The organism is Marinovum algicola (assembly GCF_900109145.1).
GTDB classification, from domain to species: domain Bacteria; phylum Pseudomonadota; class Alphaproteobacteria; order Rhodobacterales; family Rhodobacteraceae; genus Marinovum; species Marinovum algicola.
The window spans coordinates 1-54988 of record NZ_FNYY01000001.1; the positions used below are offsets into that span (position 1 = coordinate 1).

Sequence of the window (54988 nt, forward strand, 5' to 3'; positions counted from 1 at the left end):
TGGCATTACATCGCACCGGGAAAGCCAATGCAGAATGGGTTCGTCGAGAGTTTCAACGGGCGGATGCGCGATGAACTGCTCAACGAGACCATGTTCCGCAACCTGGCACACGCGCGCGTCGTGATCGCCGCATGGGTCGAGGACTACAACACCGAACGCCCGCATTCGGCCTTGGATTACCAGACCCCGGTCGACTACGCGCGGACCCTGACCACCGCAATCGCCCGTCCCGCTGCGCGAGATGATAGCTCCGCGCGTCGGGCGATTGCTCAACCTGCGCCAACCGGCGTAAACACCAATTGGGCTCCGGTCGCGGCTGGATGAAAGTTCAGTGGCAGGTCACGACGCCATGTCCCGGGCGATCTGTTCGGAGAGGGTGGTCAGCGCTGTTGCCTGTGCCGCGGCGATGGCGGCGGCGGTCTTGACCGGCAGGGCCACAACGATGTCGAACACCCGTGCCTTGTCGGAAAGCGGGGCCGGGACGATCTTGGGCGGCGCGTCGGGGTCGTCGAAATTCTCGATCGGATCCGGCGTCTCGGAGCCCATGAAATACTGCCCCGACATCCGGAAGGTATCGGATTGGGTGGCGATGAAGGTTTCGATGCGGATATCGATCACGCCCTTGGGCGGTTCGGGCAGGGGCCAGGGCTCGGGCGCCACCCGGGCAGAGGTCATGGTGTTGAGATTGCGCGAGATGATCAGCGTTGTGGCGCGCTCGGGCTCATCCGCCCAGAGTCCGAAATCGCTGGCCAGAACCTCGCCGCCCTCTCCCTGAACCGCGATTTTCTGATCGGCGGCATAGGTCGGCAGAGACACCGTTCGCACCAGCACCGTTCGCACCACCGAGTTCACCCGCAGTTTCGACGGCGCGGGCTCGAGCAGGTATTGCGGTTCGGTGTCGGCACAGGCGGTCAGGGCGGCCAGCGCCAGGGCGGAAAGGAATTTCGCGGCTGTCATGTCATCGACCTATAATCAGGGAATTCGGGTTGCGCTGAATGGTGCGCGCCAGGCTGCGCAGGGCGTCGGCGGCTTCGCTCACGTCGCGCAGGGTGGAGAGCGCACCGTTGATCAGCCTTGAATTGTCGCCGTAGGATTCGATTACCTTCTCGGTGCGGGTGGCAAGCGTCGTCAGCCGTGCGGTCAGCTTGGGCAGTTCGCCGGCGGCGGCCTCGACCGCATCGGCCGCGTTGGCGGCGGAGGCAAAGACGTTGTTGACGTTCTCGGTCGCGCCGCTTTCGCGCAGGCCGGCAACGATCAGGCGGACCTCTTCCAGCGTCGCCGTGGCCTCGTCGAGCGTATCGGTCAGCTCCGGCGTGATGGTGCGGAATTCTTCCAGGGTCGATGTAACCTCGGGCTGAAGCGCGCGCAGGTCGGCAAGCGTGGCATTGATGCCCGGCGCCACGGCGCGGATGTCGTCAGAAGCGACCAGCGCCGAAGCATTGTCGATCAGCCCCTGCACCGAGGCCAGGACCTCTTCGATCGGCAGGTTGTTGATCCGCTGAAACACGCCTTCGGCGGTGGCGTTCAGATCGCTGACCTCGGCCTCGATGGTGGGCAGTTGCGGAATGCCCATCTCGGTCATCACGATCTCGGCTTCCCCCTCTTCGTCGATCGGCAGCTCGATCAGGTCGACCACCAGATCGCTGGACAGCAGGCTGGCGGTGGCCAGCCGCACGCGCAGCCCCTCTTCGACATAGACGCTCAGCAGGTCCAGCGCTTCCTCGACGCCGTCCTCGTTCGACAGGCCGAGGCGGGACGGGATGATCGCCAGCATTGCGCGCATCCGCACGACCTTGCGGCCGTCACGTTCGCCGGCGACCATTGCCACATTGTCGACTTCGCCGACCGGCACGCCGCGAAAGCGCACCGTCGCGCCTTCGGCCAGCCCGCCCACGGTGCCATCGAACACCGCCAGCGCCCGCAGCCGCTCGGCGGTGGGATCGTTGAGCAGGCTCGAGCGCGCGGCGCTTTCGTCGGCATAAAGCGGGAATTCGGTGCCATCGGCCACCGCGTCGCCACCGGGGACGAAAGTGTCGAAACTGATCCCGCCCTGCACCAGCGAGGCCAGCGACGAGAAATTCAGCGAGACGCCGGAGGTGTCGAGCGAGACCGAGACCCCGGAGATATTCCAGAACCGCGTGTCGCTGGTGATGATCTCGTCATAAGGGGCGCGGACAAAGCCGGTGATGATCACCTGCTCGCCGCCTTCGGCCAGGTCGGGCGCTTCGACGGTACCGACCGGGATGCCCTTGTAGAGGATCGGCGCGCCGGCGATGATCGAATTGCTGTCGCGGGCGCTCAGCCGCACGCGGGTGCCGTCTTCGTCGGGATTGTTGATCGGGGCGTTTTCCAGCCCGTCAAATCGGGTGCGGGCGGCGCCGGCGGTGCTGTCCCACTGACCGACGATGTAGACGCCGGACAGGACGGTGTTGAGGCCGGTGATCCCCTGGGCCGAGATCTCGGGGCGCACCACCCAGAACTCCGCGTTCTCGTCGAGATAGGGCGCGAGATTGCGGTCGATCCGCACCGCGGCGATGACTTCGCCCAGATCGTCGGAAAAGCGCACATCCTCGACCAGCCCGACGGTCACGTCGCGATAGCGCAGCTCGGTCTTTTCGGCGGCAATGCCGGAGGCGCTGTCAAAGGCGATCTCGATCAGCACACCACGTTCGGCATAGGTCTGATAGGCGATGCCAAGCGAGACCGCGAGCGCGAGAATCGGCACCAGCCAGACCACCGAAAAGCGCGGGCCACGGGCGCGGCGCACCACCGGGTCGGCTGCTTTTGGCTCGGTCATTGCGGCTCCTCATCGGCATCCCAGATCAGCTTCGGGTCAAAGCTCTGGGCCGCCAGCATTGTAAACGCGACCGACAGCAGAAAGCTCACGGCGGCAATTCCGGGGTTGATGGTAGCGACCGAGCCCAGCTGGACAAGAGCCGAGAGGATCGCCACCACGAAAACGTCGATCATCGACCAGCGGCCGATGAATTCGACCACCTCATATAGCAGGTGGCGCTGATGTACACGGTCCGGCCGCGCCCGGCGCAGGCTGAGCGCGAGATACCCGATGGCGATGAACTTGCCGATCGGAATCACGATGCTGGCGAAGAACACGATAAAGGCCACGCCGTAAGAGCCGTAATGCAACAGCTCGATAGCGCCGCCGATGATGGTGCTTTCGGATTTGTCGAGCAGGGTCGAGGTGCGCAGCATCGGATAGGTATTGGCCGGGATGTAGATGACGATCCCGGCAAAGAGCCAGGCCCAGACCGTCTGAAGCGAGCGGCGGCTTTGATGGGGCAGGGTGTCGCCGCAGCGGGCGCATTCCTCGGCGCCCCGGCGGTCGACCCGCCCGCAGGTGACGCAGGCCACCAGCCCGGCTTGTCGTGCGGTTGTCATTGATCGGTGGCCTCGAGCGAATTCCAGATCGTGTGGCGGCACATGCTGGTGTCTTGCAGAACGGTAACCACCACAAAGCCTGACATGGCCCAGAAGGCGGGGCCGAGGTTGAGCGTCGCAAGCCCGCCGACCTTGACCAGCGCCACCGCGACGCCGACGATGAAGATCTCGGCCATGGACCAGGGTCGCAGCCGTTCGGCCAGTCGAAAGGCCGCCTTGGCATGGGCGTAAGGCTTCCGGTCGCGCATCAGCGGCAGCAGCGTGTAGATGATCGCCAGCAGCCGGAGGAAGGGGATCAGCACGATCAAGAGCGCCACCACCACCGCCAGCGGCACCATCAGCCCCGAGGAAAACACCTGAATCGCATCCAGAATCGAGGTGCGGTTGTGGATGCCGCCGGCCTGAAGATCGATGAAGGGAAAGAAGATCGCGGCGGTCATCAGCACGGCCGAGGTCATCGCCAGCGCCAGCACCCGGGCAAAGGCGTCCGAGCGCGGTGCGGCGATCACATGGCCGCAGCGGTGACAGAGCGCGATGGAGTTTTCGGGCACCTCGGGCTCTTTGTAGAGCGTGTCGCAGACCGGACAGGCATAAAGCGCGTTGCCCGTCGCTTTCTCGGGCCGCTCTTCGGTCTGCACCATGTCGTTTCGTTCCAACTTCCCGCTGCCCCGCGATCTGGCTGTCCATAACCAGTCGCGAACAGCCGAACAGAGAGTAGTGCGCCACCCGCGTGCTGTCCACTCTGCGCCACGGCGGGGCGATCACTTTTGGGCGGGGCGGCGGGTGACCTTGCGGAATTTTGGCGCGGTGATCCGAGGGGTGCAAGACCCTTGCCAAGCGGCTCAGGAACCCCAAGTTCGCGACGGCAAGGGCTCAGTCCGGGCGGCCGCGGTTCGTCCAGTACATGACGCAGCAGGCGGCGAGCCCGAGCACGGCAAAGCCGGCGATCAGCGGGGTCACCGTGCCATTGATGCGGGCGCTGATCGCCGCTGCCAGGGGCAGCGACAGAAAGGTGGCGAGCGAGCCGACAAAGGCCGCGCCGAGGCCCGCCATATGGCCCAGCGGTTCCAGCGCCAGCGCGTTGAGATTGCCGAAGGTAATGCCGACGCAGAAAAACACCGAAAGCTGCCAGAGGATAAACAGTAGCATCGGGGGCTGACCGCCATAAAGCGGCAGAAGCGCCCAGAAGCCAAAGGAGAGGCCGGTCAGCGCCACCAGCGCCAGCCCGGTGAGCCGGCGCATCCCGAGCCGCATCACCAGCGAGGCATTGACGATCGCCGCCGCCCCGAGCGCGGTGGAGGCGAGGGCGAAATAGGCGGCAAAGAGCTCTCCGACGCCGAAGACACCCTGAAAGATCTGCTGCGCGGCGCCGAGGTAGCCGACGAACATGCCGTACATCAGCCCGGCGGTCAGCGTATAGCCCAGCGCCACCCGGGTCCGCAGGATCTCGCGCAGGCCGGCGGCGATATCGCCCAGCCGAAACGCCCGCTTGTCCTCGGGGGCCAGGGTCTCTCTCTGCCGCAGGGCAAACCAGCCCACGACCGCCAGCGCCAGCACCACCAGCCCGGCAAAGGTCGACCGCCAGCCGCCCAGCAGGATCAGGCCCTGGCCCAGCGCCGGGGCGACAACCGGCACGATGATGAAGGCGGCCATGACGATCGACATGATCCGCGCCATCGCCCGGCCTTCGTATTCGTCGCGCACCATGGCGACAGTGACGATGCGCGGCGCGGCGGCGCCGAAGCCCTGAAGCACCCGCCCCGCCAGCATGATCGCCCAGCTCTCGGTGAAGGCCGAGACCAGGCAGCCGAGCACAAAGACGCCGTAGCCGGCATAGATCACCGGCTTGCGCCCGAAACTGTCGGCCAGCGGCCCGACGATGAGCTGGCCACCGGCCATGCCGAGGAAGAAGGCGCTGACGATGTAATGCCCGTCGGTGAGCTTGGGCGCGCCGAGATCGGCGCTGATCGCCTCGAGCGCGGGCAGCATGATGTCGGTGCCGAGCGCGCCGATCGAGATCAGCAGCGCAACCAGCGCGATATATTCGGCAAAGGCCGGTCGGGGCGGTGTCGGTCGGGTCATCGGGGGCTGCGGCCTTTGTCATCTGACGTCCGCCCTCTCCTAGACCCTGCGGCAGGGAAAGGCCAAGGCCTGTTCTCCCGTTCCCCGGGGCCCGCTTGCCGCGCTGTTGCCGGACAGCGGCGGCAGAGGGCGCCGGGGTCAGATCACGGCCATGGCTCCGATGGCGGCAAAGGCGTCCTCGGTGGTTTCCTTGCCGGCGCTCTTGGCACCGACCGCCCCAATCGAGCCCCAGACGGCGCCGCTTACCGCGGTGTTCACCAGCCCCTTGTCGAGCGGGTCGCCGTTGACCGCGTTCCTGGTCACGCTGACCGAGATGCCGATGGCCTCTTTCTTGGCGGTGTTGATCAGCACGCGCTTGCCGAACTCCTTGAACCCCGCCTTGTAGGCCGGCCCCGCCGTGCCGGCGGTTATCGCGGTCGAGACCGCACCCCAGAGCGCGCCGCTGACCACGTCGAACCCCGGCGTGACATTATGCGCCACGTCGTTGAGCGAGGTAGAAACCGCGCCGCTCACGGCGCCGCCAACCGCGCCGAACCCCGCCTTGATGCCATATTCGACGACGGTTTGCGTCGCCTTGCTGGCGGCCTGAACCGTCGCCGTGGCCCCGGCGCTGGTCGCCGCGGCGGTGCCCAGCGCGCCAAAGCCGAAGGAGATTGCCCCGGCCACCGCGCCGACGCCCATCGAGATGCCGTATTCCTTCCAGTCAAAGCTCTGGACGTTGAGCACCGAATAGATGATCGAACTGGCGCCGGCGCCATAGAAGAACCCTGCGGCCGCGGCCAGCGCCACCGCCGCCGGCGTCGCCAGCCCGCCGGTCACCACCTCGAGAACCCCCGCCACCACATCGATTGCCACGCCGATCAGAATCTCGACCGCGCCGATGATCACCCCGGCAATCGCCGAGAACAGGCTGCCGATCGAGAACCGGCCGTCCGGGTCGACATAAAGCACCGGGTTGTTGGCGGCATAGGTGTAGGGCGAATTGAACTGGCTCATCGGATCGGTATCGAGGAACCGGCCGATCTGGGCGCCGTAAAAGCGCGCCGGCGTGTCATAAAGCCCGAGATCGGCATCGAAGCGATGGCCGGTAAAGCGCAGGTTGGTGGCGTTCAGCGCCGGGCCGGAACTGCGCGAGACGGTGCCATAGGGCAGATAGTCGAAATCGGCCACCACCGCGTTCTTGTCATCGAGCAACCGGCGGACCGAGCCGAGATGGTCGCGCAGGATGTAGTAGACCTTGCCGTTGTGGCGCAGCAGGGCAAGTCCCTGCGGTCCGAAACCATAAAGCATCTCGTCGCGCGGCGCCTGTTCATAAAGCGGCACGTTGTCGGCGCCATAGGCATAGACGGTCTGCTCCACCGCGCCATTGTCGCGCGGCACGGTCTTGAGCACCCGCCGCCCGGTCGCGCCATAGCGATAGGTCACGTCATCGCCGCCCGCGACCCGCGCCGCCACCGGCCGCGAAATGCCGGGATCGTGGTCAAAGGCGATCTCGCGGCCGTTCTCGAACGGGGTGCCGACGGTCTTTGACGTCTTGGCCGCGCCGTTCTTTGTGTAGGTATAGCGCGCCACCTCGACGTCGCCGCCCCCGGTCACGTCGCGCAGGGTCTTGAGCCGCTGGGTCTGGGCGACATAGGTGAACGCGATCTCGCGCGTGCCGAGATTGGCGGCGCGCATATTGCCGTTGGCGTCGTAGCGCACCGGGCCGTCGGTGCCGAGGCTCCATTCCGGCTCGGCGGCGCAATCCGCCGTCTCGATCTCGCCCAGGCCATTGTAGGCATAGGCAAAGTCATGCGCCGGGGCGCCGCCCGCCGCCGGATACCCGGCCTTGGCGATGACCCCGTCGTAGTAACCCGCCCCCTTGTAGCCGCCGGCGGTATAGCTCAGCTCTTCGGTGAACAGCGCCGCCGTGGCGGTGCTGTCATGCAGCCGCGTCGGCCAGAGCGGCGGGTTGTAGGCATACTCGCGGTCGCTGGGCGTGCTGCCGTCGCCGGGGCGCTGCTCCGCCTCGGGGCGGCCATCGGCGCGATAGGCATAGCGGATCAGTTCCTCGTTGCCGGTCTCGCCCTGCGAGATCGTGCTGACCCGGCCCAGCGCATCGTACCGATAGCTCAGCCGCCAGCGTGTGCCCTCGATGTCGCGCGGATATTGCACCGCCAGCGGAGATCCCTGGGCGTCAAAGGCATAATCGGTCTGCCGGTCGCCGCTGACCCCGGTCACCGCCTGACGGATCTGCACGGTGTTGCCGAAGAGATCGTAGCGATAGCTGTCGCGGCTCGCCGATGTGCCCTCGTCGCTCTGGCTGGTCTCGACCTGCGTAAGCCGGCCGATGGCATTGGCCGCCGGATCGGTGCCGTCCCAATGCTGGCGCTTGCGCCAGGTGTCGGGCGTGGCGGGCCAGCCAGGGGCCTCGGTGGCCTTGGCGGTCAGGGTCTTGCGATCGAAACTGCCGGTCAGATAACCGTTCTCCAGCGGTCGGCCCAGCCGGTCATAGGTCCAGTAAAGATAGGTGCCACCGGCGGCGCCCTCGGGGTCTTCCATGAAGCGAAGATCACCGGCATCGGAATAGACGAACTGGCTGCTGCCGGTGCGGCCGATGGTCTTGGTCAGCGGCCGGCCGGCGAAATCGAAGCTCTGGGCGATCACCCAATCCTCGGGCAGGCTGTCGGCGGGCGGATCGAAGTAGTTGGGCTGGCGCCGTTCGACCGGATTGCCGGCATCGTCGTAGATCACGAAGCTGGTGATCAGCTGCCCCTTGGTCCGCTCGGCCGATTGCACCACCACCTGGCCCAAGGTGGTCGAGATCGTGGTGGTCACATTGCCGTTGGGGTCGGTCACCGTCTCGCGCAGGTAGCCGGCGATCGGAAGGCCATGGCTGCCATCGTTGGCGCCATAGGCGATGCGACTGTCATGCGCGCCGATGGCAAAATCGGCGCCGGGCAGGCCGGAGGCCACGGTGCGCCCCAGGGGCGAGGCCTCGAAGACCTCGCGGGCATAGGGAAAACCGCCGTCGTCGGGATAGGCCTCGGCGACACGGCCGGTCATCTGGCCGCTGGTCCAGTCGAGCCTGGCCATGTCCGGCGTATAGGCCAGCAGCGGGGTCTTGTCCGAGGCCGCGATCCAGGCCGGCTTGGCCTTGACGGCGAGCCGGCCCTGGCTGTCGGCGAGAAACTGGCTCACGGTCATCCGCTCGTGTTCGAGCCCCTGCTGTTGCAGCGGAATGCCGGTGGTGTCGGTGTAGTTCACGGCCGCTGCCGGCGCATGGCCCAACGCGAGGTCGGAGATCTCGACCTGGCTGTCGAAATGCAGGGTCAGCGCGCCGGTGATGGCGTTGTCGAAGACCTCGCTGAAGATCACCTTGCCGTCGATGCGAAAGACGAGGCTGCGCTTGTGAACCAGCAGCTGCCAGACCCCGCCCACCCGATGCACCGCGACCTTTGCCTCCTCCGCGTCGTCCAGCGGGGTGAGCACATAGCGATAGTCGGCGCCGGGCGGATGGATCTCCTGCACGCCGGTTTCGGGATGCCGGGCCACCCGCGCATCGCGGGGCAGGTGCAGGCCGCGCCGGGCAAAGGCGGTGACGATCTGCGGCGGGACGGTGGCGGGGGCGCCGCTGCGCAGGCTGGCCCGGGCCTCTTCGGGCAGCGCAAGCGTCATCACCCGGTCATGGCCGGTCAGGGGTTCGCCGCTGCGCGCCTTGGCGGTGCCGGGGCCGGTCAGGTTCCAGAGCCCGGTGGCGGGGTTCCAGTCGAGCTTGACGCTGGTTCCGACGCTGATCCCCAGCGCCCCGACCGGCGTCGTCACCGGCCGGAGTTGCGCGCCAAGGGCAAAGCCGCGCGCCGGATCGGCGGTGGCGGCGGTCAGCGTCGCCGGGCCCGTGGCGCCGGCATTGGTCAACATACCGCCGCTCGATTGCCAGTCGCCGGCGGCACCCGGGGCCCAGGTTGCCCGCCAGGCGCCGCCGCGGGTAAAGGTCTCCATCCGCCCGCCCGACGCCGGGCGCAGCACCGCCTGGCTGTTCGGGTCGGCGGGGTCAAAGCTGCCCTCATGGCCGTCGCGCGACTGGTAATGCGTGGCAATCTCCGACAGTTCGTCGCGCGCATTGGTGCGCAGGACCACCCGGCCGAAGGGATCGTAGCGGCTGCGTGAGGTCACGCCATTGGCCTCAAGCTTGGCGTCGGGCAGCCAGAGCCGGGTGTCGAAACCGGTGGCCGACCAGGTGCAATCGCCCGGCGCGATACAGAGATTGTCGACCAGAACCGGGGCCTCGGTATTGGCATTGGTCAGGCTGACGGTGATGTCGGATTTATCCGCCGTCAGGTCGAAACCGGCGGCAAGATAGAGCCAGTCGCCGCAAGGATCGGGGAAGGGGCTGCGCGCCGTCAGCGTGCCGTTGACGACAACGGTCAGCTCGGCCGCGCCGGCGCTGGTGTCGAAGCCCTCGGGCCGCTTGACCCAGGCCGAGACGATCATCCGCCCCTTGCCCCGCGCGATCCAGTTGCGGCGCAGCGCCTCGGTGCCGGTGGCCGCGCCGGGGTTGAGCCGGATGGCACGGGTGCCGGTGTGGGCGTCGATCTCGCCCTGGGCCGATGGCGGCACGATCTCGGCGCCGCGGCCCAGGCTCCAGCCATCGGGCGCCTCATAGGGTTCGGCCCCCCAATAGCTGGCCCAGCCCGCGCTGCGGGCGGCGCCGGGGAAGCTGGCCACCAGATAGCGGCTATCGCTGTCATAGACAAAGGACGAGGCGGCGCCGCGCGCGTCGATCTGCTCTTCGATCAGCAGGCTCTTGGCGCTGCGCGACAGGATCTCGGCTTCGCGCACCCAGCCGGCATTGGCGCCGCCGGAATAGTCGAAATCCGGGGTGCTGCCCTCGGCCTTCCATTGCCAGGACCCGCTTTTGGCCAGCCGTGACGGGGCAGCCCCGGCGGACCAGTCCTTCCAGGTCGTGGCCTTGCTTTCGATCACCGTGACCTTGCCGCTGGCATTGTCGGTGACCGCCCGATCCATCCGCGCGATGGCCGAAAGGTAGTGCCGCGCTTCGAAGGCCACCTTGTACTCCGGCACCTCGTGGGCAAAGACCAGCGACTTGGAGAGCCATTTCCGGTTGCCCCGGCTGTCGTGGTAATCCTGCCGCCGCGACCTTTCGAGCCCGCTTTCGCTGTCGAATTCGGCAAAGCTGGTGACGGTCACCGCATCGCGCGTGGTCCGGGTTTCGACCGGCTTGGCATAAGAGCCGAAAAGCTGCCGGCCGCCGGGGCCCTTGGTGAAAACCTGCCAATAATTGAGCTGCTCGGCCACCAGATCGCCCCGGGCATCGAAATCGCGCCGTGCAAGTTCGACCCCGTTGAGCGTCTGGTCATAGTTCAGGATCCAGCCGGTGGGATATTTCAGGCTGTCCTGTGGCGAAACGCCATTGGAATAATAGTATTCCGAGCGCCCGTCGGGCTGGTTGCGCGGCAGATCGTTGCCTGTGGTCTTGACCCCGGTGACAACCGAGACCTCGGGATATTGCGCCAGCCCGGTGCGGGTGTCGTAAGACACGATGGCGGTCGACGAATTTGCATAGATGAAGCTTTCGACAAAACCCTGATCGGGGTCGAAAGGGTTGGCGATGGCGGTCCAGGCCACCGGCGTGTCACGGGCAAAATCCTCGAGCACGCCATTGTCGAGGTTGATCAGGGTGAGCGATCCGGCCTGGTCGAAGTCCTCGGCCGAGGGGTAGGTCACGAGAAAGCGCAGGCCGGCCAGGTTGCTGCCCGGCCCGGCGGCATCGGCCGGCACCGACACCTTCTGCGGCCCGCCCGGAAGCACCTGCACCGGACCGATATCGCCATTGCGGGTGGCGACGATATAGCTGTGGGCGCTGGCGTCGTCGCTGTCCTGAAAGGCGATGTAATTCGGCGCGCGGTTGGCGACGCTGGCCTCCGGCCCCAGCCCGGTGAGTTGTTGCGACAGGGCCCGCCAACTGCCGTCGGTTCGGTTGAAATAGACCGTTTCGCCAATGGTGAGATAGCTGCCGAAAACCGTCGCCGCGCTGCCCGATTGCACCACGTTGGGCTGTGGCTGCCAGGCGGCCGAGGCTGGCTGATTCGGATCGAAGCGCAGGATTTCCGCCGTCGTGCGCTGGGCGCCGTCGACCGTGACAAAGGCGGTGGCATCGATCTCCGAGGCGAAATTCGGGCGCTCGCCCGCCGCCAGCGTCAATGTCTTTTCGACCCAGTTCACATTGGCGCTGGCGCGCTGGTCGCCGCCTTCGTTGCGCAGGTTGATCAGGTTGTTGTTGAGATAGTTCTGCGAGGCCACGGTCTGAAAGACATTGTAGGCCGCGGTGCCATTGTCGACCGCTGCCGTCTCTTGCATTGTTTTCGGGCTGGCGCCGTTGATTGCGGCGAAGCGCTCGTCAAGCTGATGCACCGCCACCGCATAGTTGATCGCGCTGACCGAGGTGCTGGTGACATAGGTGGTGGCAAGATAGCTTGATTGCGCCACTACCGCCAAGAGCCGCTGGCCGTTCTCTTCGGCAATATCGACATTGGCGGTGTGCCAGCTGCCGCCCGGCTGCCAGCTTCGGTCGGCGGCGCGGTAGAAGGTTTCATAGCCGATGCGTCGGGTCTTGGCGTCCCAGGTGGCGGCGACGTAATAGGTGTCAAAGGCGGCGAGGGCGAAATTGCCATTGGCGGTGGCCTGCGATCCCGAGGGCCGGATCGGCGGCGCCGACCAGGCCTGCCGCTGCCAGTCCCAGGAAAAGCCCTGATAGACCCCGGCCGAGAAATCCAGATTGCCCGCGATCACGTAATCGCGGCCGGCGGCATAGACCGATCTGCCGCTCTTGCCCGCGCGCAGGTCGAGATAGCGAACGCCCTGCACATCTAGCGTCCAGGCGCCGAAAACCGCCGGATCGGGCCGGAACAGGCAAAGGACATCACGGTTGCCCTGGGTATCGCGGCCAGAGACCGCCAGATAGCCTTCCTGCGGGCTGGCCCAGAGGCTTTGCGGATCGATCTGGGCATTGCACAGCGCGGCCGGGGTGATATCGACACTCTGCCACCTGCCATTCCAGGTCGAGACCAGAAGCCGGAAGCCGTTGGCGCCGGTGAAACTGGTCAGCACGTAATCCGGCCCATGCCAGACGCCGGGCGTCGCCTGGCCCAGCGGGTTCTTCAGCGTCGTGCGCCGTGGCGCATCCAGCACCAGTTCCTTGTAGCCGACGCTGGCCTCGGCGCCGCCGGGATAGGTGATCTTGATCAGCGCGCCGGGATTCACCGCCGAGGTATCATTGTCATAGGCAAAGCGCATCGAGGGCAGCACCCGGCCCTCCGGGCTCCACTGGAACACCGAGGTCAGCACCCGTTTCCACATCAGGTCGCGCGCCGGATCGGTGGTCGCGGCGAGATTGATGAAATCATAGGTATAGGTCAGCCCGTGGATCTGCCGGCCCTGGGCGTTGAACACCTCGACCCGTTCCAGATACAACGTTTCGTAGACATCCTGATAGGCGTTTGGCGCGGGTTTGCCAGAGTTGGCGGCGTGATATTCGACGATCTGCTGCGGGCTGGGATTGCCGGCGCCGTATTTCTCGCCATAGACGAATTTCACCACCCGGCCGAGGCTGTCGGTGATCTGACTGACATAAGAGGCCTGGGTATAGGTCTTGCCGCCGCGGTCGCCCACCGCCACCTCGGTGGCGCGATATTCATAGCTGACGGCATCGCCCGCCACGGTCTCGGTCCGGGCCAGATTCCAGGCGCGGGCATAGCGTTCCTGACCGTCGAGGCGGCTGGAGGAGCCGGTGAAATTGCCCCAGCGCACGCCCCATTGCACCGCGTTGGCCGCGCCCCGGCCGCCATAACTGTGCACGGTGCCGTCTTCCTTGACGATGCGCCAGCTTTCGTCGGCCGGATCATAGGTGATCTGCCAGAACTGGAACTGCCTGAGCTGATAGCTCTGCCGCCCGGCGCTGTCGGTGCCGGTGCAGATCATCGGGTTGGCGCTGCCGCCGGCGATCAGGAAATGCCGGTCAGACGCCGGGCTGCCATTGCCCGAGGTCTCCACCACGATGCGCTCGACCGGCATCTGCCAGCCAAGACCGAGAATGCCGGTGGGCGCGTCGAGGTTCCAGGTCTCGACATCGCGGGCGATATTCGAGGAATAGAGCGCCGAGACCTTCACATCGAGGCCCTTGCGCCCCTCGAGTGTCAGGAAATCGATCGGCAGCGAGAGCGTGCCGCGGAACTGGTTGACGCTGGTCTTGATGTCGCCCACCGCCGCGTCGTTGAACTCGAAAGAGCGGATGGCCGGCACATTGGCCTTGTCGGGGCTGGTTTCGGCAGGGGATTGGCGGGTCATGGGCGGCTCCGTCTCACGATGGGATATGGCTCAGGCGTGGGCCGCGACCGGGCGCAGCGCGCGGCGCAGGCGGGCCTCGTCAAGCGGCTCGGGATCGCCGGCGAGGGTCGCCAGGTGGCGGCCCTCGGCCGGGCGCATGCCGATGGTGTGCTGGCGATAGAAATCCTCGGGCACCTGCCAGACCTCGACCTGATCGGGATTTCCGCCATGGTCGCGGTGCACATAGAACAACGGGCTTTCCGCCGGGATCGCCACGCCGGCGGCCACCACGCGCGGCCGATCGGAAAAGTTGGGCGGCGAGCCGTGAAAGGTGCGGCTGTCCATCAACAGCACCTCGCCCGCGCGCATGGGCAGCGCCTGCATGAATTCGCCCTCGATCACCGGGATCAACTCGCGGTAGGGCAGGCCGGAAGGCTCGCGCCAGTTGGAATTGAGCAGATGCGACCCGGGGGCGAGGCTCAGGCAGCCGTTTTCCGGGGTGACGTCCTGCAAGGGCGCCCAGATCGACAGGGCGAGATGGCCGGGGCGGTTTTCGTCGACAAAGCTCAGATCCTGGTGCAGCCCGACGCTGGAGCTGTCGCTGTTGGCCGCCTTGGCGGCGACCGAGCCGACGATGATGCGGAATTCCTCGAGCACCGGCAGCACGCGCGCCCGCCAGATCTCGGCCAGCGCCGAATGCACGCCGGCCCGCATCGCCAGATCGTCATGCAGTACCGAAGCCATGAAGCCATCGTCATGCGCCTGGGCCACGCGGTCATAGACCGCGCGCAGGGCGGCAAGGTCGCCTTCGGTCAGGAGCGGCAGCACGACATAGCCGTCGCGGCGCAGCAGGTCTTCGGAATGCGGGTCCCTGAGGGCGCAGCGCGGACGGGTCATGGCGGTCTCCTTGATTGTCGGTCGGGTCATGTCTGAGGGTGCCGGGCCTTGCCGCGGCTTCGGGTCACAAGCGCGCCGCAGACCGCGCCGGGCAGGGCGCGGATCACCGCCTCGGCGCCGATGCGGCTGCGGCCGTCAGGCAGGCAGAGCACGGGCTGGCCCCGCCACTCCGCCGGCAGCTCGGGCAGGTCTTCGGCGGCGCGCAGTTCGAGCTGGCCCAGCGACAGCGCCCGCGCCAGTCGCGCCAGCCGCAGGCAGGGCCGGCAGCTCCGGCTGTAGATCAGCATCGGCGGGCGGGGGGCGCTCATGCCGCCACCCCGGCACTGGCGGCCGCGCCGGCCCGATCCTGCCAGAGCCGCGCCAGCACGCGCAGCGCCGTGGCGGTGGTGAAACTGCCGGCGATGTCGGTGAAATACTGGCCGTCGGGCGCGTCCCAGGGGGCGGTGCAGGCCTGATCGGTCACCCGCAGATCGGCGCCGCCGGGAAAGCCGCCGTCGGGCAACTGCCGCCGAAGAAGCGCGGCCAGCGCCCCCGCCAGATCCTCGGCCTCGGTGCCGTGCAGATGGGCGACGCCCACCGCGCATGCGAGATCGAGCGTCGTTTCGGCGCCGAGGCTGAGCCGCCGGGGAAGCGCTTCGGGCGGGGGTTCGCCAAGCGCATCGAGCACCTCGCGGGTGAGCAGCGTGCCATAAAGCGGGCTGCGCCACCAATAGGCCCGCCAGGTGCCGTCGGGCTGAAGATTGTCGGCAAGACCCCGGCGAAAGCCGTCTGCGCGCGCGGCCCGGGCGGCGGCCGGCAAGGCGGCATAGGCGTAGGGCGTGACGTCCCAATGCGCCTGGGCCCAGGCGTCGCTGCCGTCATAGGTGCTGATCCCCGACGCGCCCTCGGGCCAGCGCGCCGCGAGAAACCCGGTATCGGCCTCGGCGCAGGGCCGGTCGAGCCGGTGCAGCAGGGTCAGGACCATGGCGGTGCTGTCACTGTCGGGCCCGGTGCTGGCATTGTAGCCCCAGCCCGCCGCATAAGGCCGGTCGCGGCACAGCCAGTCGGCGGCACGTTCGGCGGCGGCGCGCGCCGCGGGCAGATGCAGGCGGTCTGCGGCCTCGGCGAGGCTCATGCCGAGATAGCCGGTGATCCACTGATCGCTGGCGCCCACCGGCAGCTCGTAATCCTGCCAATGGCCATCCTCCTGTTGCAGCGCCAGCAGATAAGCCACCGCATCCTCTGCCGCGGCGCGCAGGCTCTCGGGCGCATTGGGGCGGGCGTCGGGGCTGGGTTGAAGATAGAGGTTGAGCCGCGCCGCGCGCTCGGCGGAGACGCCACAGCCCAGAAAGGCAATCCGCGTCTCGCCGCCATCGAGGAGCGGGGCGACATCCACCGGCGGGATCTCGAGCCGGGCGCAGCAGGCGGTGACGATCCGCTGCCAGTCCTCCGGCGTGTGATCGAGGCAATGACCACAGAGATCGGCCTTGCAATCGACCAGCGCGCCGGTGGCGAGATCGAAGCCCATGCTCATCACCAGCCCGTCGAGATCGACCCCCCGCCCGGCCATGGCGATGGCAAGGACATCCAGCATCTCCGGGCTGGCCAGCGGCGCGAGGCCGAGGGCGTGCACATCCTGCGGCGCGGTCAGGCGGAAATAGATCTTGGCGCGGCCTTTGCCGGCGTCGAGCCCTTCGAGCCCAAAAGAGGCGGGCGCGCAATGCGGCCTGAGCCCGGCGATCGCCTGATGCGCCGGTCCGGCGTCGGGCAGCAGGTCCGCCAGCCAGGCGCCGGCGATGTCCCAGTCTGCCCTCGCGGCCTCGACATAAAGTGCCAGCCCCGGCCGTTCGGCGGCAAGGCCGAGCCAGAGCGCACCGTCGCGAAAGGTGTCCTGCGTGGCGCGGTCTTGCGGCAAGACCCGCGCCAGCAGCGCTTCGGCCGCAGGTCGAAGGCCCTCGGCGCCGGCCGTCCGCATCGCGGCGCCCATCGCCTGGCGCGCGGCATCGATCCGCGCGGCGCCCGAAAGTTGCGCGCAGGGATCGCCGAGATAGCGCAGCGCCTGGCTACCGGGTCTGGCCGTCAGGCAGAGTTGCAAGGGGGTTCCGTCCGAATTCAGCGCCGAGCGCCCGAAGGCGTCTTCGGCGTCAAGCCGCTCCGTGCCGAGCACTGCCGCCAGGCATTCATCCGTGCGGGCGCGCTGCGCGGCAGGGGTCAGCCGCCGCGCCGTCTCGCACAGTCGGAGGGTGCGCCGCCGGACCCTGGCCAGCGGCGCCGCCATTGCGGCTGGCATCAGCTCGGGGGAGGACCGGCGTTGACGGTGATGACGCTGGGCGTGCCGCCGCTGTCGCCGTCGGCGCCGTGATCGCCGGCCTTGCCGGTCGCGCCCGGCGTGCCGTTGCCGCCGCCGCGCGAGCCGCCCTTGCCGCCCTGACCGCCGGCACCGCCGACGCCGCCGCTGCCGCCATTGCCGGGGTTGCTCGGCTCGGTGATCGGCACGATGTTGGCGCCGCTGTCGAGCTTGCCGTAAGACAGGGTCACCCGGCTGCCGTTGCCGCCGTCGCCGCCCTTGCCGCCGCTGCCGCCGTTGCCGCCATTGCCACCGTTGCCGCCGTTATAGCCGTCATGGCTGTAGGCGCCGTCCTTGTCGCCGTTGCCGCCGGTGCCGCCATTGCCGCCGTTGCCACCGTTGCCGCCATTGCCGCCGTTGCCGCCATTGCCACCGCGTCCGGCGACAAAGATCGTGCCGGAAAGCTCGCCGATATAGATCTTGGCGTCGGTGGCATCGCCGCCTTCGCCGCCTTCGATGCCGCCCGATCCGTCGCCGCCATCGGCGCCATTGGTGCCGGAAGAGCCGCTGCTGCATCCGGTCTTCCAGTTGCAATTGGCGTTGCGCCCGTCGACCCCGCCGTTGCCGGTCTGGCCGTTCTGTCCGGCGTTGCCGGTCTGGCCCTGGGCACCGACGATGCTGACATCAGGTGTCGTCTGGCCGCCGGCCATGGCTTCCGCCATGAGATTCATTTCGTCTTTCATTCGTTCGTCCTCCCGCGGGGCGTTATTCCTTGACCAGTTTGTCGATGGTGACCTGGGCTGAAGTCTCGACGAACACCTGGCCGCCCGATTTGATCGTCACCGTGCCGAAATCCCTGTCGGAATTTGTGATACGGAGCGGGTCACCCGGCTCCACCGTTACATCGCGTTTCGCCATGATGGGTCCTCTTTGCTAATGTGGCTTCCTGAAAACGCCCAAGGGAATCCCCCGGGGAACTTATCAACAGTACACTCGGACACGCACCGGAGGGCGCGCGTTAATTCAGACCGTCGGGCCGTTTTATTTGGCCCAACGGAAAATTTTTTTCAGGATCGGAGCATTCCATGCCGCCAGGTTGGCAGCAATGAAACCCACTCGGCGAAAGCCGAAGGTCAAACCTCCAGCAGAAAGAAACCACTCTCTGCCGTATGCACTTAAGGGTTGAATGCACCTATCTACTTCACAACTTTGCTGCGATTCTTCACATCCGTCAACCGCTACGGGTGACGCAGCGTGACGTGCGTCACATCCAATATGAGATGGGCTTTTCGCGTTTTCTTGCGGGTTTCGTGCCGAATTTTTCGGGTTTTTGCGGATCTTTGAGTTCTGTCCTGGGTCGTGGAGCGGTGATGCAGGAAAAAACCTTCAGGTGAGGCGGGCGCGACGAGTATTTTTCGATGTTTCGAGAACTGCGTGACGTTTCAGCTTCAAAGCAAAGCGAAATTGGAGAGGGGTAATTTGCTTATTTGAAGAATTTGAGTAATATTTTTTGTGTGGTGAAGATATTTTTAGTATCCGAGTTGATCAAATTTCGCTCTTTCAGATTTATGGCGCATCAATCCGTTTTCTATCTTGCCCTGCCGCCGCCTTTTGGCGGCAAGCTGCCGGGTACCGGCAGCCGGGCCTCGGCGACCTCTCGCACGGCGGTGTCGAGCAGCAGGGTGAAGGCGGCGTTCTGTTGTAAAAAGCGGCGGAAGATCGGGCCGGAGTTGAATTGCACGTCCGGCAACTCGGTGGTGACGACGGCGAGTCCCTTGCCGCCCGCCCGGGTCAGAAAGCTGCTGGGCAGGAAGGCCAGGTAATCGCCCTGCCGCAACAGCTCGAGCGTGGTCGACATGGAATCGCATTGCGCGGTCACATGCAGCGGCTGGCCGCAGGCCTCGCGCACCACCTCTCGGATGTTGTCGAGATAGGCGACGTCGCTTTGAAACGACAGCCAGCGATAACGCGCCAGCGCCGCCGCGTCGGCGGTGGGCAGCTCAAAGATCGGGTGGCCGGCCCGGGCGATCACCACCAGCCGGGCGACAAAGAGCGGCCGGCGGATCAGGTAGGAGGGCAGGGGCTCCATGATCTGGAAACCGCCGAAAAAGGCATCCAGCGTGCCATCCTGCAACCCGGCGGCGCCTTCGGCATAGTTCATCGAGGACAGCGTGACCTGGAGCAGGGGATAGCTTTCGTGCATCCGGGCGATGACCTTGGGCAAGAGCTCCATCATCCAGATCGAGGCGGCGCCAACCCGAAGGTTGCCATGCTCCCCCTTGCGAAAGGCCAGCAGCTCGGCTTCGGCCAATTGCTGTTCGCGTAGCAGGTGGCGGGCCTGTTCGGCCAGCAGCACCCCCAAGGGCGTCAGGGTAAGCCCGCGTCCGCGCCGTTCGAACAGCGCCTCGCCGACACTCTCTTCGAGCAGCTTGAGGCTGCGGGTCAGGGCCGGCTGGGTGACGCCGATGGCCTCGGCCGCGGCATGCAGGGTGCCGCAATCGACCACGCCAAGGAACCGTTGCAGAAGGTGGGTGTTGCTGAGCACATTGATAACAAAATCTGATCGAAGTTAAAAAGATATCAGCTTTTTTACTGTTTGCTGTCAAGCTAGGCTCGCTGCACTGACGGGCCCGCCACGGGGCCCCCGTGACAGGGAGGAGACCTATCATGACCATTTCGCAGGGGCTGAGCCGCCGCAACTTCATTCTCGGATCAACCGCCGGTGGCGCGCTTCTGGCCAGTGGCGCGGGCGCCCAGACCGTGCCCGCCCCGATCAACGACGTCACCGGCGGCGCCACGTTTCGCTGGATCGACAGCGGCGACCAGAAGGCGGTGTTCTTCAAGAAGCTGTTCGCCGAGTATGCCGCCGCCCGCGACGTGAATATTGTCTATGACCCGCTGCCCTGGAACGAGATCGCCCGCGTGATCCCGCTGGGCGTGCGCAACGAGACAGCGCCGGATGTCTTTGTTCTGCCCCGCAACACCTCGCTTGCCGATGCGGTGGCGCAGGGCTGGTTGCAGCCCTACGACGATTTCATTCCCGACATCGAAACCTGGAAGGCCGGCTTCCCCACAGGTGCCTTCCTGCCCGGCATCAACGTCTTTGACGGCAAGACCTATGGCCTGCCCTTCACCTCGAACAAGCGCTATTCGACCCATCTGCTCTACAACAAGGACTACATGGAGGCCGCGGGCTTTGACCCGGCCGAAACGCCGCTGACCCAGAGCGAATTCCGCGAGGCGGCGCGCAAGATCACCGAGGCCGGCAAGGGCCGCTACTTCGGCTTCATCCTCGGCGGCTCGCAGCTCAACCGGTGGCAGGACGCGGTGCGCAACATGGGCCGGATGGCTGGCGCCAGCGCCGGCGGCGACAGCCCGCTCGACGCCGATATCGATCTGCGCACCGGCGACTATGTGTTTGACAGCGATGAATATATCGCCGCCGTCGAGCTGCTGATCGCGATGAACGACGATGGCAGCTTCTTTCCCGGCCTGATGAATCTCAACGCGCCGCAGGCGCGGGCCTATGTGCCGCAGGGCGCGGCCGGCATGATCCTGCAAGGCCCGTGGAACATCCCCGGATGGGAGGCCGGGCACCCGGAGTTCGATTTCGGTGTCGCCTCCGGCCCGGTGCCCGACCAGGGCCCGACCGGCAAGCTGACGATCAGCCAGGCCGGCGCGGTGCCCAATACCATCAGCCTCTGGGCCGGGTCCGACAACGGCGCCATTGCCGGCGAGATCTTCCACTACCTTGGCACACTTGAAGGGCAGGTGGCGTGGGGCACCGTCGTGGGGGCCGGCGATCCGCCGATCATGCCCGAAGCGATCGAACGGGCCGAGTTCTCGCCCCGGTCGCGTTTCATCCTCAACCACTTCAACGAGGCGATCCGCGTCGGCCCCAATCCGATCGTGCGCAATGCCGATCTGGCCAAGGTCATCAGCTCTTTCACCGCCCCCGACATCGGCTTTGCCCGCACCGTACAGGGGCTGGTCTCAGGCGAGATGACCGGTGTCGCCAAGGAGATGAAAGCGCTGAAGGATCGCTACAACGCCGCGCTCGATGCCGCCTTCGACAAGGCCCGTACCGAGGGCGCGCAGGTCGACCGCGCCGATCTGGTGTTCCCGAACTGGGATCCGGACGTCGATTTCGCCGCCGCCGATTACTGAGACCCGCCGATCTCTCCCCGGGGGCCGCTGCCGATCTGGCGGCCCCCTCCTTTATGCCTGGACCCAGCCCTGACATGCACCTGCTTCACATCCTTCACCGACATCGGTTCGCCTATCTGATGCTCCTGCCCGGGCTGATCCTGTCGGGGATGTTCGTCTTTTACCCGATCTTCGCCGCCGTCTTCTATGCGATGCAGGATTGGTCGGGGTTCAACGCCGATATCAAATTCGTCGGCTTTCAGAATTTCGTCGATCTGTTTCGCGATCCGATCTTCTGGAATGCCTTCGGCCGGTCGATCTACTTCCTGGCTGGCACCGTGCCGGCGCAGCTCGTGCTGTCGCTGATGCTGGCGATGGTGCTCAACAACCAGCTGCTCAAGCTGTCGAACCTGTTCCGCACCATGGTGTTCCTGCCGGTAGTCACGCCGGTGGCGGTGATCGGCATTGTCTGGACCTTTCTGCTCTCGCCCTTCAACGGGCCGATCAACGGGCTGCTGCTTGACATCGGGCTGATCGCGCGGCCGATCGATTTCCTCGGCTCGTCGGATACCGTCATGCCCTCGGTGATCGGGGTCTATGTCTGGAAATGGCTGGGCATCACGCTGATCTATTGGCTGGCCGCGCTCCAGACCGTGCCCGAGGATGTCTATGACGCCGCACGGCTCGACAATTGCAAGGGGCTGCGGCTGGTGGTGCTGGTGGTGCTGCCGATCATCATGCCCTTTGCGGTGGCGATCACCCTGATCACCATGGTCTCGGCGCTCAATGTCTTTCCGCTGATCATGTCGATGACCAATGGCGGGCCGTTCTTCGGCTCGGAGGTGATGGAGATCTTCATCTACCGCACCGCCTTTGCCAGCGACGACGGCACCATTCCGCGGCTGGGCTATGCCGCTGCCGCCGGGGTGCTCTTTGGCCTGATGATCCTCGGGCTGACCATCTTGCAATCGCTGGCCACCCGGATGGCGCGGCGTCGGGCGGAGGGCGTGGCATGAAGCGTCTGATCTTTGGCGACCACCAGCCCACAAGCCGCATCGCGCTGATCTCGCTGGCGATGACCGCGCTCTGCCTGATCTGGATCTATCCCTTTGTCTGGATGCTGGCGACCTCGCTGAAATCCAACACCGAGATCTTCGGCAATCCCGGGCTGATCCCCGAAAGCTGGGCCTGGGAGAACTATGCCCGCGCCTGGACCGAGGCCAACATGGGGCGGTATTTCTTCAACACCCTGTTTGTCACCGTGGGTTCGGTGGTGCTGGTGACCTTCGCCACCTCGCTGATGGGCTATATTCTCGGCCGGTTCGAGTTTCCCGGCCGCACCCTGTTGTTCGTCGCCACCGTCTCGACCGTCTTCGTGCCGCAGGGTTTCACCATCATCCCGGTGTTCGAGCTGCTCTCGGCCATGGGCCTTTCGACCGGCCTGCTCGGGCTGACGCTGGCGACCTCGGGCAACGCCATCGTGATCTTCGTGGTGCTCTTTGCCGGCTATTTCAGCCAGCTGCCGAAAGAGCTGGAAGAGGCCGCCCGGGTCGAAGGCGTCAGCCAGTGGCAGATCTTCTGGTATGTGATGCTGCCGCTGGCCAAGCCGATGGTGGTGACCGTGTTGATCATGCAGGTGCTCAACGCCTGGAACGACTTTCTGCTGCCGCTGGTCATTACCCTGGCCAATCCCGCCATCCGCACGCTCTCGGTCGGTATCTATGCCTTCAAGGGCGAGCAGACCATCGACTGGACCGGCATGGCGGCCGCGGCGACGATTTCGATCATTCCCGTTGTTCTCCTGTTCATCCTGTTGCAGCGCTATTTCATCAATGGCCTGGCAGGCGCGGTAAAAGGCTGACCCATGATCGAGCGCCCCAATATCCTTCTGATCACCACCGACCAGCAGCATTACAGCGCCCTGGGCTGTGTCACGCCGGGGCTGAAGACACCCAATATCGACCGACTCTGCGCCGGGGGCACGCGGTTCGACCGGGCCTATTGCCCGGCGCCCACCTGCACCCCCTCGCGCGCCTCAATCCTGACCGGGCTCTACCCCTCGCAGCACGGCGCCTGGACCATTGGCTGCAAGCTCGACGAAGCGACGCCGACCCTGCCGGGGCTGCTGAGCAGTGCGGGCTACACGACCGGGCTGATCGGCAAGGCGCATTTCCAGCCGCTGGCCGGCGACAGCCTGGAGAAACAGCCGATCCTGCGCGATCTGGAGTTCTGGCGCGGCTTCAACGGGCCATATTACGGCTTCGACCATATCGAGCTGGTGCGCAACCACGCGGACGAGGCGCATGTCGGCCAGCATTACGCCGCCTGGATGGAGGACCGGGGCCTGGCCAACTGGCGCGACTATTTTCAGCCGCTGCCGGGCGAAGAGGCGCCGCTTGCCCCGAAGATGGCCGAGGGCGCGCCCTATTGGGCGCGCGAAACCCGAAGCTGGGCGCTGCCCGAGGACAAGCATTACACTCCCTGGATCGGCGAGCGGTCGCGGGCCTTCATCGACGATGCGGCGGACCGCGGCGAACCCTTCTTCCTCTGGACCAGCTTCCCCGATCCGCATCCGCCTTATACCGTGCCGGAGCCCTGGGCCTCGATGTACGACCCCGAAGAGATGGAGCCCGGCGCCATCACCCCCGGCGAACACGCGTTGAATGCGTCGCATTTCGCCAAGACCCAGCAGGCCGCGCCCGATTTCGCTGATTGGCACCGGCCGCATGAGGCGCATGGCTGCGCCAGCCATCTCTATCCGCGCGCCGCGCTGAAAAAGGACATGGCGGTCTATTTCGGCATGATGAGCTTCATGGACCGCGAGATCGGCAAGATCCTCGACCGGCTGGACGCGCTGGGGCTGACAGAGAACACGCTGATCGTCTTTACCACCGACCACGGCCATTTCCTCGGCCAGCACGGTCTGGTGGCCAAGGGGCCGTTCCACTACGAGGACATGCTGCGCATTCCCTTCGCGGTGCGTTGGCCCGGAAAGGTGCGGGCCGGCGCCGTGAACAGTTCGATCCAGACGCTGCTCGACCTGGCGCCGACGATGCTCGACGCGGCCGGCGTTGCGGCCCCGCCGATGCAGGGACTGTCGCAGCTGGAACACTGGCAGGGCAAGGCGCCGCCGCCGCGCGATCACGCGCTCTGCGAGAACCGGCACAATCCGCTGGCGCCGCATGTCACCAGCTACATCGGCGCGCGGTTCAAGATCTCGGTCTATCGCACCGAAGAACACGGCGAGATCTTCGATCTCGAAACCGATCCCGGCGAGGTCAACAACCTCTGGACCGATCCCGGCAGCACCCGTCTGCGCGCCACGCTGTTGCAGAAGATGGTACAGGCGATCCAGGCGGCCGAACCGCTGAAATCCCCCCGCGTGGCGCAGGCCTGAGACAGGCGCCGGGTGATCCGGCCCCGCCTGGGCGGAAGGGGCCTCAGACCACGCTGCGCGGGGTCTTGGGGACCGGCTTCGGCCCGCCCTGACGGGCCAGTTGCACCGCGAGGATGCCGCCGCCGACAATGGCCACGCCGATCATGTCGAGCGGCCCAAGCTTTTCGCCCAGCAGCAGCGCCGCGACGGCGACGCCAAAGAACGGGTTGAGGAAGTGGAAGGTCGAGGCCTTGACAGCGCCGATCCGGTTGACCAGCGTGAACCACACAAAGGTGGCGGCCAGGCCGGGCACCAGCGTGGTATAGAGAAAGGCCAGCACCAGCGGCCGGGTCACCTGCACCTCGAACGGCCATTCCAGCGCCGCCGAGGCCACCGCCAGAAGCGCCGCGCCCACAAGCATCTGCAAGCCGACGATCATCATCACATTGCCGCCCGACGAGGCGCCGCGCACCGAGAGCGTCGCCACGGTCAGCGCCACGGCGGCGATGATGCAGAGCGAGAGACCGTTGAGATCGACGCCGGCGCCCAGCCGCGCGCCCATGATCAGCGTCACCCCGCCAAAGCCCGCCACCAGCCCGGCCACCGCCAGCCGTGGCAGCCGTTCGCGGAACACCAGCCAGCCGGCCAGCGCCACCATCAGCGGCATGGTCGAGGCGATGATCGAGGCCAGCGAGGCTTCGATGGTCTGCATGGCGATGAAATTCAGCCCGAGGTAGATGGCGTTCTGGCAGACGCCAAAGACCAGCGTGGCGCGCCATTGCGCCCGGGTCAGGCGAAAGCTCTGACCCATGGCCAGCGCGAGGGCGATGCCGATCATGCCCGACAGCAGGAAGCGCAGCGCCAGCGAGCCCATCGGCGGGGCATATTCGACGATGATCCGCGCCGAGGTGAAGGCCGAAGACCACATGGCGGCAAAGGCCAGCCCCATCAAGATCGCGCGAATGTCCATGACCGGTGTCCTGTGTTTGTCGGGAAGTTGCCCGCCGCCGCATGCCCGCGCCCCGGGCCCGATCCGGGGCCTCCTGCGGCGGAGGGGGAGGTCCCGGATCGGGTCCGGGACGCGGTTATTGCACCGCGCGGATGCCGCCGCCGACGGCGATCAGCCGGTCGATCTGCGCCCCGGTCTGTTGCCGCGCCTCGAGGCCGTCGCGCACCCCGGAAGTTCCGAGATCGAAGCCGAGATATGCCATGCCTGCGCCTTTCGCGTTGGTCCCGTCTCGCAGGCATTAGTACCAAGGCGCAGACGCGGGGCAAGGGGGAGATTTCCCAAGTGGTGGCGCGGCTTGACCGGGTGCGTTATGCACAGGCAAATCGCAGCGAAACGGGGCCGGGACAGGTGCGCATCGTCAGCTACAACATTCGCAAGGCCGTGGGCCTTGACTGGCGCCGCGATCCCGAACGGATCGTGGCGGTGCTGGCCGAGATCGATGCCGATGTGATCCTCTTGCAGGAGGCCGACAAGCGGGTGCGCCGGCGCGAGGGCGTGCTGCCGCGCGACATTCTCTGCGGCGAGATGGGCTATGCGCTGGCCGAAGTAGCGATCCGGCCGCACAGCCACGGCTGGCACGGCAACGTGATCCTGGTGCGCCAGAGTTTTCCGATTGCCGAAACCCGGCGCATCGATCTGCCCTCGGCCGAACCGCGGGGCGCGGTCTCGGCCACGCTGGCCGATCCGCGGATCGAGGTGATCGGCGTGCACCTCGGGCTCAACGCGGCGATGCGGCGCCGGCAACTCGCGGTGTTGCAGGCCTATCTGGCGCAGGCCGATCATCCGGTTGTCATCGGCGGCGATTTCAACGAATGGCGCCGCGGCAGCGACCATGTCGAAAACCTGGGCACCGTGATCGAACCCGGTCCCAGCTTTCACAGCCGGGTGCCGGTGGCGCATCTCGACCGGTTCATCCTCAGCGGTGCACTGCGCCATGAAGGGTCGTTCGTGCACCGCTCGGATCTGGCGGCCCGCGCCTCGGACCACCTGCCGGTGGTGATCGACGTTGCGCCGGAGAAGCCGGAATGATCCTGAACACTCTGCTGGTCCTGCACGGGCTGATCGTCCTGTCCTTTACCATCCGCATCCTGGTGCGCGACGACCTGACGCCGCCGGCGCGGCTGGCCTGGTTCATCGCGCTGATCCTGCTGCCGCTGGCCGGCTCGGCGGCCTATTTTCTCTTTGGCGAGGTCGATCTCGGGCACCGCGCGCGCAAGCGCCACCGCGAGATCTTTGCCCTGATCCGCACCCGCGCCGCCCGCTTCATGGGCATGCCGGACGGCGTGGCGCAGTTGATCGAACGCGACTATCAGCCAGCCTTTGCCTATGCCGCCAGCATCAACGGATTTTACCCGGTGCCGGGCAACCGCGCCGCGCTCATGGCCGACAGCAGCGATTATCTCGACCGGTTGATCGCCGATATCGATGCCGCCACCGACACCGTGCATGTGATGTCCTACATCTGGCTCGAGGATTACACCGGCCGTGCCATCGGCCGGGCGCTGATGCGGGCGGCGCGGCGCGGGGTGACCTGCCGGGCGATTGCCGACGGGCTGGGCGCGCGGCTGATGATCAAGGGGCCGCTCTGGCAGGAGATGAAGGAAGCCGGCGTCGAGCTGGCCATCGCCTTTCCCTTCAGCAACGTGCTGCGCACCCTGGCCACCAGCCGCATCGACCTGCGCAATCACCGCAAGATCTCGGTGATCGACGGGCGCATCACCTATTGCGGCAGCCAGAACACCGCCGACCCCGAATTTCGCATCAAGGCGCGTTTTGCGCCCTGGGTCGACATCATGCTGCGGCTGACCGGGCCGGTGGTCGATCAGAACCAGCTGCTATTTGCCTCGGACTGGATGCAGGCCACCGGCGAGGTGCTGGACGAGCTGCAACTGGTGGCCGAGCGTCACGACGACGGCTTTGCCGCGCAGGTGATCGGCGACGGCCCGACCGAGCGTCACGGTGCCACGCCGCAGCTGTTTTCCGGTCTGCTCGGCTGTGCCCGCGAACAGATCGTGCTGACGACACCCTATTTCGTGCCCGACACCACAGTGCTTGAGGCGCTGTTGGCTGCCGCGCTGCGCGGGGTGCGGGTGGTGCTGATCTTTCCGCGCCGCAACGACAGCTGGTTTGTCGCCGCTGCCAGCCGCAGCTACTACCACCGGCTGCTCGATGCCGGCTGCGAGATCTTTGAGTATTGCGACGGGCTGTTGCACGCCAAGACCCTGACGATCGACGGCTGCGTCAGCCTGATCGGCTCGTCCAACCTCGACCTGCGCAGCTTCGACCTGAATTATGAAAACAACATCCTGTTGCAGGACCGCGCGATCACCCGTCAAATCCATGCCCGCCAGCAGAGCTATCTGCCCCGTTCGCGGCCGGTGACGCTCGACGAGGTGCTGCTATGGCCGTACTTGCGGCGGATCTGGAACAATATGGCCGCCACCATCGGGCCGATCCTCTGACCACCGTCGCGGTTGCAAAACGCTGCCGCATCTGAAATGCACACGCAACGCGTTATCAGCCGGGATCGCAGAGTGATCGCCCAGGACATGACACAGATCGGCCGGACACCGGCGGCCCCGGTCCGGCAGGCAAGCCAGCTGCACCTCGAGGCCGCGCGCTTTGCCCATGGCGAAAAAGTGGTGCTCGACGCCCTGACGCTCGATCTCGCCGTGACCCGGCTGGCCGTGGTCGGCCGCAACGGCTCCGGCAAGTCGACGCTGGCGCGGCTTCTGGCCGGGCTGGTCGCGCCGCAGGAGGGCCGGGTGCGGATCAACGGCACCGATGTGGCGCGCGACCGCAAGGCGGCGCTGGGCGAGGTCGGCATCCTGTTTCAGAACCCCGACCACCAGATCATCTTTCCCACCGTGCTCGAGGAACTGGCCTTCGGACTGGCCCAGCAAGGACGCAAGAAAGCCGCCGCCGAGGCGGCGGCGCGCGCGGTGCTGGCGCGCTTTGGCAAGAGCCACTGGGAAGCGGCTTATATCAACACGCTGAGTCACGGGCAGAAACATCTTGTCTGCCTGATGGCGGTCACCGCGATGGCGCCCCGGCTGCTGATCCTCGACGAGCCCTTTGCCGGGCTCGACATTCCCACCCGGGCCCAGCTCTCGCGGTATCTGAGCCATTACACCGGCAACCTGATCCATATCAGCCACGATCCGGCCGACCTGGCGGGATATGACCAGGCGCTCTGGCTGGAGCGCGGGCAGATCGCGGCGCTGGGCGCGCGCGACAGGGTGATCGCGGACTATGTCGCGCGGATGACCGAACTGGGAGAGGCCGATGATATCGCTGACCTCGCCGGTTAGAACCCGCGCCCACGACTGGCCCGCCGGGGCCAAGCTGGCCGCGCTTTGCGGCGCGACGCTGGGGCTGTTCTTCATCGAAAACCTGACGGCGCATCTGGTGATCCTGGCCGGGGTGCTGGCGCTTTATGCGGCACCGGGGCGGGTGTTTCTGCGCAACGGGCTGCGCCAACTCTGGATGCTCTGGCCCTTCGTGCTGGTGGTGGCGCTCTATCATCTGATCGACGGCAGCGTGGGGCAGGGGGCGGTGATCCTTCTGCGGCTGGTCTCGGCGGTGGCGCTGGCCAATCTGGTGACGATGACCACCCGGCTGTCCGACATGATCGCCGTGGTGCACTGGCTCTGCACACCGCTCCGGGCGCTGGGCCTCAGCACGCGGCCGCTCGAGATCGCCATCGCGCTTGTCATCCGCATGACGCCGGTGCTGCTGACCAAGGGCCGCGCGCTGTCCGACGCCTGGCGTGCGCGCTCGCCCCGCCGCGCCAACTGGCGTATCATTCTGCCGTTCACGCTTCTGGCGCTGGACGACGCCGATCACATCTCCGACGCGCTCAGGGCGCGCGGGGGGCTTGTTTCCAAGGAGGACTGAGAAATGGAACGAAACGTCGTCATGATTGCGCTCTTTGCGGCGCTGATCGCGGTGCTGGGGCTGATCCCCAAGATTCAGCTGGGCTTCGGCGTGCCGATCACCGCGCAGACCCTGGGCGTGATGCTGGCGGGAACCGTGCTGGGCGCGCGGCGCGGCGCGCTGTCAGTGCTGCTTTTCCTGCTGCTGGTGGCAATCGGCCTGCCGCTCCTGTCGGGCGGCCGTGGCGGGCTTGGCGTCTTTGCCTCGCCATCGGTGGGCTTCCTGATCGGCTGGCCGGTGGCGGCCTACGTGACCGGCTGGATCGTCGAGCACTGGCGCGGCGCGCCGCTGACGCTGGTCGCCGGCGTGGCCTCGGTGATCGGCGGCATCGTGGCGCTTTATGGCTTCGGCATCGTCGGCATGTCGATCATGTTGGAAAAGTCGCTGCTGGAAGCCACCGCGCTGGTCACCGCCTTCATTCCCGGCGACATGCTGAAAGCGGCGATTGCGGGCATGCTGACCGCAGCGCTGGCCAAGGCGCGGCCGGCCAGCGTGCTGTCGCGCGCGGTCTGAGACCCCGGCGCTCCAATCCACGAAGCGCCCGGCCGGTCCGGGCGTTTCGCATGTCTGCACGGGCTATCTGTGAAAGGCGTAGCCGGCCTTGACCAGAATGTCGCCGACATCCCACTGACCGATCTTGCACGTGCCGTTGAGCCGACCCTTGCCGTCGATATGGGTGATCCGGCACACCGCCGGCTTGCCGCCGATGCTGTTGTCGATGGCCCGCAGGGCACGCCTGGCGTCGCGGTCCGACATCTGGACGTTGTCGATATTGGCCAGCCGCACCCGCTGATCCGCCACCCGCACGCTGTCGAGCGCCTCGGCATAGCCGTCATCGGGATGGACATAGGCCCAGATCTCGCCGCGCAGCGTCTCGGCGGCGGCAACAGGAAGCCCGGCGCAGAGCGTCAGGGCGGTCATCAGGATCGTCTTTCTTGCGTTCAACTTCGTACTCCTTGGTCTTGGGCCGAATCACAGCGGCGCCACCCAGACTAGACCGAATGCGATTTTTCGAATAATGCCGCGTTTCCGCCGCCTTGCCCCGAACGTTTGGCAAAAGCCGGGCCCAGCATGTGCCGCATCCCGCCGCGGCCTTGCCGGCATGGGCCGAAAAGGGTTGCCAACCCGGCGAAGCTGACCTATACGGCGCGCTCATCCATGCACTCCAGCGGACCTAGGGTGACCCTTCTTGGGGGCCCTCCGTTGATGTTGAGAAAGGAAAAAGGCGATGAACGCCAAGGAACTGCGTGACAAGACGCCGGATCAGCTTCGCGAAGATCTGGCCAACCTGAAAAAAGAATCGTTCAACCTGCGCTTCCAGCAGGCCACCGGCTCGATGGAAAACACCGCCCGCATGCGCGCTGTGAAGCGTGACGTGGCGCGTGTGAAAACCGTGCTGAACGAAAAAGCCGCTGCGGCCGCTGAATAAGGAGCCTGAGACATGCCCAAACGTATCCTTTCCGGCACCGTGACCAGCGACGCCAACGAACAGACTGTAACCGTGTCGGTTGAACGCCGCTTCAAGCACCCGGTTCTCAAGAAAACCATCCGTAAGTCCAAGAAGTATCGGGCTCACGATGAAAAGAACGCCTTCAAGGTCGGTGACACTGTCCGCATCATCGAATGCGCGCCGAAATCGAAGACGAAACGCTGGGAGGTTCTGGAGGCGTAAGCCTCTCGAACCTTTTGGTTTGATCGAAACCCTGGGGAACAGGCCAGCATAGCCCCCCAAAGGTCAGGAGAAACCCCATGATCCAGATGCAGACCAATCTGGATGTCGCTGACAACTCCGGCGCGCGCCGGGTGCAGTGCATCAAGGTTCTGGGTGGTTCCAAGCGTAAATACGCCTCCGTCGGCGACATCATTGTCGTCTCGGTGAAGGAAGCCATCCCGCGCGGTCGCGTGAAGAAAGGTGACGTCCGCAAGGCCGTCGTCGTGCGCACCGCCAAGGAAGTTCGCCGTGAAGACGGCACCGCGATCCGCTTCGATCGCAACGCAGCCGTGATCCTCAACAACGCCGGCGAGCCCGTCGGCACCCGTATCTTCGGGCCGGTTGTGCGTGAGCTGCGTGCCAAGAACTTCATGAAAATCATCTCGCTCGCTCCGGAGGTGCTGTAATGGCTGCCAAACTCCGCAAAGGCGACAAGGTCGTCGTGCTTGCCGGCAAGGACAAGGGCAAAGAGGGCACCATCTCCTCGGTTGACCCCAAGTCCGGCAAGGCCATCGTGGACGGTGTCAACATCTCGATCCGCGCCACCCGTCAGACCCAGTCCAGCCAAGGTGGCCGCATCCCGAAAGCGATGCCGATCCAGCTGTCGAACCTGGCGCTGCTTGATGCCAACGGCAAGGCCACCCGCGTCGGCTTCCGCATGGAAGGTGACAAGAAGGTCCGTTTTGCCAAGACCACGGGGGACGTGATCGATGCTTGATGCTGCAACCTATACCCCGCGCCTGCGCACGCTTTATCAGGACACCATCCGTGGCGCTCTGAAAGAAGAATTCGGCTACAAGAACGAGATGCAGATCCCGCGTGTGGACAAGATCGTTCTGAACATCGGCTGTGGCCGTGCCGCCGTGAAAGACAGCAAGAAAGCCAAGTCGGCCCAGGCCGATCTGACGGCGATTGCCGGTCAACACGCGGTCATCACCACCGCCAAGAACTCGATCGCGGGTTTCCGCGTCCGTGAAGGCATGCCGATGGGGGCGAAAGTCACCCTGCGCGGCGCCCGCATGTACGATTTCCTCGATCGTCTGATCAACGTGGCAATGCCCCGTATCCGCGACTTCCGCGGCATTTCGGGCAAGTCGTTCGATGGCCGTGGCAACTATGCCCTGGGCATCAAGGAGCACATCGTGTTCCCCGAGATCGACTTCGACAAGGTGGACGAGCCCTGGGGCCTGGACATCGTGATCGCCACCACCGCGACAAACGACGACGAAGCCAAGGCGCTGTTGAAAGCATTCAACATGCCCTTCAACTCGTAATCGCGGGAAGAGGATTAAGACATGGCTAAAAAAGCAATGATCGAACGCGAGAAGAAGCGCGAGAAGCTGGTGGCGAAATACGCCGCCAAGCGCGCCGAACTCAAGGAAATCGCAACCGACGAGTCGAAGCCGATGGAAGAGCGCTTCAAGGCGCGCCTGAAGCTGGCAAAACTGCCGCGCAACAGCTCGCCCACCCGTCTGCACAACCGCTGCCAGCTGACCGGTCGTCCCCATGCGTACTACCGCAAGCTGAAAATCAGCCGTATCGCGCTGCGGGATCTGGGCTCCAAGGGCCTGCTTCCCGGCATGGTCAAGTCGAGCTGGTAAGGGAGGGTATATAGATGAACGATCCTATCGGCGATATGCTCACCCGTATCCGCAACGCATCGCTGCGTGGCAAGTCGACCGTGTCGACCCCGGCCTCGAAGCTGCGTGCCTGGGTGCTCGATGTTCTCGCGGACGAAGGCTATATCCGCGGCTACGAGAAAACCACCGACGAGCGCGGCCACCCCGCTCTCGAAATCAGCCTGAAATACTACGACGGCACCTCCGTCATCCGCGAACTCAAGCGGGTGTCGACTCCGGGCCGTCGCGTGTATCTGGGTGTGGACGAGATTCCCACGGTCCGTCAGGGTCTTGGCGTTTCCATCGTGTCCACCTCGAAAGGCGTCATGTCGGATGCAAACGCTCGCTCTGCCAACGTTGGCGGCGAAGTGCTTTGCACCGTATTCTAAGGAGGGCTGTGTAATGTCTCGTATCGGCAAACAGCCTGTCGCTCTGCCCGATGGCGTCTCTGCGACGATTTCCGGCCAGACCATCGAAGTCAAAGGCCCGAAAGGCGCTCAGAGCTTCACCGCGACCGACGATGTGACGCTGACCGTCGAAGACGGCGCCGTCTCCGTCGCGCCGCGCGGCAAGTCCAAGCGGGCGCGTCAGCAGTGGGGCATGAGCCGCACTGTGGTGGCCAACATGGTCACCGGCGTCAGCGGCAGCTTCAAGAAAGAGCTTGAAATCCAGGGCGTCGGTTACCGGGCGCAGCTTCAGGGCAAGGTCCTGAAACTGAACCTCGGCCTGTCGCACGACGTGGATTTCGAAGTTCCGGAAGGTATCACGATCACCGTCCCGAAACCGACCGAGATCATTGTCGAAGGCAATGACATCCAGCAGGTCGGCCAAGTGGCGGCGAACATCCGTGACTGGCGCAAGCCCGAGCCCTACAAGGGCAAAGGCATCCGCTACAAGGGTGAGTATATCTTCCAGAAGGAAGGCAAGAAGAAGTAAGGACGCGGACAATGGCAAACAGCAAAAGACAACTGTTCCTCAAGCGCCGTCTGCGCGTCCGGAACAAACTTCGCAAGATGAACCGCGGGCGCGTGCGCCTTTCGGTGCATCGTTCGAACAAGAACATCTCGGTCCAGCTGATCGACGACGTGCAGGGCCGTACCCTGGCCGCGGCGTCCTCGCTCGAAAAGGATCTGGGCATCGTTGGCAAGAACAACGTGGAAGCCGCAACCAAGGTGGGCGCTGCAATCGCAGAACGCGCCAAGGCGGCCGGTGTCGAGGAATGTTACTTCGATCGCGGTGGTTTCCTCTTCCACGGTGGCATCAAGGCTCTGGCCGATGCCGCCCGCGAAGGTGGCCTGAAGTTCTAAGTGCAGGGGCGCGGCGCACGCGCCCCTCGATGATCGGGGGCCCCGGGCAGCACCGGGGCCACTTCGATCGTGCAAGACCCGGCGCAATCGCGCCAGAAACAAAGGAAATGCCACATGGCAGAACGTGAAAACAGAGGCCGGGGCGGCCGTCGTGACCGCGACGAAGCACCGGAATTCGCCGACCGTCTGGTCGCGATCAACCGGGTCTCCAAGACCGTGAAGGGTGGTAAGCGCTTCGGCTTTGCCGCGCTTGTCGTCGTCGGTGACCAGAAAGGTCGTGTCGGCTTTGGCAAGGGCAAGGCGAAAGAGGTCCCCGAGGCCATCCGCAAGGCCACCGAACAGGCCAAGCGCCAGATGATCCGCGTGCCGCTGCGCGAAGGCCGCACGCTGCACCACGACATCGAAGGCCGTCACGGCGCCGGCAAGGTCGTCATGCGCACCGCACCGCAGGGTACCGGTATCATCGCCGGTGGTCCGATGCGGGCCGTCTTCGAGATGCTGGGCGTGCAGGACGTGGTTGCCAAGTCGACCGGTTCGCAGAACCCCTACAACATGATCCGCGCAACGCTGAACGCGCTGACCCTCGAGGCCAGCCCCCGCATGGTGGCTCAGCGTCGCGGCAAGAAAGTGGCCGACATCCTGCCCAAGCGTGAAGACGCGCCGGCGGAATCGACCCAAGTCGCCGAGGAGGCCTGAGACCCATGGCAAAAACCATCGTCGTCAAGCAGATCGGCTCGCCGATCCGCCGCCCGGAAGTTCAGCGCAAGACGCTGATCGGTCTCGGCCTCAACAAGATGCACAAGACCCGCGAGCTGGAAGACACCCCTTCCGTCCGCGGCATGATCAACAAGATCTCGCATCTGGTGGAAATCGTCGAAGAGCGCGGCTAAGCCCGCCTCCCACGACTGGACACGCGCGCCGTCGCCCCGAAAGGGCGGCGGCGTTTCGGTTTGCTGGCCGCCACCTACTGACCGGTATTCGACGTGGAGAAATTTGACTGCGGTTGCTAAAATTGGCGCTCCCGCCGGCCTGTCGCCCGGACAATGACAAGAAACTGCGGCTCGGATCCGAACATGTGGTTTTTCCTCGATCCGTCGAACAAGATTATCGATGTCTCGCCCGATTGGGACAGCCAGGCAGGCACGCTCGGCGGGGCTCTTGTGGCGCGGAGGGGAATCGTCGGCCGCTCGCTGTGGGATTTCGTCAATGGCGCCGAAACCCGGTCGTATCTCAATGCGGTGTTCTTCTGGTGTCGGCAGTCCGGGCGCGGGCTGTCCTTGCCAAATCGCTGCGACGCGCCCAACCTGAGGCGCGAGTGCCGGATGGACATCGCCCCGGATTCCGAAGGCGGTCTCGAGGTGCGCCACCATCTGCTGGCCGAAACCCCTGTCGCGGGGCAGAAGCTCTCCGGGACCGACGCGCCGGGGCAGCAATGTTCGCAATGTCTGCGCTGGGAAGGCCCGGACGGCTGGCGTGATCTGATGATCGCGACGCCGCCGCAGGCGACCTTTGTCACCTATGTGATCTGCCCCGACTGCCGGCGCGCCGCCAACCATGCCCTGGGGCGCGACAGCAACGGGGCAGGGGGGCTCGGCGACTGAGCCCGCCCGCTCCGGTCTATGCCCTCCGGCGCGGGCTGTCTGTGGCATGCCCGGACAGTTTCAACCGATGCTGCATTGCAGAAAATGCATATCCGGTCGACCAAACTGTCGATTGTTAGCGCCACCGCAGAAGCCTAAATAAAGCCCACGGAGGAAATGAAACAGCATCTTCTGGGGAACGTCCCCACCCACGAAAGGACTATGAAAATGGCTTATGCTTCGTCCAATACCGTCTCCGGCTTCAGCTTCTCTGCCCTGGTGCACACTGCTGCCGAGGCGTTCAAGACCGCCCGCGCTCGCCGCGCCGTTTACAACCGGACCTACGATGAGCTTTCGGTGCTCTCGGACCGTGACCTGAACGATATCGGCATCGCGCGCTCGCAGATCCGCGACATCGCCCTGCAAGAGGCAGCGCAGGTTCGCTGACCCCCACGGAATTCCGCTGGCGCGCCAAGGGCGCAGCCGCATCACGCGGGCCAATGAATTGGCCCGCGTTTTATTTTGCGACGGCCGTTATGCCCGAAGGAAGTGACCCGTCGCCAGCCTTGCGCCGCGGACATTTCAAACTGCATGCATTTTGTGCAACGCGGGCATTCCGAATTGGCGTTAGCGGTCGCGCGCGGGCGGGTTTATGCCAAGCGCGAACACTCTACCGCTTTCTGGAGCACCGATATGACCTTTCTCACCACTCTCGCGAAACGCATCGCAACCGCCATCCGGCAGGAGCCCGTGCCCTGCTGGACCGAATACCTGCGCAACACCCGGCCCAATTCCTGAGGCTTCCGGCGTCTGCCGATGACCTGCGATCGCGCCCGGCCCTTGCGCCGGGGCGCGACCATCGGTATACGCCCCCGGTGGCCTCTCGGGCCGCGACTCACATCAATCAAGAAACGCCGTGGTCTGCCAACTCGCTTCGGGGCAGCATCCGGCAAGGAGAAGCGACATGAAACTCAATGAGCTGCGCGACAACGAAGGCGCAAACAAACGCAAGAAACGCGTTGGCCGTGGCCCGGGTTCGGGCATGGGCAAAACCGCAGGCCGCGGTATCAAGGGTCAGAAATCCCGTTCGGGTGTGGCCATCAAAGGCTACGAAGGCGGCCAGATGCCGCTCTATCAACGTCTGCCCAAGCGTGGCTTCAACAAGCCGAACCGCAAGGCATTCGCTGTCGTCAACCTTGGCCTGATCCAAAAATTCATCGAAGCCGGCAAGCTCGACGCTGGCAAGATCGACGAAGAGACCCTGATCGCCTCGGGCGTCGTCCGCCGCAACCTCGACGGTATCCGCGTGCTGGCCAAGGGCGAATTGACCTCGAAAGCCACCATCACCGTGACCGGCGCCTCCAAGGCGGCCGTGGATGCGGTGGAAAAGGCCGGCGGCTCTCTTACGGTCACGGGTGCGCAAGCTTCCGAATAAGCGGGTTGTGAGCGGTGCTCTCGCCGCTTACATAGCTTACAGTTTTCCAAACGCCGCCCGCCGGAAAACGGCTCTGGGCGGCGTTTTCATAGAGCGAGATTAACGAGCCATGGTATCAGCAGTAGAGCAGATGGCGGCCAACACCAGCTGGGCAGCGCTCGGCAAGGCCACCGACCTGCGCAACCGCATCCTCTTCACCCTCGGTCTTCTGATCGTCTACCGTCTGGGCACTTTCATTCCGGTTCCCGGGATCGACGGCGCCGCGCTGCGTGATTTCATGGAGCAGGCCGGGCAGGGCATCGGCGGCATGGTCTCGATGTTCACTGGTGGCGCGCTGGGGCGGATGGGCATCTTTGCCCTTGGTATCATGCCCTATATCTCGGCCTCGATCATCGTGCAGCTGCTGTCTTCGATGGTTCCGGCGCTCGAACAGCTCAAGAAAGAGGGCGAGCAGGGCCGCAAGAAGATCAACCAGTGGACCCGCTACGGCACAGTGGTGCTCGCCACCTTCCAGGCGTATGGCCTCTCGGTCGGGCTATATGCCAACGATTTTGTTTCGGCTGACATCGACCAGAGCTTCTTTATCGCCTCCTGCGTCATCACGCTGGTTGGCGGCACGATGTTCCTGATGTGGCTGGGCGAACAGATCACTGCGCGCGGCATCGGCAACGGTATCTCGCTGATCATCTTTGTCGGCATCATTGCCGAGGTTCCGGCCGCCCTGGCTCAGTTCTTTGCCTCGGGCCGCTCCGGCGCGATCAGCCCGGCGGTGATCGTCGGCGTGATGGTCATGGTGGTCGCGGTGATCATGTTCGTGGTCTTCATGGAACGCTCGCTGCGCAAGATCACCATTCAGTATCCCCGCCGCCAGCAGGGCATGAAGATCTCGGAGGCGCAGCAAAGCCATCTGCCGGTCAAGGTCAACCCGGCCGGCGTGATCCCGGCGATCTTTGCCTCCTCGCTGCTGCTGCTGCCGACCACGATCGCTACCTTCAGCGGCAACCAGACCAGCCCGCTGATGTCGACGATCCTGGCCTATTTCGGCCCCGGACAGCCGCTCTACCTGCTGTTCTTTACGCTGATGATCGTGTTCTTCGCGTATTTCTACACCTTCAACGTCTCGTTCAAACCCGATGACGTGGCCGACAACCTGAAAAACCAGAACGGTTTTGTGCCCGGCATCCGGCCCGGCAAGAAAACGGCGGAATACCTCGAATACGTGGTGAACCGGGTGTTGGTTCTCGGCTCGGCCTATCTTGTGGCGGTGATGCTGCTGCCGGAAATCCTGCGCGGCCAGCTGGCCATTCCGTTCTATTTCGGCGGCACCTCGGTTCTGATTGTCGTGTCGGTGACCATGGACACCATCCAGCAGGCCCAGAGCCATCTTCTGGCCCATCAGTACGAAGGCCTGATCCAGAAATCGCAACTGCGCGGTAAGGGCAAGGCCCGCAAGAAACGCAGCCCCGTTCGGAGATAATCCCGCATGAACATCATTCTTCTTGGGCCCCCGGGGGCAGGAAAAGGCACGCAGGCACGCAAGTTGGTAGACGAGCGCCGGATGATCCAACTGTCGACCGGCGACATGCTGCGCGAGGCCAAGGACAGCGGCACCGAGATGGGCAACCGCGTGGCCGAGGTGATGGCGCGCGGCGAGCTGGTCACCGACGAGATCGTGATCGGGCTGATCGAGGAAAAGCTGGAGAAGGATGCCAATTGCGGGTTCATCTTCGATGGCTTCCCCCGGACTTTGGCGCAAGCCGACGCACTGGATGCGCTGCTGGCCAAACACGGCAAATCGCTGCATGCGGTGATCGAGATGCGGGTGAATGACGATGCGCTGGTGGCGCGGATCACCGCACGTTCGACCTGTGGCGTCTGTGGCGAGGTCTACAACGACCAGACCAAGCCCTGGCCCGAAGGCGGCAAATGCGCCAACTGCGGCTCGACCGATCAGAAGCGGCGCGCCGATGACAACGAGGACAGCCTGCGCACCCGGCTGATGGGGTATTACAAGCAGACCTCGCCGCTGATCGGCTATTACTACGCCAAGGGCAAGCTGCGCCCGATCGATGGCATGGGCACGCCTGACGAGGTCCGCCACGAGCTGGAAATCCAGCTCGGTTAGAAGGCCAGGCGGCCGGGCCGACGCCCGGCCTTTCGCCCCGGCGCCCGACGGGAAAGGCCGCTCTTCCGGCGGCATCCTGCGGGTTCTGCCGAAATCCCTTGACAGGGGCTTGACGATGCCCCCTCAGGCTCATAGTTAGCCCTATCTCGCGTCACGCGAGCGATTCCCGCGAGGGAATCCACCACCTCGAAATCAGCTGCGGCCCGGGTGCTCCATGCCTCGGGCTTACGTTGTGAAAAAAGGTTCTGGCACTACGGAACCGCAACAAAAGGAAAGTGACACTTGGCACGTATCGCCGGCGTTAACATCCCGACCCACAAACGGGTCCCGATCGCCCTGACTTACATCACCGGAATTGGCCACACCTCGGCCAAGCAAATCTGCGAAGCCGTGAACATCGACCCCTCGCGTCGTGTGAACGAGCTGTCCGACGCGGAAGTCCTGGCCGTGCGCGAGCACATCGACGCCAACTTCACCGTCGAAGGCGACCTGCGCCGTGAAGTGCAGATGAACATCAAGCGTCTGATGGATCTGGGCTGCTACCGTGGCCTGCGTCACCGCCGCAACCTCCCCGTCCGCGGTCAGCGGACCCACACCAATGCGCGCACGCGCAAGGGCCCGGCGAAAGCAATCGCTGGCAAGAAAAAGTAAGGGAGGTCTGGAAACATGGCACGTGATACCCGTCGCGGAGGCAAGAAGAAGGTCTCCAAGAACATCGCCACCGGCGTGGCGCATGTGAACTCGTCGTTCAACAACACCAAGATCCTGATCTCGGACGTGCAGGGCAATGCGATCGCATGGTCGTCGGCCGGCACCATGGGCTTCAAGGGCTCGCGGAAATCGACCCCCTATGCCGCCCAGATGGCTGCGGAAGACGCAGGCAAGAAGGCACAGGACCACGGCATGAAGACGCTGGAAGTCGAAGTTCAGGGCCCCGGTTCGGGCCGTGAATCGGCGCTCCGCGCGCTGGCCGCCATCGGCTTCAACATCACCTCGATCCGTGATGTGACCCCGATCGCACACAACGGCTGCCGCCCGCCGAAGCGCCGCCGCGTCTGATCTACAACAATCCAGTTTGGGGCCGGGCATCCGCACGGCCCCATTCCGTCATTTTAACCTCGGGCGCTTTTGCCTTTCGGACATGGGGCAAGAGCAGGAATGGAGGGACGCATGATCCACAAGAATTGGGCCGAGCTGATCAAGCCGACACAGCTGGAGGTCCGCCCCGGCAACGATCCGGCGCGTCAGGCCACCGCCGTGGCCGAGCCTCTGGAACGCGGCTTCGGTCTCACCCTCGGCAACGCGCTGCGCCGCGTGCTGATGTCGTCGCTGCAAGGCGCCGCCATCACCTCCGTCCAGATCGACAACGTGCTGCACGAATTCTCGTCGGTGGCCGGTGTGCGTGAAGACGTGACAGATATCGTTCTGAACCTCAAGGGCGTCGCGCTGCGCATGGAAGTCGAAGGGCCCAAGCGCCTCTCGATCAATGCCAAGGGCCCGGGCGTCGTCACCGCCGGCGACATCTCGGACAGTGCCGGCATCGAGGTGCTGAACAAAGACCACGTGATCTGCCACCTCGACGAGGGCGCGGATGTCTACATGGAACTGACCGTCAACACCGGCAAGGGCTATGTCTCGGCTGACAAGAACAAGCCCGAGGATGCGCCCATCGGCCTGATCCCGATCGATGCGATCTATTCGCCGGTCAAGCGGGTGTCCTATGACGTGCAACCGACCCGTGAGGGCCAGGTTCTCGATTATGACAAGCTGACGCTGAAAATCGACACCGACGGCTCGGTCACCCCCGAGGACGCCGTGGCCTATGCCGCTCGCATCCTGCAAGACCAGCTGTCGATCTTCGTCAACTTCGACGAGCCGGAATCGGCGACTCGTCAGGACGACGACGACGGTCTCGAGTTCAACCCGCTGCTGCTCAAGAAGGTCGACGAGCTCGAGCTTTCGGTGCGCTCGGCCAACTGCCTGAAGAACGACAATATCGTGTATATTGGCGATCTCATCCAGAAGACCGAAGCCGAGATGCTGCGCACGCCGAACTTTGGCCGCAAGTCGCTGAACGAGATCAAGGAAGTGCTGTCGGGCATGGGCCTGCACCTCGGCATGGATGTCGAGGACTGGCCGCCGGACAACATCGAGGATCTGGCGAAAAAGTTCGAAGACGCCTTCTGAGGCTTCCGAACCAGAGATCGAACGAGGGCAGGGCGCAAGCACCTGCCCTTTTTCTTTTGCGGCCATGCGTTCGATATTTCGAGAAATCATGAAATAGACTTGCGGTCGGGCGGCCGGCCGGCTAGATGCGCTCTGCATTCGCCGCCGGAAAGGGAGCCGCACCATGTCAGACAATCCGCATCTCGACGAAACCAAGCTGCTTCAGCCCGATCTGGCGGCGCTTGGCGCGCCGCTGCGCGCGACTCACAAGCCGCGCATCCTGCTGTTGCATGGTTCGCTGCGCAAGACGTCCTATTCCCGGCTGGCCAATGAGGAAGCCGCACGCATCTTGCAGCAACTGGGCTGCGAAACGCGGGTCTTCGATCCCTCCGGCCTGCCATTGCCCGACGATGCCGAGGCCGACCATCCCAAAGTGCAGGAGTTGCGCGATCTGGTGACCTGGTCGGAGGGCATGGTCTGGTGTTCGCCCGAGCGCCACGGCAGCATGACCGGCATCATGAAGGCCCAGATCGACTGGATCCCGCTCTCGCTCGGCGCGGTGCGGCCGACCCAGGGCAAGACGCTGGCGGTGATGCAGGTTTCGGGCGGGTCGCAGAGCTTCAACGCGGTCAACCAGATGCGCGTTCTGGGCCGCTGGATGCGCTGCCTGACGATCCCGAATCAGAGCTCGGTCGCCAAGGCCTTTCTGGAGTTCGACGGCGACGGGCGGATGAAGCCTTCTGCCTATTACAACCGGATCGTCGACGTGATGGAGGAGCTGGTGAAATTCACCCTGCTGACTCGCGATCTCAAGGCGCATCTGACCGATCGCTACAGCGAACGGGTGGAAAGCGCCGAGCGCCTGTCGCAACGGGTGAACCAGAAGGCGATCTAGCACGCCAGGAGGCCCCGGAGCGGAGTCCGGGGCGCGGGGAGGCAGGGCAGGGCCGCAGCGCCAAAACCGGGGCTTGCCCGCCTTGGCCTTTTCGGCTAAAGACCCGCATCCCTCCGGGCCTGTCCCGGGGTGGCTGCGACGGGGCCTTCGGGCCCTTTGCAATTTCCGGGCATCCCGCCCCAAGGAGAGCGGCCCGCCACGCATGGGCCGCCGGACAAAGCAAAACCGCCCGTAGAGGGCACATGAAGGACCAAACACATGCGTCACGCAAAAGGTTACCGCCGCCTGAACCGCACCCACGAGCACCGCAAGGCGCTCCTGTCGAACATGGCCGGCTCGCTCATCGAACATGAGCAGATCAAGACCACCCTGCCCAAGGCAAAAGAACTCAAGCGCGTTGTCGAAAAGCTGATCACCCTCGGCAAGCGCGGCGATATTCACGCCCGCCGTCAGGCCGCGGCCGCGCTGAAAGAAGACAAGGACGTCGCCAAGCTCTTCGAAGTGCTCGGCCCGCGCTATGCCGACCGTCAGGGCGGCTACACCCGCGTTCTGAAAGCCGGCTTCCGCTATGGTGACATGGCGCCGATGGCGATCATCGAACTGGTCGACCGCGACGTCGATGCAAAAGGCGCCGCCGACAAGGCCCGCCTGGCCGAGATGGAAGCGGCGGACGAATAAACCGCCCAGGTTTCACCCATCGCTAACCCCCGTTCTTTCGAGCGGGGGTTTTTCTTTGCCAGGGGGCTGGCAACTGATTGTCTTGCGGCGACGCACCGCTTTCGGAGATCGCAATGAAACTGCCAGTGTCCGTGTTTGATCTCCAGGGGCTGACCTTCGGCATCGTCCTGATCAGCATCGGCGTGGTGTTTCTGAAATCCGCCGGCCTGGTTACCGGGCAGACCGCGGGAATCGCGCTCTTGCTGTCTTACGTGCTGCCGCTGGGTTTCGGCCCGCTGTTCTTTCTGATCGGCATTCCCTTCCTGATCCTCGCCTGGGTCAAGCGCGGCCCGGACTTTGCCCTGCGCACGGTGGTCGTGGTGGCCGGGGTGTCGCTCATGTCCGAGGTCTTCGGCCGCACCATGGGCTTTGACCGCCTCGATCCGCCGATTGCGGCGCTGCTGGGCGGTGCCTGTAGCGGCGTCGGGCTGGTCGCGGCCTTTCGCCACAATGCCTCGGCCGGGGGGATGACCATCGTCGGCATCCTTCTGGAGCAGAAGACCGGGTTCAAGGCCGGCTGGTTCCAGCTTGCGGTGGATGCGCTGGTCTTCCTGGCCTCGGCGCTGGTGCTGACGCCCTCGCAACTGCTGTTTTCGGTGCTGGGCGCGCTGATCACCAATTTTGCCGTGATCTGGAATTTCGATGTCGCCCAAAGCGCAACCGGCCGCCCGGGCTATGGCCGCGCGGCGGCCAGCGCGCCGCGGTCAGACCAGCTTCGGGACGGCAGGCCCCGAGGTTCAAGATCGTGAGCCAAGGTTACGCGATCTTGCCGGCGGCCTTGCGCCGCCTGTGCCGCGCGTAAATCCAACGGGCGATGATATCGGCGTAGACCCGGTCGCAAATCTGGTAAATCCCCGGCAGCCGCCCAATCCGCGCCAGCCAACGATAGCGCGGCATTTGAGCCCAGAGCACCAACATGGCGTCAAACCCCAGATGCAATTCGCCGCGGTGCCGCACATGCAACAGCCGCGTCGCCGCATCCTCGGTGACACCCCAGCGGGCGAGATCGCCGCTGTTGAGGTCGTCAAAGGCAATCGGCAGGCCGCGCGCTTGGGAATAGGCGGCATAGCTGCCCATTTTGCCATCGCAGATCGGACAATCGCCGTTGTAGAGTGCGCGTGTCTCGGGTTGCGGGGACATGAAAACCTCCTGAGGGGCCTGACGTATCTAATCATGAATTCGTTGGTGCCCAGTGACCTGCGGTCGCAGGTAGGCACAATGAAAAGGACCAGCCCCTTCGGACTGGCCCATACTCACTACGTACCCGGTCAACGCGCTCAGCCGGCGTCGAGTTCCTTCTTGACCAGATCTTCGATCTTGCCGACGGGATGGTTGGTCAGCGTCTTGGGGATCTCGGCAACCACCCGGTCGCTCACCTCCTGATGCAGTTCGGCGCGCAAATCGCCCAGCACCTGCGGCGAGGCGACAAGGATCAGCCGCTCGAAATTGCCCTCATGCGCCTCGTGATAGAGCTTTTCGGCCAGATCTGCGGCAAACCGCTCCTTGGCCAGCTCGTGCCAGTCGGTGTCGTCCAGCGCCGAACGCTGCTGTACGCCGGTGTCCTGCATCCGCCCGGGACGGTTGGCGGATTGCTCGATGTCCGAGGGATTTTCCTGTTCGTCCTTGCCGGTCACTTCGAGGTGCGGATCCTCGTGATCGGTCAGATTGCGCAGGAAGAGCGCCTTCTCGCTGTCGGTCACCACGATCCAGGTGCCATTTCTGATCCGCGCCATGTCAGTCCTCTCCCTTTTCCAACTTGTCGCTTTTCCGCACGCGGGTGACGCCAGGCCGGTCCTTTTCGGCTTGTTTGAGCAGGTCGCGGGTGCCGACCTTGCGCTCGAGATTGCCGTCAGCGCGGCCCTGCTGGCTGGGCGTTGCGGCGTCGTCGACATATTTCTCTGTCTCCCGTTCGCCGTCCTGTGACCTCTTGCGGTCTGCCATGGTAGCCTCCTTTTTCCAGCGGTTCAGGCGATCAACGCATCAGCGGCGCCGCGGTTCCGGCTGCGGCTTGAAACAGCCGGGGCAGACGGGCATATCAGCTCCGAACCCCGAGAAGGAGGGAAGATGCGACTGTTCCTGGCCCTTGCCCTAGCCTTGCTGTCCGGCCCGGCCCTGTCCGAGACCCGCGTGCCCGAGAGCCGCGCCGAGATCTCGCTCAGCTTTGCGCCACTGGTCCGCGAGGCCGCTCCCGCTGTGGTCAATATCTATGCCCGCCGGGTGGTCGAGACCCGGCGCAGCCCCTTTGCCGAGGATCCGTTCTTTGGCGAATTTTTCCGCGAGTTCGGCCAGCGCCAGCCACGGGTGCAGAACTCGCTGGGCTCCGGGGTGATCCTGTCGGACGATGGCATCGTGGTGTCGAATTACCACGTCATCGGCCAGGCGACCGACATCAGCGTCGTGCTCAACGACCGTCGCGAATATTCCGCCTCGGTGCTGCTGGCCGACGAACAGAGCGATCTGGCGATCCTGCAACTCGACGGCGCCAGCGACATGCCGCATCTGCCCCTGCGCGACAGTGATACCGTTGAGGTGGGTGAATTGACCCTGGCGATCGGCAACCCCTTCGGCGTGGGGCAGACGGTGTCGTCGGGCATCGTGTCGGGACTGGCGCGATCCGGCGTGGCGACCGGCAATATGCGGGGCTATTTCATCCAGACCGACGCGCCGATCAATCCCGGAAATTCCGGCGGTGCGCTGATCGACACCCGCGGCCGGCTGATCGGCATCAACACCTCGATCCTGACCCGGTCGGGCGGATCGAACGGCATCGGCTTTGCCATTCCCGCCTCGCTGGTGGCGCAATTCGTGGCCCAGGCCCGCGACGGCCAGGATCGCTTCCTGCGGCCCTGGGCGGGGATGAACGGCCAGGCGGTGGATGCCGATCTCTCGGATGGCCTCGGCCTGGCGCTGCCGGGCGGCGTGGTGATCTCGGAACTGCATGCGGCCAGCCCCTTTGCCGTGGCGGGGATCGAGGTTGGGGATGTGATCCTCGCGGTCGATGACCTGCCGGTGAACACGCCGGCCGAGATGATCTATCGAATGTCGGTGCGCGGCATCGGCGCATCGGTGACGGTGGATTACATGCGCGGCGGCCGCCCGGCCGAGGCCCGCGTGACCCTGATCGCACCGCCCGATGACCCGCCGCGCGAAGAGCTGGTGCTGGGCCGCGAGGATCGGTTCGAGGGGCTGCGGCTGGCGCGGCTCAACCCGGCGCTGCGCGACGAGCTCGGGCTGGCGGCGAATGCCAGCGGCGTGATCGTGCTTGAGCCGGGGGCCGTGGGCGCGCGCATCGGGCTGCGCGCCGGCGATATCCTGCTGGCTGTCGGACGGTATGCCATCGAGCGACCGTCCGAGGCGGCGCGACTTCTGGGGCAGGCCTCGGGCCGGGTCGCGGTGCAGGTCCAGCGCGGCAATCGCCGCCTGGCGCTGCGGTTCCGGGTCTGATCGGGTGGCGGATCTCTTCGACAGTTCGCCCGATGCGGTCCCCGACAGCGCCCCGCGTCCGCTGGCCGACCGGCTGCGGCCGGCCAGGCTGGAAGAGGTGATCGGCCAGGAGCAGGTTCTCGGCCCCGAGGCGCCGCTCGGCGTGATGCTGAAATCCGGTGCGCTGTCTTCACTGGTGTTCTGGGGGCCGCCCGGGGTGGGCAAGACCACCATCGCGCGGCTGCTGGCCGATGTCACCGACCTGCATTTCGTCCAGATCAGCGCGATCTTCACCGGCGTGCAGGAGCTGCGCAAGGTCTTCGAGGCCGCCAAGCACCGCCGCGCCAACGGCCAGGGCACGCTGCTCTTTGTCGACGAGATCCACCGTTTCAACAAGGCGCAGCAGGACGGATTCCTTCCGCATATGGAAGACGGCACCATCCTGCTGGTGGGCGCGACCACCGAGAACCCCTCTTTCGAGCTCAACGCCGCGCTTCTGAGCCGGGCGCAGGTGCTGGTGCTGACCCGGCTGGAGCTTGCCGATCTCGAGCGGCTGGCGCAGCGTGCCGAAACCGAACTCGACCGGCCGCTGCCGCTGGACGGGCCGGCGCGCGAGGCGCTGCTCGAGATGGCCGACGGCGATGGCCGGGCACTCCTGAACCTGATCGAGCAGGTGATGGCCTGGGAGGTGTCGGGCAAGCTCGATCCGCAGGCGCTGGCGCAGCGGCTGATGCGGCGGGCGGCGCAATACGACAAATCGGGGGACGCGCATTACAACCTGATCTCGGCGCTGCACAAATCGGTGCGCGGTTCGGACCCGGATGCGGCGCTCTACTGGTTCGCGCGGATGCTGGAGGGCGGCGAAGACCCGCGCTACCTGGCGCGGCGCATCACCCGCATGGCGGTCGAGGATATCGGCCTGGCCGATCCGCAGGCCCAGGCGGTCTGTTTGCAGAGCTGGGAGACCTTCGAACGCCTCGGCAGCCCCGAGGGCGAGCTGGCGATTGCGCAGGCGCTGGTCTATCTGGCACTGGCACCGAAATCCAACGCGGCGTATGTCGCCTACAAGGCGGCCCGCAAGGAGGCCAAACGCACCGGATCGGAGCCGCCGCCGAAACACATCCTGAACGCGCCGACCCGGTTGATGAAAGAGCAGGGCTACGGCGACGGCTATGCCTACGACCATGATGCCGAAGACGGGTTTTCCGGCCAGAACTACTTTCCCGAGACGATGAAACGCCCGGTGATGTACCTGCCGGTGGAACGCGGCTTCGAGCGCGAGCTGAAGAAACGGGTGGATTATTTCGCCAAGCTGAGATCGAAGCGGGACGAGGGCTAGCGGCCCCGCCGGCGTCCCGGCCCGCGCGCCGGAGGCCGCTTGACAAGTGGCACCACCCGCGCGACAGACGCGCCATGACATCAACCCTTCTCCAGGTCGCCGCCGGCGGCGCAATCGGCGCGAGCGCGCGCTATCTCACCGGGATTGCCGCGGTGCGCGTCATCGGGCACGGCTTTCCCTGGGTCACGCTCCTGGTAAACGTTCTGGGATCGTTCCTGATGGGCGCGCTGGTGGTGGTGCTGGCGCATTACCATGCGACCCGCTTCGCGCCGTTTCTGATGACCGGCGTGCTGGGCGGGTTCACCACGTTCTCGGCCTTTTCGCTGGATGCGGTGGCGCTGTTCGAGCGCGGCCAGGTGACGACGGCGGCGCTATATGTTGCGGGCTCGGTCGGGGTGGCGATTGCGGCGCTTTTTGCCGGAATGATGGCGGCGCGGGGGTATTTCGCATGAGTGGCGTACAGAAACAGATCGTGGGCGAGGCCGATGGCGGGCAGCGGATCGACCGCTGGCTGCGGCGGATGTTTCCGCATCTCAGCCAGGGCCGCATCGAGAAGATGTGCCGCAAGGGCGAGCTTCGGGTCGATGGCGGAAGGGTCAAGAGCGCGACCCGGATCGAGGCGGGGCAGGAGGTGCGCATTCCGCCGATCCCCGATGCCGAGCTGACCAAGCCGGCGCCGAAGCGCGACATCGTGTCCGAGGCCGATGCCGAAATGATCCGCGCCTGCGTGATCTGGAAGGACGACCATATCATCGCCTTGAACAAGCCGCCGGGCCTGCCGACCCAGGGTGGCAGCAAGCAGACCCGCCATGTCGACGGGCTCGCCGAGGCGTTGCGCTTCGGCTATGACGAAAAGCCCCGTCTGGTGCATCGGCTCGACAAGGACACCTCGGGCGTGTTGCTGCTGGCGCGCACTCAGGAAATGGCGCGCCTGCTGACCGCCGCGATCCGCCACCGCGAGACCCGCAAGATCTACTGGGCCGTGGTCGCCGGCGTGCCGGTGCCCTATCTCGGCGAAATCAAGTTCGGGCTGGTCAAGGCCGGCGGCCACGGTGCCCATGGCGAAGGCGAAAAGATGCGCGCCGTCCACCCGCGCGAGATCGACAGCACGCCGGGCGCAAAACGCGCGATCACCCAATATGCCACGCTCTATCGCGTTGCCAGTCGCGCCGCCTGGGTGGCGATGGAGCCGATCACCGGCCGCACCCACCAGCTGCGCGCGCATATGGCCGAGATCGGCCATCCGATCGTCGGCGACGGCAAATACGGGGGCTCGGGGCAGGAGAACCTGGGCGACGGCTGGGGCGCCAAGCTTGGCGGGATCATCTCGAACAAGCTGCATCTGCACGCCCGCACCATACGGCTGGAACACCCCAAGACGCGCAAGCCGATTACCATAACGGCACCGCTGCCCGAGCATTTCGCCCATACCTTCGAAACCTTCGGCTGGACCGAGGATCTCGCCGACGACGACCCTTTCGAGGCGCTGCAATGAGCCGTTTGCGGCTGGTGATCTTTGATGTCGACGGTACGCTGGTGGACAGCCAGGGCGATATCGTCGGCGCCATGCACGCGGCTTTTGGCGCGCTGGAGATGGCGCCGCCGGCCCGGGCCGACATTCTCTCGATTGTCGGTCTCTCGCTCGAGGTGGCGATGGCGCGGCTGGCGCCCGGGTTGCCCGGCGAAACCCATCAGGCGCTGGTCGCCCACTACAAGGACGCCTATGTGGGCGCACGCCAGGCCGGCCACAGCGGGCCGTTGTATCCCGGCGTGGCCGAGGTGCTCGATCGGCTGGCCCGGCAGGAGGACTGGCTTCTGGGCATCGCCACCGGCAAATCGCGGCGCGGCCTGACCGCGCTGCTCGAGGCGCAGGGGCTGACCGGGCGTTTTGTCACCCAGCAGGTCTCGGATTTTCACCCCTCCAAGCCGCATCCGGCGATGCTCGAGGCGGCGCTGGCCGAGACCGGGGTGGACAAGGCTGATGCTGTGATGGTGGGCGACACGAGTTTCGACATGGATATGGCGCGCGCGGCGGGGATCTTTGCCATCGGCATGAGCTATGGCTATCACCCGGTCAGCGCGCTGACCTCGGCGGATATCATCCTGAACGAGATGGCGGCGCTGCCGGAGGTGCTCGGGGAAAGATGGGGGCAGGGCGCATGAGCGCGTGGAAAGCGAAACGGTTCTGGAAGACGGCCGAGATCCGGCCAGAGGCCGGCGGCTACGGCGTCTATCTCGACACCCGGCCGGTCAAGACCCCGGCCAAGGCGCCGCTGGTGCTGCCGAGCGAAGGTTTTGCCGAGGCGGTGCGGGCCGAGTGGGAGGCGGTGGACGAGCAAATCGATCCGACCCGAATGCCGTTTACCCGGACCGCCAATGCCGCCATCGACAAGGTCTCGGTCCAGCAGGCGGAAGTGGCGGACATGATCGCCGATTATGGCGGCACCGACCTGTTGTGCTACCGCGCCGAAGCGCCGGAGGCGCTGCGCCAGCGGCAGAACGCCGGGTGGGATCCGCTGCTGGACTGGGCGGACGAGACCTTTGGCGCGCGGCTGGCCGTCACCTCGGGCGTGATGCACCTGTCGCAGGACGCGGCGGCGCTGGTGCCGCTGCGCCGCGCCGTCCATGCCTGCACGCGGTTTCAGCTCGCGGCGCTGCATGATCTGGTGTCGCTCTCGGGCTCGCTGGTGATCGGCCTGGCGGTGGCTCGGGGGCAAAACGAACCACAGGCGCTCTGGGAGCTGTCGCGGATCGATGAGACCTGGCAGGAAGAGCAATGGGGCGAGGACGAAGAGGCACAGAATCAAACCGCTTTGAAGCGGGCCGCTTTTTTGCACGCGGCAGAGGTCTGGCGCTTGTCGGAGGATCAGTGACCCGGCGTCAGTGCCGGAAATGTGCCAGTTCTGCGGGCAATTTGTCACATGCTAGGCTTGACGTTTCTGCGGAAATCCGCCCACACTTGGGCCGTTGGGGAGCGAGGCTTCCTTACAAGAGTGTGGCGTCCCGCGAGGGAGGCCGAGACCGCTCGAGTGACATGGCGGCTCAAAAAACAGGAAGAGGTAATCATGAAAAAATCCGTATTCTTTGGCGCGCTGACGGTCGCCGGTCTTGCTGCTGGCGCATCCGCCGCAGCTACGCTGGATGACGTCAAGGCACGCGGCACGCTCAACTGTGGCGTGACGACGGGCCTGGTGGGCTTTGCCGCCCCCGACGCCAACGGCAACTGGGACGGTTTTGACGTCGGCATCTGCCGCGCCGTCGCCGCCGCCGTGCTGAACGATCCGACGGCCGTCGAATTCGTCCCCACCACCGGCAAGACGCGGTTTACCGCGCTGGCCTCGGGCGAGATCGATCTGCTGGCCCGCAACACCACCTGGACCTTCTCGCGCGATGTCGACCTGAAGTTCGAATTCGTCGGCGTGAACTACTATGACGGTCAGGGCTTCATGATTCCCAAGGACATGGGTGTCAGCTCGGCCAAGGAACTCGATGGCGCGACCGTCTGCATCCAGACCGGCACCACGACCGAGCTGAACCTGGCGGACTTCTTCCGCAAGAACAACATCAGCTACGAGCCGGTTCCGATCGAAACCAACGCCGAAGCCCAGCCGCTCTATCTCGAAGGTGGCTGTGACGTCTACACCACCGACGCCTCGGGCCTCGCCGCCACGCGCGCCGCGTTCGAAAACCCGGGCGATCACGTCGTCCTGCCGGAAATCATCTCCAAAGAGCCGCTCGGCCCGCTTGTCCGCCACGGCGACAACGAATGGGGTGATGTCAATCGCTGGGTGCTGAACGCGCTGATCGCGGCAGAAGAGCTGGGCGTGACCTCGGCCAATATCGACGAAATGATGTCGGGCACCGAGAACCCCGAAATCAACCGTCTGCTGGGCACCGAAGGCAACCTTGGCGAGATGCTGGGCCTCGACGCCGATTGGGCCGCACGTGCGATCAAGGCCGGCGGCAACTACGGTGAGCTGTTCGAGAAGCACATCGGCGAGAACACCCCGGTCGGCCTGTCGCGTGGTCTGAACGCACAATGGACCGATGGCGGCCTGCTCTACGCACCGCCGTTCCGCTAAGTCTGACACGGCAAGGGCGCGGTCACACCGCGCCCTTGTTGCATTGTGCACAATAACCTCCGCACCGGGCCTCAGAGCGGGAAAACCGCCGGCCCCCAAGATCGCGGACACTCAGGGATCATATCATGTCGACCGTCACCGACCCTCCGGTGGAGTCGTTCCGGCTATCGCAGCTGATCAACGACACCCGTTACCGGTCCATCACCTTCCAGTTCATCGCATTGATCCTGTTGATCTTTGCCATGGCCTACCTGGGGTGGAACCTCGTCCAGAACCTCGCCGCCGCCGGGCTCAACATCTCTTACGATTTTCTCGGTGAGCCGGCCGGCTACGACATCAACCAGACCCTGATCGACTACAACAGCCAGTCAACCCATTGGCGCGCCTCGATGGTGGGGGTGCTCAATACCCTTCTGGTGGCGGTCATGGGCTGTATCATGGCGACCATCGTCGGGGTCTTTGTCGGGGTGCTGCGGCTGTCGCCGAACTGGCTGATCCGCAAGCTGATGTCGGTCTACGTCGAGATTTTCCGCAATGTGCCGGTGCTGATCTGGATCCTGATCATCATGGCGGTCTTTGTTGCCGTTCTGCCGCAACCGCGCGACTTCCGCGGCGACGATGCCGAGGCGTCGATGCTGTGGGAGGCCTTCGCCTTTACCGGCCGTGGCTTCTATCTTCCGGCGCCGATCTACGAGCCCGGTTCCTGGCTGGTCGTCACCACCTTCATCGCCTCGCTGGTGGCGATCGTGGTCTATCGCCGCTACACCACCAGGAAGCTCTACAATGAAGGCGTGCTGTTGCCGCGCGCCTGGCCCACGGCGGCGCTGTTCTTTGTGCCGACGCTGCTGATGTTCTTTGTCCTCGGCATGCCGATCTCGCTGGAATATCCTGAGCTTGCCGGTTTCAACTTCCAGGGCGGCATCTACATGCGCAACTCGCTGCTGTCGCTGTGGTTCGCGCTGTCGATCTATACCGCCGCCTTCATCGCCGAGAACGTCCGCGCCGGTATCCTGGCGGTCAGCAAGGGCCAGACCGAGGCCGCGGCCTCGCTCGGGATGCGGCCGAACCGGATCATGAACCTGGTGGTGCTGCCGCAGGCGCTGCGGGTGATCATCCCGCCGCTGATCTCGCAATATCTCAACCTCACCAAGAACTCTTCGCTCGCCATCGCCGTGGGCTACATGGATCTGACCGGCACCCTGGGCGGCATCACGCTGAACCAGACAGGCCGTGCCATTGAATGAGTGCTTTTGCTGATGCTTTTCTACCTGACGATCTCGCTCGCGATCTCGGCGATCATGAACGTCTACAACAACGCCGTTAAGCTGAAGGAGCGCTGAGCCATGAGTGACATGCACGCACATTCCGTCGCTTTCGTGCGCGAGACCATGCTGCCGGAACAGGAGCCGCCGGCCTCCGAGGTGGGCGTCGTCCACTGGATGCGCGAAAACCTGTTCCGCGGCTGGGCCAACACGCTGATGACCGTGATCGCGATCTTCGTGATCTACAAGATCGTCGCCGGCGCCTTTCCGTGGTTTGTCAACGGCATCTGGTCGACCAATTCGCTCGCCGAATGCCGCGAGATCCTGCAAGGCACCACCGGCGGCTGTTTCTCGGTGCTCACCGAACGCTGGAACCAGCTTCTGTTCGGCTTCAAATATCCGCAGGACCAGTATTGGCGGCTTATCCTGGCCTTCGTGCTGCTCGGCCTGGCCGCCGCGCCGGTGCTGTTCAACAAGCTGCCCAAGCAGATGCTGTTCTTTACCGGCCTCTATCCCTTCATTGGCTTCTGGCTGATCTGGGGCGGCACGCTCTTGGCGCCGCTGGTGGCGCTGGCGGGCTTCCTGGTGGGTTTTGCCGCCTTCAAGAAGGTCGAACATCAGAGCTTTGCCATGGGCGCGCTGGCCTTTCTGGTGGCGGCGCTGGTGACCTGGTTCCTCGGCGGTTTCGCCATCCGGTCGGCACCGGGTTTCCTGGCGCTGGAGGCCGTGCCTTCGCGCGACATGGGGGGCTTCATGCTCAACATGATCCTGGGCGTGGTCTGCGTCTCGCTGTCGCTGCCCTTCGGCATTCTGCTGGCGCTGGGGCGGCAGTCGGACATGCCGATCATCAAGTGGATCTGCGTCGTCTTCATCGAGTTCATCCGCGGCGTGCCGCTGATCACCCTGCTGTTCGTGGCGAACGTCGTGCTGGCCTATTTCCTGCCGCCGGGCACCACCTTCGACCTGATCATCCGGGTAATCATCATGATCACCGCCTTTGCCTCGGCCTATATCGCCGAGGTGATCCGGGGCGGGCTGGCGGCGCTGCCGCGCGGGCAGTACGAGGCGGCCGACAGCCTCGGCCTCGACTATGCCCAGGCGACCCGGCTGATCATCATGCCGCAGGCGCTCAAGATCTCGATCCCGGGCATCGTCAACGTGGCGGTGGGCCTGTTCAAGGACACCACCCTGGTCTCGGTGATCTCGATGTTCGACCTTGTCGGCATGATCCGCGGACCGATCCTCGCCTCGACCGAGTGGAACGGCGTCTATTGGGAACTCTGGGGCTTTGCGGTCTTCCTGTTCTTCATCGTCTGCTACTCGATCTCGCAATATTCACAATGGCTGGAGCGTCAGCTTCAGACCGATCACCGTTAAGAGGAGGGATTGTCCATGGCTGAAGCTGCACAAACCCAGATGGAAATCTCCAACGAAGTCGCCATCCAGATCGAGAACATGAACAAGTGGTACGGCACGTTCCACGTGTTGCGTGACATCGATCTTACCGTCTATCGCGGCGAGCGGATCGTCATTGCCGGGCCTTCGGGCTCGGGCAAATCCACCCTGATCCGCTGCATCAACGCGTTGGAAGAACATCAGAAAGGCTCGATCTCGGTCGATGGCACCCGGCTGTCGTCGGACGTCAAGAACATCGACAGGATCCGTTCCGAGGTTGGCATGGTGTTCCAGCACTTCAACCTCTTTCCGCATCTGACCATCCTCGAGAACTGCACCCTGGCGCCGATCTGGGTGCGCAAGACGCCCAAGAAGGAGGCCGAGGAAATCGCCATGCATTTCCTCACCAAGGTCAAGATCCCCGATCAGGCCAAAAAATACCCCGGCCAGCTCTCGGGCGGTCAGCAGCAGCGGGTGGCGATTGCCCGGTCGCTCT

Annotated in this window: 59 protein-coding genes and 1 pseudogene (1 of these 60 cut by a window edge); 42 read left to right on the top strand and 18 right to left on the bottom strand. The window is 65.1% G+C overall.

The window, feature by feature from the left end:
* A partial coding sequence (locus BMW90_RS00005) for an integrase core domain-containing protein (RefSeq protein WP_139211136.1) occupies positions 1–324 on the top strand: 324 nt, incomplete at its 5' end.
* Positions 325–339: 15 nt separating this feature from the next.
* Here the strand turns inward: BMW90_RS00005 and BMW90_RS00010 are convergent.
* The 12 genes from BMW90_RS00010 to BMW90_RS00060 form a co-directional block, all read right to left on the bottom strand.
* Positions 340–957: an ABC-type transport auxiliary lipoprotein family protein gene (locus BMW90_RS00010; RefSeq protein WP_074834188.1), complete on the bottom strand. Its 618-nt coding sequence runs from the start codon at positions 955–957 to the stop codon at positions 340–342.
* Position 958: 1 nt separating this feature from the next.
* On the bottom strand, positions 959–2797 hold the full coding sequence (locus BMW90_RS00015; RefSeq protein WP_048529547.1) for a PqiB family protein: 1839 nt from the start codon (positions 2795–2797) through the stop codon (positions 959–961).
* Positions 2794–3399, bottom strand: a complete 606-nt coding sequence (locus tag BMW90_RS00020) for a paraquat-inducible protein A (protein WP_074834189.1) — start codon at positions 3397–3399, stop codon at positions 2794–2796. The genes BMW90_RS00015 and BMW90_RS00020 overlap by 4 nt, the downstream gene beginning before the upstream one ends.
* Positions 3396–4055, bottom strand: coding sequence for a paraquat-inducible protein A (locus tag BMW90_RS00025; RefSeq protein WP_244526405.1), 660 nt, complete (start codon positions 4053–4055; stop codon positions 3396–3398). The genes BMW90_RS00020 and BMW90_RS00025 overlap by 4 nt, the downstream gene beginning before the upstream one ends.
* A gap of 217 nt (positions 4056–4272) precedes the next feature.
* Positions 4273–5481, bottom strand: coding sequence for a multidrug effflux MFS transporter (locus tag BMW90_RS00030; RefSeq protein WP_074834191.1), 1209 nt, complete (start codon positions 5479–5481; stop codon positions 4273–4275).
* A 138-nt stretch (positions 5482–5619) separates the two neighbouring features.
* Positions 5620–13827, bottom strand: coding sequence for an RHS repeat-associated core domain-containing protein (locus BMW90_RS00035; protein WP_074834192.1), 8208 nt, complete (start codon positions 13825–13827; stop codon positions 5620–5622).
* A gap of 30 nt (positions 13828–13857) precedes the next feature.
* Positions 13858–14703 (bottom strand): phytanoyl-CoA dioxygenase family protein, encoded by an 846-nt coding sequence (locus BMW90_RS00040; protein WP_074834193.1) that lies wholly within the window; start codon positions 14701–14703, stop codon positions 13858–13860.
* A gap of 26 nt (positions 14704–14729) precedes the next feature.
* A complete protein-coding gene (locus tag BMW90_RS00045; protein WP_139211140.1) occupies positions 14730–15011 on the bottom strand; it encodes a hypothetical protein in 282 nt (93 codons plus the stop codon).
* Positions 15008–16972, bottom strand: a complete 1965-nt coding sequence (locus BMW90_RS00050; RefSeq protein ID WP_139211142.1) for a prenyltransferase/squalene oxidase repeat-containing protein — start codon at positions 16970–16972, stop codon at positions 15008–15010. The genes BMW90_RS00045 and BMW90_RS00050 overlap by 4 nt, the downstream gene beginning before the upstream one ends.
* Positions 16972–17712 (bottom strand): hypothetical protein, encoded by a 741-nt coding sequence (locus BMW90_RS00055; RefSeq protein WP_074834199.1) that lies wholly within the window; start codon positions 17710–17712, stop codon positions 16972–16974. The genes BMW90_RS00050 and BMW90_RS00055 overlap by 1 nt, the downstream gene beginning before the upstream one ends.
* 22 nt (positions 17713–17734) lie before the next feature.
* Positions 17735–17887, bottom strand: coding sequence for a hypothetical protein (locus BMW90_RS26560; RefSeq protein WP_158499003.1), 153 nt, complete (start codon positions 17885–17887; stop codon positions 17735–17737).
* A 670-nt stretch (positions 17888–18557) separates the two neighbouring features.
* On the bottom strand, positions 18558–19514 hold the full coding sequence (locus BMW90_RS00060; protein WP_074834200.1) for a LysR family transcriptional regulator: 957 nt from the start codon (positions 19512–19514) through the stop codon (positions 18558–18560).
* Positions 19515–19636: 122 nt separating this feature from the next.
* Between BMW90_RS00060 and BMW90_RS00065 the strand changes: the two genes are divergently transcribed.
* The 4 genes from BMW90_RS00065 (at position 19637) to BMW90_RS00080 (ending at position 24512) form a co-directional block, all read left to right on the top strand.
* Positions 19637–21136 (top strand): ABC transporter substrate-binding protein, encoded by a 1500-nt coding sequence (locus tag BMW90_RS00065; RefSeq protein WP_074834202.1) that lies wholly within the window; start codon positions 19637–19639, stop codon positions 21134–21136.
* Positions 21137–21210: 74 nt separating this feature from the next.
* On the top strand, positions 21211–22131 hold the full coding sequence (locus BMW90_RS00070) for a carbohydrate ABC transporter permease (protein ID WP_074834203.1): 921 nt from the start codon (positions 21211–21213) through the stop codon (positions 22129–22131).
* Entirely contained in the window at positions 22128–22976 is an 849-nt protein-coding gene (locus tag BMW90_RS00075) for a carbohydrate ABC transporter permease (RefSeq protein ID WP_074834206.1), read from the top strand. Before BMW90_RS00070 ends, BMW90_RS00075 begins: the two co-directional genes overlap by 4 nt.
* Before the next feature lie 3 nt (positions 22977–22979).
* On the top strand, positions 22980–24512 hold the full coding sequence (locus BMW90_RS00080) for a sulfatase family protein (protein WP_074834208.1): 1533 nt from the start codon (positions 22980–22982) through the stop codon (positions 24510–24512).
* A gap of 43 nt (positions 24513–24555) precedes the next feature.
* Here BMW90_RS00080 and BMW90_RS00085 read toward each other — a convergent pair whose 3' ends face one another.
* Complete coding sequence (locus BMW90_RS00085) at positions 24556–25461, bottom strand: DMT family transporter (RefSeq protein WP_074834210.1); 906 nt, start codon at positions 25459–25461, stop codon at positions 24556–24558.
* A 115-nt stretch (positions 25462–25576) separates the two neighbouring features.
* On the bottom strand, positions 25577–25702 hold the full coding sequence (locus BMW90_RS27140; RefSeq protein WP_274566201.1) for a hypothetical protein: 126 nt from the start codon (positions 25700–25702) through the stop codon (positions 25577–25579).
* Positions 25703–25785: 83 nt separating this feature from the next.
* Between BMW90_RS27140 and BMW90_RS00090 the strand changes: the two genes are divergently transcribed.
* The 5 genes from BMW90_RS00090 to BMW90_RS00110 all read left to right on the top strand — a co-directional run bounded on the left by BMW90_RS00090 (position 25786) and on the right by BMW90_RS00110 (position 29949).
* On the top strand, positions 25786–26529 hold the full coding sequence (locus tag BMW90_RS00090) for an endonuclease/exonuclease/phosphatase family protein (protein WP_244526406.1): 744 nt from the start codon (positions 25786–25788) through the stop codon (positions 26527–26529).
* Positions 26526–27962 carry a cardiolipin synthase gene (gene cls / locus BMW90_RS00095; RefSeq protein ID WP_074834214.1) on the top strand — a complete coding sequence of 479 codons (1437 nt, stop codon included), beginning with the start codon at positions 26526–26528 and terminating at the stop codon, positions 27960–27962. Before BMW90_RS00090 ends, cls begins: the two co-directional genes overlap by 4 nt.
* Positions 27963–28049: 87 nt before the next feature.
* Positions 28050–28811 carry an energy-coupling factor ABC transporter ATP-binding protein gene (locus tag BMW90_RS00100; RefSeq protein ID WP_074834216.1) on the top strand — a complete coding sequence of 254 codons (762 nt, stop codon included), beginning with the start codon at positions 28050–28052 and terminating at the stop codon, positions 28809–28811.
* A complete protein-coding gene (locus tag BMW90_RS00105) occupies positions 28786–29397 on the top strand; it encodes an energy-coupling factor transporter transmembrane component T family protein (RefSeq protein ID WP_074834219.1) in 612 nt (203 codons plus the stop codon). The genes BMW90_RS00100 and BMW90_RS00105 overlap by 26 nt, the downstream gene beginning before the upstream one ends.
* Positions 29398–29400: 3 nt before the next feature.
* On the top strand, positions 29401–29949 hold the full coding sequence (locus BMW90_RS00110) for a biotin transporter BioY (protein WP_048529574.1): 549 nt from the start codon (positions 29401–29403) through the stop codon (positions 29947–29949).
* Between the two features lie 63 nt (positions 29950–30012).
* Here BMW90_RS00110 and BMW90_RS00115 read toward each other — a convergent pair whose 3' ends face one another.
* A complete protein-coding gene (locus tag BMW90_RS00115) occupies positions 30013–30381 on the bottom strand; it encodes a thermonuclease family protein (protein ID WP_139211143.1) in 369 nt (122 codons plus the stop codon).
* Between the two features lie 283 nt (positions 30382–30664).
* Here BMW90_RS00115 and rpmC point away from each other — a divergent pair, with 283 nt between their 5' ends.
* The 22 genes from rpmC to BMW90_RS00230 all read left to right on the top strand — a co-directional run bounded on the left by rpmC (position 30665) and on the right by BMW90_RS00230 (position 43740).
* Entirely contained in the window at positions 30665–30865 is a 201-nt protein-coding gene (gene rpmC / locus BMW90_RS00120; RefSeq protein WP_048529577.1) for a 50S ribosomal protein L29, read from the top strand.
* A 12-nt stretch (positions 30866–30877) separates the two neighbouring features.
* A complete protein-coding gene (rpsQ, locus tag BMW90_RS00125) occupies positions 30878–31108 on the top strand; it encodes a 30S ribosomal protein S17 (RefSeq protein ID WP_048529579.1) in 231 nt (76 codons plus the stop codon).
* A 77-nt stretch (positions 31109–31185) separates the two neighbouring features.
* On the top strand, positions 31186–31554 hold the full coding sequence (gene rplN / locus BMW90_RS00130) for a 50S ribosomal protein L14 (protein ID WP_007427594.1): 369 nt from the start codon (positions 31186–31188) through the stop codon (positions 31552–31554).
* Entirely contained in the window at positions 31554–31865 is a 312-nt protein-coding gene (rplX, locus tag BMW90_RS00135; RefSeq protein ID WP_048529582.1) for a 50S ribosomal protein L24, read from the top strand. Before rplN ends, rplX begins: the two co-directional genes overlap by 1 nt.
* The gene (gene rplE, locus BMW90_RS00140; protein WP_048529584.1) at positions 31858–32421 is read left to right on the top strand and encodes a 50S ribosomal protein L5; all 564 of its coding nucleotides are present in this window, start codon (positions 31858–31860) and stop codon (positions 32419–32421) included. The genes rplX and rplE overlap by 8 nt, the downstream gene beginning before the upstream one ends.
* Positions 32422–32442: 21 nt before the next feature.
* Positions 32443–32748, top strand: coding sequence for a 30S ribosomal protein S14 (gene rpsN / locus BMW90_RS00145; protein ID WP_048529586.1), 306 nt, complete (start codon positions 32443–32445; stop codon positions 32746–32748).
* A 14-nt stretch (positions 32749–32762) separates the two neighbouring features.
* On the top strand, positions 32763–33155 hold the full coding sequence (gene rpsH, locus BMW90_RS00150) for a 30S ribosomal protein S8 (protein WP_048529588.1): 393 nt from the start codon (positions 32763–32765) through the stop codon (positions 33153–33155).
* A gap of 13 nt (positions 33156–33168) precedes the next feature.
* Complete coding sequence (rplF, locus tag BMW90_RS00155) at positions 33169–33702, top strand: 50S ribosomal protein L6 (protein ID WP_048529590.1); 534 nt, start codon at positions 33169–33171, stop codon at positions 33700–33702.
* An 11-nt stretch (positions 33703–33713) separates the two neighbouring features.
* Positions 33714–34073, top strand: a complete 360-nt coding sequence (rplR, locus tag BMW90_RS00160; RefSeq protein WP_048529592.1) for a 50S ribosomal protein L18 — start codon at positions 33714–33716, stop codon at positions 34071–34073.
* Positions 34074–34187: 114 nt separating this feature from the next.
* Positions 34188–34769, top strand: a complete 582-nt coding sequence (rpsE, locus tag BMW90_RS00165; RefSeq protein ID WP_048529594.1) for a 30S ribosomal protein S5 — start codon at positions 34188–34190, stop codon at positions 34767–34769.
* A 5-nt stretch (positions 34770–34774) separates the two neighbouring features.
* Positions 34775–34963, top strand: coding sequence for a 50S ribosomal protein L30 (rpmD, locus tag BMW90_RS00170; protein WP_048529596.1), 189 nt, complete (start codon positions 34775–34777; stop codon positions 34961–34963).
* 183 nt (positions 34964–35146) lie between these two features.
* On the top strand, positions 35147–35674 hold the full coding sequence (locus BMW90_RS00175; RefSeq protein ID WP_074834221.1) for a hypothetical protein: 528 nt from the start codon (positions 35147–35149) through the stop codon (positions 35672–35674).
* A 207-nt stretch (positions 35675–35881) separates the two neighbouring features.
* On the top strand, positions 35882–36100 hold the full coding sequence (locus tag BMW90_RS00180; protein WP_074834223.1) for a DUF1127 domain-containing protein: 219 nt from the start codon (positions 35882–35884) through the stop codon (positions 36098–36100).
* 517 nt (positions 36101–36617) lie between these two features.
* Positions 36618–37088 (top strand): 50S ribosomal protein L15, encoded by a 471-nt coding sequence (gene rplO / locus BMW90_RS00190; RefSeq protein WP_074834227.1) that lies wholly within the window; start codon positions 36618–36620, stop codon positions 37086–37088.
* A gap of 109 nt (positions 37089–37197) precedes the next feature.
* Positions 37198–38565: a preprotein translocase subunit SecY gene (gene secY, locus BMW90_RS00195; protein ID WP_074834228.1), complete on the top strand. Its 1368-nt coding sequence runs from the start codon at positions 37198–37200 to the stop codon at positions 38563–38565.
* 6 nt (positions 38566–38571) lie between these two features.
* Positions 38572–39213: an adenylate kinase gene (locus tag BMW90_RS00200; RefSeq protein ID WP_074834230.1), complete on the top strand. Its 642-nt coding sequence runs from the start codon at positions 38572–38574 to the stop codon at positions 39211–39213.
* A 282-nt stretch (positions 39214–39495) separates the two neighbouring features.
* Positions 39496–39864 (top strand): 30S ribosomal protein S13, encoded by a 369-nt coding sequence (gene rpsM, locus BMW90_RS00205; RefSeq protein WP_048529614.1) that lies wholly within the window; start codon positions 39496–39498, stop codon positions 39862–39864.
* Positions 39865–39879: 15 nt separating this feature from the next.
* The gene (rpsK, locus tag BMW90_RS00210) at positions 39880–40272 is read left to right on the top strand and encodes a 30S ribosomal protein S11 (RefSeq protein WP_048529615.1); all 393 of its coding nucleotides are present in this window, start codon (positions 39880–39882) and stop codon (positions 40270–40272) included.
* Between the two features lie 111 nt (positions 40273–40383).
* A complete protein-coding gene (locus tag BMW90_RS00215) occupies positions 40384–41400 on the top strand; it encodes a DNA-directed RNA polymerase subunit alpha (RefSeq protein WP_048529616.1) in 1017 nt (338 codons plus the stop codon).
* A 163-nt stretch (positions 41401–41563) separates the two neighbouring features.
* Entirely contained in the window at positions 41564–42274 is a 711-nt protein-coding gene (gene arsH, locus BMW90_RS00220; protein WP_074834231.1) for an arsenical resistance protein ArsH, read from the top strand.
* 258 nt (positions 42275–42532) lie between these two features.
* Positions 42533–42952: a 50S ribosomal protein L17 gene (gene rplQ / locus BMW90_RS00225; RefSeq protein ID WP_048529621.1), complete on the top strand. Its 420-nt coding sequence runs from the start codon at positions 42533–42535 to the stop codon at positions 42950–42952.
* Positions 42953–43065: 113 nt separating this feature from the next.
* Positions 43066–43740: a YitT family protein gene (locus tag BMW90_RS00230; RefSeq protein ID WP_074834233.1), complete on the top strand. Its 675-nt coding sequence runs from the start codon at positions 43066–43068 to the stop codon at positions 43738–43740.
* Positions 43741–43747: 7 nt separating this feature from the next.
* Here BMW90_RS00230 and BMW90_RS00235 read toward each other — a convergent pair whose 3' ends face one another.
* The 3 genes from BMW90_RS00235 to BMW90_RS00245 form a co-directional block, all read right to left on the bottom strand.
* Entirely contained in the window at positions 43748–44131 is a 384-nt protein-coding gene (locus BMW90_RS00235; protein ID WP_074834234.1) for a thiol-disulfide oxidoreductase DCC family protein, read from the bottom strand.
* A 137-nt stretch (positions 44132–44268) separates the two neighbouring features.
* The gene (locus tag BMW90_RS00240) at positions 44269–44724 is read right to left on the bottom strand and encodes a host attachment family protein (RefSeq protein WP_048529629.1); all 456 of its coding nucleotides are present in this window, start codon (positions 44722–44724) and stop codon (positions 44269–44271) included.
* 1 nt (position 44725) lies between these two features.
* A complete protein-coding gene (locus BMW90_RS00245) occupies positions 44726–44932 on the bottom strand; it encodes a hypothetical protein (RefSeq protein ID WP_048529630.1) in 207 nt (68 codons plus the stop codon).
* Positions 44933–45055: 123 nt separating this feature from the next.
* Between BMW90_RS00245 and BMW90_RS00250 the strand changes: the two genes are divergently transcribed.
* The 10 genes and pseudogenes from BMW90_RS00250 to BMW90_RS00295 all read left to right on the top strand — a co-directional run.
* Positions 45056–46435 (top strand): trypsin-like peptidase domain-containing protein, encoded by a 1380-nt coding sequence (locus BMW90_RS00250; protein ID WP_074834236.1) that lies wholly within the window; start codon positions 45056–45058, stop codon positions 46433–46435.
* A gap of 4 nt (positions 46436–46439) precedes the next feature.
* Positions 46440–47753, top strand: coding sequence for a replication-associated recombination protein A (locus BMW90_RS00255; RefSeq protein WP_074834237.1), 1314 nt, complete (start codon positions 46440–46442; stop codon positions 47751–47753).
* Between the two features lie 74 nt (positions 47754–47827).
* On the top strand, positions 47828–48205 hold the full coding sequence (gene crcB, locus BMW90_RS00260; protein ID WP_074834239.1) for a fluoride efflux transporter CrcB: 378 nt from the start codon (positions 47828–47830) through the stop codon (positions 48203–48205).
* Positions 48202–49248, top strand: coding sequence for an RluA family pseudouridine synthase (locus tag BMW90_RS00265; protein WP_074834241.1), 1047 nt, complete (start codon positions 48202–48204; stop codon positions 49246–49248). The genes crcB and BMW90_RS00265 overlap by 4 nt, the downstream gene beginning before the upstream one ends.
* Positions 49245–49916 carry an HAD-IA family hydrolase gene (locus BMW90_RS00270; protein ID WP_048529641.1) on the top strand — a complete coding sequence of 224 codons (672 nt, stop codon included), beginning with the start codon at positions 49245–49247 and terminating at the stop codon, positions 49914–49916. Before BMW90_RS00265 ends, BMW90_RS00270 begins: the two co-directional genes overlap by 4 nt.
* Complete coding sequence (locus BMW90_RS00275; RefSeq protein WP_074834243.1) at positions 49913–50626, top strand: ATP12 family chaperone protein; 714 nt, start codon at positions 49913–49915, stop codon at positions 50624–50626. The genes BMW90_RS00270 and BMW90_RS00275 overlap by 4 nt, the downstream gene beginning before the upstream one ends.
* 192 nt (positions 50627–50818) lie before the next feature.
* Positions 50819–51835 (top strand): amino acid ABC transporter substrate-binding protein, encoded by a 1017-nt coding sequence (locus BMW90_RS00280; protein ID WP_048529646.1) that lies wholly within the window; start codon positions 50819–50821, stop codon positions 51833–51835.
* A 125-nt stretch (positions 51836–51960) separates the two neighbouring features.
* Positions 51961–53175 (top strand): annotated as a pseudogene (locus tag BMW90_RS00285) (amino acid ABC transporter permease).
* 3 nt (positions 53176–53178) lie between these two features.
* Entirely contained in the window at positions 53179–54474 is a 1296-nt protein-coding gene (locus BMW90_RS00290; protein ID WP_048529650.1) for an amino acid ABC transporter permease, read from the top strand.
* A gap of 15 nt (positions 54475–54489) precedes the next feature.
* A protein-coding gene (locus BMW90_RS00295) for an amino acid ABC transporter ATP-binding protein (protein ID WP_048529652.1) crosses the window boundary here: on the top strand, positions 54490–54988 show its 5' portion. 275 nt of this gene lie beyond the right edge of the window; the window shows 499 of its 774 coding nt (coding positions 1–499); it begins with the start codon at positions 54490–54492; its stop codon lies off the right edge, out of view.

Bases quoted from the DNA above. Each gene is read 5' to 3' on its own strand.
- BMW90_RS00010 (WP_074834188.1), bottom strand. From the start codon at position 957: ATGACAGCCGCGAAATTCCTTTCCGCCCTGGCGCTGGCCGCCCTGACC.
- BMW90_RS00015 (WP_048529547.1), bottom strand. From the start codon at position 2,797: ATGACCGAGCCAAAAGCAGCCGACCCGGTGGTGCGCCGCGCCCGTGGC.
- BMW90_RS00020 (WP_074834189.1), bottom strand. From the start codon at position 3,399: ATGACAACCGCACGACAAGCCGGGCTGGTGGCCTGCGTCACCTGCGGG.
- BMW90_RS00030 (WP_074834191.1), bottom strand. From the start codon at position 5,481: ATGACCCGACCGACACCGCCCCGACCGGCCTTTGCCGAATATATCGCG.
- BMW90_RS00035 (WP_074834192.1), bottom strand. From the start codon at position 13,827: ATGACCCGCCAATCCCCTGCCGAAACCAGCCCCGACAAGGCCAATGTG.
- BMW90_RS00040 (WP_074834193.1), bottom strand. From the start codon at position 14,703: ATGACCCGTCCGCGCTGCGCCCTCAGGGACCCGCATTCCGAAGACCTG.
- BMW90_RS00045 (WP_139211140.1), bottom strand. From the start codon at position 15,011: ATGAGCGCCCCCCGCCCGCCGATGCTGATCTACAGCCGGAGCTGCCGG.
- BMW90_RS00050 (WP_139211142.1), bottom strand. From the start codon at position 16,972: ATGCCAGCCGCAATGGCGGCGCCGCTGGCCAGGGTCCGGCGGCGCACC.
- BMW90_RS00055 (WP_074834199.1), bottom strand. From the start codon at position 17,712: ATGAAAGACGAAATGAATCTCATGGCGGAAGCCATGGCCGGCGGCCAG.
- BMW90_RS26560 (WP_158499003.1), bottom strand. From the start codon at position 17,887: ATGGCGAAACGCGATGTAACGGTGGAGCCGGGTGACCCGCTCCGTATC.
- BMW90_RS00065 (WP_074834202.1), top strand. From the start codon at position 19,637: ATGACCATTTCGCAGGGGCTGAGCCGCCGCAACTTCATTCTCGGATCA.
- BMW90_RS00070 (WP_074834203.1), top strand. From the start codon at position 21,211: ATGCACCTGCTTCACATCCTTCACCGACATCGGTTCGCCTATCTGATG.
- BMW90_RS00075 (WP_074834206.1), top strand. From the start codon at position 22,128: ATGAAGCGTCTGATCTTTGGCGACCACCAGCCCACAAGCCGCATCGCG.
- BMW90_RS00080 (WP_074834208.1), top strand. From the start codon at position 22,980: ATGATCGAGCGCCCCAATATCCTTCTGATCACCACCGACCAGCAGCAT.
- BMW90_RS00085 (WP_074834210.1), bottom strand. From the start codon at position 25,461: ATGGACATTCGCGCGATCTTGATGGGGCTGGCCTTTGCCGCCATGTGG.
- BMW90_RS27140 (WP_274566201.1), bottom strand. From the start codon at position 25,702: ATGGCATATCTCGGCTTCGATCTCGGAACTTCCGGGGTGCGCGACGGC.
- cls (WP_074834214.1), top strand. From the start codon at position 26,526: ATGATCCTGAACACTCTGCTGGTCCTGCACGGGCTGATCGTCCTGTCC.
- BMW90_RS00100 (WP_074834216.1), top strand. From the start codon at position 28,050: ATGACACAGATCGGCCGGACACCGGCGGCCCCGGTCCGGCAGGCAAGC.
- BMW90_RS00105 (WP_074834219.1), top strand. From the start codon at position 28,786: ATGATATCGCTGACCTCGCCGGTTAGAACCCGCGCCCACGACTGGCCC.
- BMW90_RS00110 (WP_048529574.1), top strand. From the start codon at position 29,401: ATGGAACGAAACGTCGTCATGATTGCGCTCTTTGCGGCGCTGATCGCG.
- rpmC (WP_048529577.1), top strand. From the start codon at position 30,665: ATGAACGCCAAGGAACTGCGTGACAAGACGCCGGATCAGCTTCGCGAA.
- rpsQ (WP_048529579.1), top strand. From the start codon at position 30,878: ATGCCCAAACGTATCCTTTCCGGCACCGTGACCAGCGACGCCAACGAA.
- rplN (WP_007427594.1), top strand. From the start codon at position 31,186: ATGATCCAGATGCAGACCAATCTGGATGTCGCTGACAACTCCGGCGCG.
- rplX (WP_048529582.1), top strand. From the start codon at position 31,554: ATGGCTGCCAAACTCCGCAAAGGCGACAAGGTCGTCGTGCTTGCCGGC.
- rplE (WP_048529584.1), top strand. From the start codon at position 31,858: ATGCTTGATGCTGCAACCTATACCCCGCGCCTGCGCACGCTTTATCAG.
- rpsN (WP_048529586.1), top strand. From the start codon at position 32,443: ATGGCTAAAAAAGCAATGATCGAACGCGAGAAGAAGCGCGAGAAGCTG.
- rpsH (WP_048529588.1), top strand. From the start codon at position 32,763: ATGAACGATCCTATCGGCGATATGCTCACCCGTATCCGCAACGCATCG.
- rplF (WP_048529590.1), top strand. From the start codon at position 33,169: ATGTCTCGTATCGGCAAACAGCCTGTCGCTCTGCCCGATGGCGTCTCT.
- rplR (WP_048529592.1), top strand. From the start codon at position 33,714: ATGGCAAACAGCAAAAGACAACTGTTCCTCAAGCGCCGTCTGCGCGTC.
- rpsE (WP_048529594.1), top strand. From the start codon at position 34,188: ATGGCAGAACGTGAAAACAGAGGCCGGGGCGGCCGTCGTGACCGCGAC.
- rpmD (WP_048529596.1), top strand. From the start codon at position 34,775: ATGGCAAAAACCATCGTCGTCAAGCAGATCGGCTCGCCGATCCGCCGC.
- BMW90_RS00175 (WP_074834221.1), top strand. From the start codon at position 35,147: ATGTGGTTTTTCCTCGATCCGTCGAACAAGATTATCGATGTCTCGCCC.
- BMW90_RS00180 (WP_074834223.1), top strand. From the start codon at position 35,882: ATGGCTTATGCTTCGTCCAATACCGTCTCCGGCTTCAGCTTCTCTGCC.
- rplO (WP_074834227.1), top strand. From the start codon at position 36,618: ATGAAACTCAATGAGCTGCGCGACAACGAAGGCGCAAACAAACGCAAG.
- secY (WP_074834228.1), top strand. From the start codon at position 37,198: ATGGTATCAGCAGTAGAGCAGATGGCGGCCAACACCAGCTGGGCAGCG.
- BMW90_RS00200 (WP_074834230.1), top strand. From the start codon at position 38,572: ATGAACATCATTCTTCTTGGGCCCCCGGGGGCAGGAAAAGGCACGCAG.
- rpsK (WP_048529615.1), top strand. From the start codon at position 39,880: ATGGCACGTGATACCCGTCGCGGAGGCAAGAAGAAGGTCTCCAAGAAC.
- BMW90_RS00215 (WP_048529616.1), top strand. From the start codon at position 40,384: ATGATCCACAAGAATTGGGCCGAGCTGATCAAGCCGACACAGCTGGAG.
- arsH (WP_074834231.1), top strand. From the start codon at position 41,564: ATGTCAGACAATCCGCATCTCGACGAAACCAAGCTGCTTCAGCCCGAT.
- rplQ (WP_048529621.1), top strand. From the start codon at position 42,533: ATGCGTCACGCAAAAGGTTACCGCCGCCTGAACCGCACCCACGAGCAC.
- BMW90_RS00230 (WP_074834233.1), top strand. From the start codon at position 43,066: ATGAAACTGCCAGTGTCCGTGTTTGATCTCCAGGGGCTGACCTTCGGC.
- BMW90_RS00235 (WP_074834234.1), bottom strand. From the start codon at position 44,131: ATGTCCCCGCAACCCGAGACACGCGCACTCTACAACGGCGATTGTCCG.
- BMW90_RS00240 (WP_048529629.1), bottom strand. From the start codon at position 44,724: ATGGCGCGGATCAGAAATGGCACCTGGATCGTGGTGACCGACAGCGAG.
- BMW90_RS00245 (WP_048529630.1), bottom strand. From the start codon at position 44,932: ATGGCAGACCGCAAGAGGTCACAGGACGGCGAACGGGAGACAGAGAAA.
- BMW90_RS00250 (WP_074834236.1), top strand. From the start codon at position 45,056: ATGCGACTGTTCCTGGCCCTTGCCCTAGCCTTGCTGTCCGGCCCGGCC.
- crcB (WP_074834239.1), top strand. From the start codon at position 47,828: ATGACATCAACCCTTCTCCAGGTCGCCGCCGGCGGCGCAATCGGCGCG.
- BMW90_RS00265 (WP_074834241.1), top strand. From the start codon at position 48,202: ATGAGTGGCGTACAGAAACAGATCGTGGGCGAGGCCGATGGCGGGCAG.
- BMW90_RS00270 (WP_048529641.1), top strand. From the start codon at position 49,245: ATGAGCCGTTTGCGGCTGGTGATCTTTGATGTCGACGGTACGCTGGTG.
- BMW90_RS00275 (WP_074834243.1), top strand. From the start codon at position 49,913: ATGAGCGCGTGGAAAGCGAAACGGTTCTGGAAGACGGCCGAGATCCGG.
- BMW90_RS00280 (WP_048529646.1), top strand. From the start codon at position 50,819: ATGAAAAAATCCGTATTCTTTGGCGCGCTGACGGTCGCCGGTCTTGCT.
- BMW90_RS00290 (WP_048529650.1), top strand. From the start codon at position 53,179: ATGAGTGACATGCACGCACATTCCGTCGCTTTCGTGCGCGAGACCATG.